Source organism: Clostridium fessum (assembly GCF_003024715.1).
GTDB classification, from domain to species: Bacteria; Bacillota; Clostridia; order Lachnospirales; family Lachnospiraceae; genus Otoolea; species Otoolea fessa.
This window is the reverse complement of the sequence record NZ_PYLO01000002.1, coordinates 288,357-346,027: the sequence shown is the minus strand read 5'-3', so window position 1 is coordinate 346,027 and position 57,671 is coordinate 288,357. Positions and strand designations below refer to the sequence as shown.

The following is a 57,671-nucleotide window of genomic DNA, read 5'->3' as shown; positions in this document are numbered from 1 at the left end:
CATTTACCCACACAATCCAGACGGTATCTGGCTCTTTTGAACCTCATCTTCATTATAGCTTATATCTTTCTTTTTAGCAAGATATTCTTTTGTATTTGTCTTTCCGTATTTCTGGGAAATCAGGCTGACGAACACATCAGTGGCGTCCAGTTCCCCGTCAAACACCGTTGTAACATGAATCTCTGTTTTGTTTTTTGCCATAGGCAGTTATCCTCCATACATGAAAATAGCCAGACAGAGGGTGTCGGCAACGAAGTCCGGCAACGGGCTTCAAAAGACCTTGCAAACAATCTCAATCTGGCGATGGTTACTATTTATACTTTTCTTTTATTTTTCTGTTGTTTTGGTTGTTATAAGGGAGAAAAGCCCGGAAATAAGGGGTTTTCCCCGGCAACCGGCTCGGCAACGGGATAGCAACAGGGGGTGCAACGGGCGGTCATTTTCAGAATGGAAGCTCCATCTGTTCTGTGACCTCCACAAAACCATCCATCGTTTTTTCAGACGGGTTGCCGGAGTCCGTTGCCGGGTTTTCACGCTCCCAGCCCTTTTGTCTGCCATATTCGGAAAACATTCTTGGGTTCGGGAAATACCGCCAGCCGGAAATGCACTGGTTCATTATCTCGTTGATTTCCCGGATTTCCCATTGCTTCGGCTCGTCAAAGGCATGGTTCAAGGCTTCCTTGTAGAGCTGCTTGGAACAGACCATGCTCCCGGTGTACTTATCAAGATACGCCTGTATCATTCCGGCTTTGGTGTCCTCCGGCATAAAATCCCGCTGGTGTTCTTTGAGATACCGCTGCATGGCGGGGCTGAAAGCCAGCTTGAACCTGCCGCTTCGGTAAATCTCCATCGCTTCCGCCCACATCTGCCCGATATAGGCTCTGGAAGCGGATTCCTCCTCCAAAATGTGAACCTCGGCTTGCTCCGGGTACACCATGACGGGGATAAAGCGGCGGTTGCCGGAACGGTCAAGGGGCAGGAAGTCAAGGGCATTGGAAGTGCCGCCAAATACGCACTGACGGGGGCGGTCTGCCGGATGGGTTTCATAGGGTATCTTGTAAACCTCTTTCTGCCGGCTTAAAAATGACTTGATTTCCTCAATGCTCTTGGCGTTTGCGGTTGCCATCATTTCCGACATTTCAATAATCCAGTGACCTTGCAGCTTGCGGTACACATTGTCATCATCCAGCTTCCGCAAATCATCGGAGAACCACTCGTCCCGGACTGCCAGCAGACGGAAGAAGGTGGACTTGCCAGCCCCCTGACCGCCGACCAGACAGAGCATGATTTCAAACTTACACCCCGGCTGAAAGGCTCGTGAGATTGCACCCAGCAGGAACAGCTTCAACGCTTCATAGGTGTAATCATCTGCGTCAGCCCCCAGAAAGTGCCGCAGGCAGAAACGGATTCGTTCTGTCCCGTCCCACACAAGGGTACTTAAATAGTCCCGGATGGGATGGTACTTGTTTTCATTCGCCACAATCCCGATGGCGTTATCAATCTTTTTCTCATTGGTAAGCCCGTAGGTTTCTTCCAGATAAAGAAGCAGATACTTCATGTCCGTATCGTTCAGGGCGGTGCTTTCCCTGTGAAAACCGATGGGCTTTATGATGTCCTTGCGGTCGGTCAGGATGTTGTATGCGATAGCCCCGGAAAGCAGCGGGTCACGCTGGAATACGGTCAGGCAGTTCCGTATGCTCTGACGGACACCGCCTTTCTCGGTAGTTTCCAGTCCCGCCTTGATTTCCTCAATGCTCTGGGGCGGTTGCATGGCGTTCATGGTGTTTTTTAGTTCTCGCTGCGTCTGCGGCTGCAAGCTCTGCCATTCGCTGTTCAAGCTGTATCACATCCTTTCCGTAGTCCGTAATCAAAGCCGCTTTTTCCTCTGTTTCCCCGAACAGCAGCACATCCAGCAGATATTCCACTTGTGCTTGCTTCTGTAAGGCTTCCACAAACCGGGGATGAAAGGCTTCCTCCAGGGAGTGCGGGGCGTAGTCCGTTCTCCATGCCATAAGCAAGTGGAAATAATCGGCAAGAATACGGAAACAGCGGTTCTTTGCTTCCTGAAACTGTTCCTCCGGGGATTTCTGCCGGGGCTTGGGCTTTTTTGCCTTTCCCGGCGGTTTCCAGTCCTCATAGGAAAGCCCGAAGTCCTGTGCCAGTTGTACGGCGGCTTCTTTCTTTCCCAGCCCATACAGGGCGGCGGCAAAATCAATCACATCCCCATCCGCACCGCAGCCGAAGCAGTGGTAACGCCGATCCAGCTTCATGCTTGGGGTTTTATCGTGATGAAACGGGCAGCAAGCCATCCCGTTCCGCCCTGCATGGATTCCATAATGCTCCGCAGCCTGTCTTGTTGTGACGGACTGCTTCACAGCTTCAAATACATTCAAATCTATCCCTCCTTGAAAATAAGAAAAGCACCTGACATTCTCTGATTGAAAATGGCAAGTGCCTGTTAAAGTTCCATATCCTGTTGTTTGTGCTTCGTCTGTGCCGGGACAGTTCTTTGTGCTTTTTTCTCGTCAGCCTTATCCTGCAAGACTTCTTTGATAGGCTGTTTCTTGGGCGGCTCTTTGCTTTCTTCTGTGCCGGGGGTGGCTTTCCGTACCCAGTAGCGAATGTCCCGCAGCTTCTTCAAATCCTCCTGTACCTCGGTCAGCGGTGTTTTCAGGGCTGCAATTTCTTCCAGAAGCGTTTCCTGCTCCTCTTGCAGCTCCTTTTGGGTACTGTCCTTATCGTCCGGGTGCTTGGCAAGGTAGGAGGCGGCTTTCGCATACCGGGCAACCTCCGGGTGTTCCTGTTTGAATTTCTCCTTTGTTTTCTTGAAAAATATCTTCTGGTACTTCTCATAGACAGGCTTACATTCCTTGCAGTCTGTCCGGCTGGCAAGAATCCCGTCAATCACTTTGCTGCGGGCTTCCTTTGGCTTCATCTGATTGCGGTAATCTGCGGCTGATTTCCCGGAAGATTCCAGAAACGCTTCTAAGTCCTCCACAGTGGAAAGTCCCTTTTGCCGGAGATAGGACAGGGCTTCGCTGACTGCCTTTAAGTCCTGTGAAGTCCCCCGGTTCTGTCCAGCCCTCGTCCAGTCCTTCCGTTCTTCCTTTCGTATCTCCATGTACTTCATCAGCAGATTGGGAAGAAGTGTCGCTTCCTCCGCCGCTTTTTGTGCAAGCAGCTCTTTCCGTTTTTCTCCCAGCTCGGTAATCCAGCCTTTGAGGTTTTGGATAAGCTGCCGGATGGACTTCATCAGACTGTTGGCGGCTCTGATTTCCCGGTTCAGGTTTCCGATATTCGTCTGGATACCACGCTTTTCCATCTGCCGGACAGCAGCCCCCTCATGGACAGTGGGGACAATATCAAGCCCCTGTCTGGCATAGGAACGCAAGTCCACACGCTCCGGACGGTCATTGGCTTCCAGATAGCGGTTCTGGATGACCTCCCATTCATGCCGCCAGATTTCGCAATACTTCTGGTCGTTCCAATCCACCGTATCCTCCTTGTGGCTTTTCCATCTGCCGGACGGAAGTTTTATCCGTTCCCCGTTTTCGTCAAGGTCATAAACCTTGCGGCTCTTGGGAAGCCATTTTCCATGTTCGTCCATTGCCCTCATAGTGAGCATGATATGGGCGTGGGGATTGTGTCCCGGCGGATGGGGGTCATGGATTGCAAAATCAGCAATCATGCCTTTGGAAACAAACTGCTGCTCACAAAACTCCCGTACAAGGACAGCGTACTGGTCAGGCGGTATCTCTCTGGGGATGGTAAGCACCCACCGCCTTGCAAGCTGGGAGTTCCATTGCTTCTCCACCGCTTCGGCGGCGTTCCATAGGGTATTGCGGTCTGCATATTTCTGTGGGGCATTTGCCGGGAGCAGGATTTCATTGTGGACGATACCACGCTTTTCCGGATAGTGCTTCACTTGCTGGTCGTATTCACAGAACAGTTTTTCGCCACTCTGGTAAGCAGCGGCGGCAATCGCAGACTGCTGTTGGCTGCGCTGCACAATAGAAATTTCGTTGTGCGGACAGGGCATTTCGTGTCACTCCTTTCTGTGATTGGCGGATGGGGTGGCGTTTTGCCACCTCATTTTGGGCAGAAAAAAAGCAGGCAACCTTTTTCAGATTTCCTGCTTGGTGTGCCGCTTTGTGGGCGGCGGGTATTTAGTTGTAAGAGTTTGGGGTTACTTTTTGACTTCCTTTGTGATTTCAGTTGTCTCTAACTGTACCCGATAAGTGCTTTCTTCTCCGTTCAAATTGGTTGTTTTCAATTCAAACCACAAATTATCAGTCAACTTATCAGCGTCACTATCTCTGAGAATGTCACCAGAAATTTGTCCAACATTTCCAGAAACATCTATTGTCTCACCTGTCTGATCATCAACACCATTAGAAAGCAGAGTTTCTTTTTCGCTTCCATTGATATAAATGGTCGTTGAGTATGTGGTAATATTAGCAAAATCGTCTGACATCACTTTCAAATCACCACCATAGCAAATTTCATCTTTGCCATCTAAAATAATTACACCATTCGACACAGAAATATATTCATTTTCTCCGCTAAATGAATATACCTTTAAGGACTGTTCTTCATTGCTTTCGGAGGAAGTGTTGCACCCTGCAAGCAGAACCGTACAAGCAAGCAACGATAGCATAACTGCCATTATCTTTTTCATAATATCACCATCCCATCAAATTTCAATTTTTCAGTTCTACAAGTTGGAAGTTGTCGCTATGAAATTTCTTTTTCATCATCTCTTGGTGATCGGACATAACATAACATTTCTTTTTCACAAGCACCAAATTTTGAGAAATTGAATTTCGCTTCTTTTAGTGTTATTCCATGATTAGAGTCGCTTGGTTCGTTATCAGAAGCAATAAACGGGTCATTCTCCCAAAAACAAACGGGGCAAATATACCCACAATCTTTATTTGCCGGAACATTATAGGTAAAATATCCGCAGCAAGGACATTGGTATTTTTTCATATAAACCTCCCGTTTAATCCTTGACCTCAAATTCCTGATTTATTGCTGACTTCATTATACTTTATTGCCTATCGAAAAGATAGCATATTTTATGAAACTTGTCGGCTGGGAACAGCTTGCAGCGCAAGGTGTCCCCAGATGGCAAGTCCACAAAAGGGTAGCTGGCGGCAGCCAGCGCAGGGGAAGCGTAGCGTCCCCTGTTTGATTTGGAGCAGACCATGACTGCGGAAAATCACAGCCCTCCGGCGAGGAGCCTTCGGAGAACGCAATGCACCAACTTCTGGGTGGTGTATAATTGCGCCCTTAGTAAACTAAGGGGTTTCCGGCTTCTCCCGTTCCAGCAGTTTTTTCAATAGTTCCTGCGTGTCCTGCCTGTGAAAAATGAGTTTCAACAACAGCATGACATCATCATCTGTCAGGCGTTCCGGCTCTTGCAGAAAACTTTCCAGCATACCGCCACGGGTACAGAGCCGGTGCGTTCGTTCCTTTCGGGTAAGCTGCTTTAACTGGTACTGCAATGCCTTTTCATCATTGATGGCTTTCCGCAGTTTCTTTTCGCTTTTCTCCAGCTCCCAGTTGAGTTTTTCCAGCTTTGAGGTCTCAGGCAAGGGCAGCGTCCTCCTTTCCCGGTATCAGCACATAAATCCGGTTTGGTTCTCCCACACCCTGACGCACCCGCATGATAAGCCCAGCGGTTTCCAGTTCATTCAGAGAACGCTTGACCGTCATGGAGCTGCGGGACAGGACTGCGGCAATGGCTGTGACAGGGAAGCAGACAAACAGGATTCCGTTTTCGTCCTCCTGCCCTTTGGATAGCATAGCGTCCAGCATCCGGCAGTACATGACCTTTGCGGTGCTGCTGACTGGAAATCCTGTCAACGCTATGGGAAATGGCATACACGGCGGCAATGGTGTGTCTATCGTCATAAATTCAAAATTCATTCGGTGTGTTCCTCCTTTTTCTTTGCTCGTTTGGATAAATAACGGGGGCAGTCAACCACAACCGCCCGGAAGCTCTGCCTGCACCCATGCTGGCATTTCCGGCATAATTCGTTGTAAGTGACACGCCCCCGGTCATTGAGGTAAAAGGAAAGCTCATGCTTCCTCTTTTTGCTCATTCTCGGCATATTGCGCTTCCTCCCGTTTTTGTGTATGGTTTCGGGGCGATTTTCGGCAAAATTACGGTCATAGAGCCGCTTAAAATCTCCCGAAGTATCAGTGATAGGGTAGACTATCCCCCTATCAGATTGTCGTGTTTCGGTATCATTTCGGTGTCAGTTCGCCAGTTCTCCCCGGTGTCGTTCCTCCCCTGAATCTCACAGCGGCGTATCGCTCCCTTTGGTATGCTCGTTTTGGTCAGGGTTCCTCCATATCCCTGCCAAAAGTCATGGCACTACATCACCGGGGAAGCATATCCCACACAGGCTGGTCATTCGATTGGAATAATCCATCGATGAACTACCTGTATCATAGAACATTTTTGTGCCCTGTGCCGTATGTCCACAAAGTAGGAATTCGGGGTAAAAATCAGAAATTTCCACGATTGCGGAATTGATATGGTATAATCAATTCAACGGTTATATATGTTGTCAAAAAGGGGGAGCTGCTTCAATGAACGGAGCTACTACAATACAGGAACGGCTAAAAGATTTACGATTAAACAAAGGATTAAAACTGGAAGAACTGGCAGAGCAAACAGGTATTTCAAAATCAGCTCTTGGAAGTTATGAAAAAGATGATTTTAAGGAAATCAACCATGGTAATCTTATCCTGCTGGCAGATTTTTATGGGGTGTCCCTCGATTATCTCTTTTGCCGGACAGAGAACATGGTGGAGATCAACACGCCATTAAGGGAGCTACATTTGAGCGATGAAATGGTGGCACTTCTGAAAAGCGGTCGGATTAACAACCGTCTGCTCTGCGAACTTGCCACCCATAAGGACTTTATCAAGTTTCTTGCGGACATTGAGATTTATGTGGATGGGATTGCCACCATGCAGATTCAGAACCTCAACGCCCTTGTCGATACCGTCCGGCATGAAATCATTGAACGGTATCGCCCCGGCGAAGATGACCCGCATTTGAAGGTGCTGCAAGCCGCACATATCAGTGATGATGAGTATTTCAGCCACATGGTACGGGATGACCTCAACCTCATTATCCGGGATATTCGGGAAGCCCACAAAAAGGACAGCGAGAGTGCGCCCCAGACCACCGTTGCCGATGAATTGAAAGAAAATCTGGAAGCAGTCGAAAATTTCAAGGGCAGTCGGGATGAAAAGCTGGTTGTCCTTTACTGTAAACAGCTCGGTATCAACTATAAAAATCTGTCAGACGAAGAATTTCGCTGGCTGATTCGGATTCTCAAAAAATCAAAGAAAATGGGAACGCCAATCAGCCAGAGGAAAAAACGGTAAAGAAAAACCGCTGTTGCATGGTTTGTTAGCTTCCATGTAGCAGCGGTTTGTGCTGTGGTTATTCAGTTAAATTTTCAGAATGACAAGCTGGAATTTTATTTATGCTTTCTCATATCTTTTTCTATTGACTTTTGATCCTACGCCCCACAAAAAAATAAATATACGCCCTATCTATTCTATACGAACATTCACCAAACTCATTGTAAGTCCTTCGCCTGTTTCAACACTATACCATTTTCCCTTTTCAAGCTTAATCGTTTCACTTGCTCCAGAGGTAATATAAGGAATAGCATAATTTACCCCAGTTTTTACATCAATAAAAATCACTTCTGTATCTTTCGGACTACTTACTTTTACAGTTCCTGTGATTGATTGTATCTGTTCATTGCCAGAGAGTGTAAATGTGTGTGCCTTTATATATTCTCTATAACTAATTCCTGCCACTAAAATTGCAAAAACAACCAAAATTCCAATAATAATCTTTGTTTTCTTTTTCATACTATCACCTACCAATCCCGATTTGTCATAATCATTCTATCACACCGTTATGAATAAATTATCTCACGCAAAATAATTTCTTCTGCCCGGTTGTGAATGTTATTGCAACGCTGCACCCATTCCATTTGATGGGTACGCTTTAATTCTTCGGTCACGCCCTCGGCAGCTTTCATCTGTTCCATGATGGTGTCTAACCGTTCCTGTGCCTGTTCGTTCAGGTCTGTAAGATATGTCCATAGCTCTCCGGTCAATATCAATGTGTTCAATCTGGCTGGGTGGACTTCTCTTAAATATTCCCGGTGTAGCCGTCCATACTTTCCAATGGGGCGGTGTTCTTCCGGCAGCTTCAAATCCGGGATGTAGTAATCCCCAACAAGGATATAATCAATTCCGTTTTCTGTTATTCTTGGTTTCAATTCGCTCATGTTCCTTACCTCCTGTGGAAGCAGGCTCGTCTGGTACTAACTCAATCACATCGGTAATCTCACAATTCAGCGTTTCGCAGATACGGGCTAATGTGTCCATGCTGATGTGCTTTCCCTCTTTGCTCATGTTGGCAATCATATTCGTTGTCATACCGGCGGCAAGCCTTAAATCTTCTTTTCTCATATCACGCTCTAACAGTGTGTGCCAGAGTGGTTTATAGCTGATGTGCATATTGTTTTCCTGCCTTTCTATCCATACCACCGGGGCGGCTGCCCCGGCAGGAACTTTTCTCTTATTATTATAGCACCAATCTTGTGAAATCACAATTTATTCTTGTAACCTGCCGCTGATACCGTCTGGATTGTGCTTTTCCTTTCTTTTTGTTCCCTTTAATTAGCCATGAACTGCTTCATGCCCTGGCTCTTTGCGCCCGGATTGTCGTTGCCGTAACCCTCCATGAGGTTAATGGCACCCCAAATGCCAAGACCTGCGCCAAGCGCGATAACCAAAGTCTGCAATACACCAACTGCGCTGTTGAAAAACTCCATATAAACCTCGCTTTCTGCCGCTGTGCGGCTCAAAAAAAGTTGTTGAAAATGAAAATGCCGCCGTTATTCCTCGGCGGCTGCGTCCTCGTCGGACAAATCTATTTCGTATATGTCAAAGGCTTCATCGGGCTTTACGATTGCCGGACGGGTAGACATATACCGTTCCACGTCAAAAGCGTTTCTTTTGTCGAAGTCGGAAAGGTATTTGTAGTTCGGGTGTTTCGTGATGTCGTATTTGTCGCTTAAAAAGGGACGCACACCGCGTAGCTGCAAAATACATTTCCCACCGTCCATAACTGCTATTTCGTCCTGTGTCATCAGCTCCTTTCCTAATTTTTGATAAGTAAGTCCATGAGAAACCTGCGTGCCGCGATTTTCGGAAGTATTGAAACTGTCGATTGTTTCCCGTCCCAAGTTATCCGAAATATCCTTTGCATTTTTCCCACGTCCTCCCAAAAACAAGGTGCTGTCGGCATTATCAAGTATGATTTCTGCCGCGTCCTTGTAAATGGCTTTTAGTTGGCTCTGCGATTGCAGAATGATAGAAGCGGACATTTCCCTGCTGCGAATGGTCGCAATTAACTTATCAAAGCGGGGTATCTGCCCGATGTTGGCAAATTCATCAAGCAAAAACCGGACATGAATAGGCAATTTGCCGTTGTATTCGTCGTCCGCTTTATCACAAAGCAAATTGAAAAGCTGCGATTGCAGAATAGCGATAACAAAATTAAAGGTGTCGTCGGTATCGCTCATTATGAGGAAAAGCGCGGTTTTCCTGTCGCCCAATGTATCAAGTTCCAATTCATCATAGGACATGAGTTCCCGGAGTTCCTCTATATCAAAAGGGGCAAGACGCGCACCGCAAGAAATAAGGATTGACTTTGCCGTTTTGCCCGCCGCCAATTTGTATTTTTTATATTGCTTCACCGCGAAATGGTCGGGGCTGCGTTCTTCTAAATCGGCAAAGAGCAGATCAACGGGGCTTTGGTATTCCTCGTCGTCCTCGCGTGCTTCGCTTGCATTGATAAGTTCAAGCAGCGTTGTAAAGTTCATTTCCTCGGCGGGGGCTTCATACCAAATGTAGCCGATCAACGCGCAATATAATAATCTCTCGGCTTTCACCCAAAAATCTTCCGCGCTTTTTTCTCCCTCGCCTTTGGTATTGACAATAAGGGTATTGACAACCTTTAACACGTCCTTTTCGCTGCGGATATAGACAAAGGGGTTATAGTGCATACTTTTCCGAAAGTTTATCGTGTTCAGTACCTTAATGCGGTAGCCTGCCCGTTGCAGCAGCTTTCCGCACTCGATTAGGACGGTGCCTTTTGGGTCGGTCAAGACGTAGGAAGAATGAAGCTGCATTAAATTAGGCTTTACGAAAAACCTTGTCTTGCCGCTGCCGCTGCCGCCGATCACCACGACGTTTTTATTTCTCGCATATTTCGGCTGCTTCGGGCGGCTGTTCATGGTAAGGCGTTCGGTCTGCGTCAAAATGATGTTGTTCTGAAAATCCGGGTCGATGTAGGGCTTTATATCTTCGGCGTTGCCCCAACGTGCGCTGCCGTATTCTGCGCCCTTGCGGTATTTCTTTGCGTTTTTCCCTTTGACATAGACAATCAGACGGATAACCACCGCGCCGACAATGCCGATAAGCAAATCCAACGGGTGAACGCTCGGCAAGGCATTTGAAAACGCTTCGGAAAATCCCTGTGTGATATTGAGTATCTTTTCGGAAATATCCGCGCCGGGGGCAAGCCGCACCGCCTGTCCCACCTTATCAAAGAGATAGACAAAGAACACATAGGGGATATTCGGGATTATCAACTTTTTGTAGTTCATCTGCTTCATATCTCGCGCCCCCTGTCTATTTTCTTTACCTTGTCGCGGGCGGCGTTAAGCTGCTTCGCCTTGTCCTTTGCTGCGGCAAGGGCTTTGCGGATAGAGGGCTTTTTATCCCTGTTCAGCTTCTTTGCGGAAAACTCTTGAAACGCTGCGGTCATAACGTCCGCGTCCCTGCCTTTGAAAAACACAAGGTAACGGGTCTGTTCGCCCTTAACCTTTTTCAGCGAAAAATCTATGTTGTACTTCTTCGCGGTACTCTCAAAGGCTTTGATATTGCTGTCGGTGATCTCGATGTTGGAAACACCCGCATTTTGCTTCATAAGCTGCCGCATGGTCTGTTTCCCATGCGGGGCTTTGCTTTTCTGCTCCAAAAACTTCTTGATTGCTTTCTGCAACGCCTGTTCGGTAAGCCTTGCCGCGCCTTTTCCCACATTGACGGATAGGGCAATCGTTTTTTGGGTTACTTCCTCCTGCAAGGTATCAACTCCTTTCCCGGTAAACTGCGGCTATGCTCATTTGCTGCCGTAAAAGTCGTGATTGACAAGGGCGGTATAGTAGCTGTCAATGGTACTCGGTGCGTTGAACAGCACCGCTTTTAGATACTGCTTGATGTTGCGGATTTTGGTTGTGTTCTCCCTCATGCAGTCCAAAACAAACTCAACGTGGCTGCTATTCAGCTTCATAAACTTTGATTTGACAAGTTCGGCGGGGTAGTCGTCCCCGGCGATACGGATTGTCTTTCGGGCTGTGCAGACGGTTTCCAGCATGATTTCTACAATCTCGTCCAAACGGTCTTTATCCATTTTGGGGTCTTGAATGAGAATGTCATAGTCGATGTTGTCTTTGATGATTTCCCGATAAATCTCTATTGCGCTGTTTGTTTTCACTTCCGTTCTTTTCCTTTCCGGCGGCGTAGCCGCTTCGTCCTGCTCATAAGGCAAGGGATTTAGGGAATGGAAAGGAATGGAATGGGTACTTGATAAATCAGTAATTGATTGTTCTTTACTTGATATATCTTTATTTAATTGCGTTGGATTTTCCAACGTAGGTTTTTCCAACGTAGGTTTTTCCAACGTTGGATTATCCAATGTTGGATTTTCCAATGTAGGTAAATCCGATGTAGGCGGCTGTTCGCTGCTGGTAGCTGCTTCCGGCTCTTTGGGCTGCGGCTGCTCGTATATGACATAATCCGCACCGCGCAAACGTCCTTTCTCGTCGCGTTCCCGGCTGCGGACGATATATCCGGCTTTTTCAAGTTCTTTGACCGCTTCGCGGATTGCGTCGATCTTCTCGCGGTTGATGTGAGATAAGCCCGCAAGGGTATAATCCCAATCTTCGGGCAAAGACAGCATTTGCGAAAGCAAGCCTTTTGCCTTTAAGGTGAGTTCCTTATTGCGCAAGTGGTGGTTGCTCATAACGGTATAGCCCGTATTTCTCTCAACTCGGAAAACTGCCATTTTTTATCACTTCCTTTCTCGGTCTGCGTGGAATATTAGAAAGCCGTTTTCGGCGGTTTTGGTATTGCAGTATGCCTTTGCCGTTTTTGTGTCTGAAAAGCCTTGTATTGCAAGGGCTTTTTCGCGCCTAACGTTCCACGTTACCGCCTGTTTTCGGGCATAAAAAAACCGCAACTCTTTTCAAGCTGCGGCGACATATCCTACTCACTTAAAAACGCCATATCAAGGCTTGTCCAACCTTGCTACGGCGTTTTAGGTGTAATTATAGGGGTTGTTTAATTGTCTTTAATGTGCTGAAAGCCGCATGGTTACGGCATTTTCCTTGTTGTGCATATATTGACGGGGCAGTAGCGCCGACAGCTCCTGCAGCGCCGGTAGGACCTGTAGCGCCAGTCGGACCCGCAGCGCCGGTAGCTCCTGTAGCGCCAGTTGGGCCGGTAGCGCCGTCAGCCCCGGTCGGCCCAGTCGGACCCGCAGCCCCGTCAGCGCCAGCCGGCCCAGTCGGACCCGTAGCGCCCGCAGCCCCGTCAGCGCCAGCCGGCCCAGCCGGACCCGCAGCGCCGGTAGCGCCGGTCGGTCCAGTCGGACCAACAGCCCCGGTAGTGCCGGTCGGCCCAGCTGGACCCGCAGGACCGGTAGCGCCGGTCGGCCCGGTCGGCCCAGTCGGCCCAGCCGGACCCGTAGCGCCGTCCAGTCCATCGAGTCCGGCAGCACCAGTGGGACCGACAGGTCCGATCGGTCCGGGGCAGCCGCGTGGTCCTATGGGACCGGGACGACAGCAGTTGTAGGGTTCAAAAGAACCGGGACAGCCGCGATCGCGTCCGCAGCGCCCATAGCCGTTATTTTCATAGTCACTATCATCAAAATAGTAGGGAAAATTACATGAATGACGAAACATAAAAAACTCCTTTCCAGATTTAGGACATCCATCCTGATGTAGTATATGTGTGCGATGAAAGAGATGTGCATTAGCAGAAAGGGGCGGGGAAATTGAGGGTTGGGAACTGTGGAATATTATAAGTGTGGAAGACGGTAAGAATGAATGTAGAAAGTGTGGATGCCGCTGGATGGAACGACTCCCAGTCCGCTGCTCAGACCACTGCAGAGGTCGGAGCGAATGTCACAAGATAGGTAATCCGTTTGTTTTATGGTTTGAGGATATGGTTTGAAAGTATTCTTCATTTGTCAAAACCGCCGGAGAATCCGGGCGGATTTTTTTTGTTTCCTTATGATAATACAGTGCCTTATCATAGTTTCCCATCCGATCATAGCAGACGCATAGCTGGATTAAAGGAATGAAATCATAGTAATCGGCTTCGATAAAGGCATTTGGATGATATTCTGGTCGGTCTTTGAGGGCAAGCTGGTACCAGAAAACAGCCTGGGAAATTTCTCCGAGGGAAAGTTTCAACCGTCCGATCTCACAGCAGGTTTTAGCACGTGGGCGGTCGTAGAGAAAACTCTGGAACAGAGAAAGCTGGCTGGCAGCCGTATTTCTGAGCATTTCATGGCAGCGCGCCAGAAGCAGACAGGCGTCCGCCTTATTTTCATACCACCCGTCCGGTTCGTTTAGGAAATGTTCCAGAACCGGGCGGGCTTTTTCGTATTGTTTGTGGTCGATGAGTTCGCGGGCGTAGTAGTATTGATGGCGCGGATCGAGCAGTTCGCCGTCTGCAAGCATTGTTTCATAGATTTTCAGGTTCCGGTCAGAATGGGTGAGAGCGGAAGCAGGCTTCCGGTGTTCGATCTGAATAGGAGAATAGAGAATTCTGCCGCGTGGCGCGATGGCTTCGTGGACGCGTCCTTTCCAGCGAAAATGCCGGTCCGTTCGCAGAATCCGTTCGCGATCGTAGGTAAATGCAGGTGTGCCGTCCGGCTGGAATCCAGCGATGTATTTCATCATGACAACGTCGGGCTGCGGGGATTTGCTTAAAGTTTCTTTCAACTTTAAAATCGCTGTAATTGATTCTGCGGGAACGACATCGTCGGCGTCGAGCCACATCCAGTATTCGGTTGTGACCTTTTCACAGATGAAATTGCGCGCGGCGGCGAAATCATCGTTCCACGGGTAGTGATAAATATGTTTGGTGTATTGCCGGGCGATTTCTACAGTTCGATCGGTGGAACCGGTGTCGGCGACGAGGATTTCATCCGCAAATTGTATGGCAGATGCTAAAACACGCGTCAAAACGGCTTCTTCATTTTTGACGATCATACATAGGCTGAGGCGGATCATGGGATCTCCAAAATCAATATCAAATTGATATTAATATATGAAAGAAGTTTTTTGATGTGTACAGACATTATATATATAATTATATAAGGATAAACAGGAGAAAAGTAACGTTCTATTATTTTGCGGGTACTTTTGTAACTGTTCACAGGTAGGAATTTTCTGAACTGAAAATTCCGTACGATACAGTTTCGGCAGCAGATTTTGCCGATTTGGAATGCGTAGCATCGGCAAAATCCCGTTGCTGGGCACACGTGTGTGAACAGTAACGTACTTTTCTCCTGAAATGATGGCTGCAATTCACGCTGCGCTATTTAACAGCACTTGAAAAAAATATTATAGAGCTTCGAAAAAAGCATCGGTCAATTTCTGTATATTCAGATACGGGTTCTCATAATCAAAACTACGCATCCGTCCCTTGGCAGCCAGAACACCGAGCTGGATCGGCTCAGCGATATCCGAATTGAGCCGATCATCGAGCATACCGCTGATGAAACCGCCGGCAAAGGAATCACCGGCGCCGGTATCGTTGTTTAACTGGTACTGGTAGAGCTTTTTGTGGCGGACTGTGCGGATCTGACATACGCCGTCCTTAAAATGGATCAGCTCATGGCGGTCATCGTGCTTGACAATGAGGGTGCGGGTGGGATCCGGGTTGATCGCAGAAAAATACTCACAGAGGTTCGCGTAGAGCGGACGGGCGCTGCGGGCATTGAAGCCGAGGTTTTTCTTTTCGGATTTATTTAAGAAAACATAATCGGCATATGCGATCAGTGGCTGTAAGCGCTCACGGCGCAGCGATGTATACTCAAAACCAGGATCCATGCTGACTTTCATGGCAGGATTTAAATGTTTTGCCTGGATGACCGATTGCATGATTGCCTCGAATTGGTCGAAATCAGACAGGGATGACAGGTGGATCCAGCGGGCCTGCGCGAGGTACTCCGCCAGTGTGGTTCCCGTCCGGGCTTCCTGTTCATGGATGCGGTCTAAGAGAGTGTTGTTGGCACACGGCGCGATCTTGATGCAATTGCGCGTGTGATTATAAAGGCGGACAATCGATTTGGCAATCGCTTTGGAATATGGATCGTCGAAGCGCTCGCGCGTGGTAAACAGCCAGTCACGGTTATCCAGGTGCGCCAGCTCGGCGTCAATGTCATTTGTCTTGCCGAAGCGCAGATCGAATGGACTGGGCGTGCCGCACACGCCGACGTAAGCGACCTGCAGGTTAGGGAGAATATGCTTTGCCACTTTCAGGGTGATGAAAGCAGAACCGCCGATCTGGGTTGTGTATTCCTTGCCTTTTATCGCCAGCTCCTGAATATCGTTTTCCACATCGGAAATCGGGTTGCTTAAGTTCTCGTCGCCTCCACCGGCGGATGTCTCCACCAGATCAAGCCCGGTGCAGTGAAACATATAGTCATAATTGATAGCGCCAATGCAAATAATATCTAAACCTGCCATGAGATTCTACCTCTTTTGTCCGTGTATTTTTTAGTATTTAAAATGAAGAGCGGTGCGGGATTTTTGCTTTTTCAGCAGGATCTCGCACCAGCACCATTTACAGAATATAACACGGTTTTTCGTTTGTCAAATAAAATGTAAAATTAATGTAAAAAAGACGCGGAAAAGTGCCGAAAACCCTTTATTTATAAGAAAAAATGGCATTTTTTTATTAGAGAAAATAGTAACTGTTCAGTAGGTCTGCGCATTTACTGCGCGTGACTGTGAAGGTATTGAACAGTTACAGAAAATTAAAGAAAAAAATGGGTAGAAAGAGTGGAAAATGAGAATGGGAAAATAGGGGAGAAGGAGAAAAAGAGAGTGGAAAAGTGCGGATGGACAGAGAGTGTAATATTCAGTATAATTTGATGGAATAGAGATAGAACGGACAGGGGATGAAAGGAGGAAAGTGCGATAAAAGACCGAATCAATGAAAAGCAGAATGAGAAATCAGAGAAAATGCAAAGAGCGGTTTTAACCCGCCTCCATCTCAGCACGTTCTCCCTTAAATATTTAGCGCTTCTGGCGATGACAGCAGACCACATCGCGGTAATCTGCAGACCGGTTCCGGGATTCCGGGCATTTGGGAATCTGGCGTTTCCATTGTTCGCTTTTTTATTAGTAGAAGGATTTTTTCACACGCGAGATCGCAGGCGCTATGAACGGCGGCTACTTTTGGCGGCGGCTGTGTCGGAAATTCCGTATGATCTGGCATTTTCCGGACGGTGGATGGATGCACAGCACCAGAATGTCTGCCTGACCTTTTTTCTGGCGCTGGTTGCGATGGAGCTGTTAGAGCGGTATGGAAACGATATCTGGGAGAAGCTGGTGCTGACGGCAGTGTTCTGTACGCTGACAGAAGCGGCGGGAGCAGACGGCGGCGCATGGGGGATGGGACTGGTGCTGGCATTTTATTTTTGTGTAATAGGAAATTCAGGCACTAACGTGCCAAAGCACATTCTTTTTCATGAGAAAACGGCGGGGGTGTTTATGAAGATGATTGCCGCCGTCCTCATCGGCGCGTTCGCGTGGCAGGAACCCCTCTGGGTACTGGCGCTCACGGCTGTCTGTTTCATGTTATATGACGGCTCCAGAGGTCGGAGCAGATTTCGTTCCTTCTTTTATGTCTATTATCCGGCGCATCTTTTGACGCTGTATTTTGTGGGAAAATGGCTGGGATGACTTTTATCCTATGGGAATTTTTGACAATTTTCGGGCGTAAAACACGCCCTTTTTTTATTTCCAGGTCAGGCAAAAAAACTTGACAATAAAGTTAGCATGTGCTAACCTTATGTATGGGTTAGGAGGAACTAATGAAAATTAGTCTCATCTAATGAAAATTAGCTTTCTCTAACAACTGTTAGCAGGCACTAATGAAAATTAATGTACGCGAATCAATTAGATTACCGGCAGATGAAAACAGCCGTTTCCGCCAAGTGAGACATCATGACGGGCAGAAGGTGGAAAAACAGAGGAAGGAGAATCGTATGCAGGGAGCAATGCCGATTTCGATGGCAACCGTAGGAACCGCCTATACGATCAAAAAGATCAGCGGAAACACAGAGGTTCGTTCTCATTTAAAATCCATGGGGTTTAACGAGGGAACCGAAGTAAAAGTGATAACCCAGCTGGACGGAGACGTGATTATTCACGTAAAGGAGTCCAGAGTGGCTATAAATAAGGATCAGGCAAGACACATTCTGGTCTAAGACAAGGGAATGGGGATATTCCGGAGCAGGTTGTATGGTAGAAAAGCAGACGGAATTCCGAGTAAAAAATTGGAATGGTTAGGAGGAACAGAGAATGACGCTTAAAGATGCACAGGTTGGATCTACCGTCAAAGTTGTCAAGATTCATGGCGAAGGCGCATACAAACGCCGCATCATGGATATGGGCATCACGAAGGGAAGCGAGATTTTTATTCGAAAAGTAGCTCCGCTGGGCGACCCGGTAGAGGTTACGATTCGTGGATATGAGCTTTCACTTCGTAAAGCCGATGCTGAGTGCGTAGATGTTCAGACAGTTTAATAAGTTTGATTAAAAAAGCAGGAGGATGAAAAATGGCAATTCATATTGCTTTGGCGGGTAACCCGAACTGCGGTAAAACAACCATGTTTAACGCACTGACGGGTGCAAACCAGTATGTAGGTAACTGGCCGGGTGTTACAGTTGAGAAGAAAACCGGTAAATTAAAAGATGCTTCGGGAGAAGAGGTAAATGTAACGGACCTTCCGGGAGTTTATTCCCTTTCTCCGTATACACTGGAGGAAGTTGTAACCCGTGATTTTATCTTAAAAGAGAATCCGGATGTCATCGTAGACTTAGTCGATGCAACCAACATTGAGCGTAACCTGTATCTGACCACACAGCTGATCGAGACAGGTATTCCGGTTGTTATTGCTTTAAATATGTGCGATCTTCTGAAGAAGAACGGCATCAACATTGATGTAAAGGCACTGTCCAAGAAACTTGGCTGCCCGATCATTGAGACTTCCGCGCTGAAGAAAACAGGTCTGAAGGAAGTCATTGCAGAGGCAATCAAAGTTGCAAAGGATCATGCAGCAGGCACTGTAAGCGCTATTTTCGAGGGCAGCGTAGAGGATAAAGTAAGCGCAATCGAGGCAGAGCTTCCGTCCAGCATTCCGGAAGCAGAGAAGAGATGGTACGCAATCAAAGTTCTCGAGAATGACAGCAAGGTTGTAGAGCAGCTTGGTCTTAGTGCAGACAACCGTTTCTCCCGTTACACCAAGGAGCTGGAGAAAGAGTTTGATGATGACGCTGAGTCCGTTATCACTGACCAGAGATATGTATACATCCAGAAGGTTATCGAGGAGACCGTAAAGAAACCGGCTCAGAAGATGAGTCTTTCGGATAAGATCGATAGCATCGTAACCAACCGTTTACTTGGTATTCCGATCTTTGTTCTTGTTATGTGGGCGGTTTACTATGTATCCGTTACTACGGTTGGTACATTCGTAACAGACTGGACCAATGATACATTTGTTGGCGCAATTCAGGGCTGGGCTGGCGATGCACTGGCAGCAGCAGGCGCTTCTGACCTGATTGTAAGCCTTGTAGTGGATGGTATCATCGGCGGTGTTGGTGCCGTTCTTGGTTTCGTTCCGCAGATGGCTATCCTGTTCCTCTTCCTTTCCATTCTGGAAGATTGTGGTTACATGGTACGTATCGCATTCGTTATGGACCGTGTATTCCGTCACTTCGGATTGTCCGGTAAGAGCTTCATCCCGCTGCTGATTTCTTCTGGCTGCGGCGTTCCTGGTATCATGGCGTCCAAGACCATCGAGCAGGACAACGACAGACGTCTTACCATCATGACAGCAACCTTCGTTCCGTGTGGTGCGAAGCTGCCGGTTATCGCTCTGATGGGCGGCGTTATGGCTGGTTATATGAGCGGCGACATGGATCTGGCTACTATGATGGCTCCGATCATGTACTTTGTAGGTATCGCTGCGGTTCTTGTATCCGCGATCATGTTAAAGAAGACCAAACCGTTCTCCGGCAAACCAGCTCCGTTCGTTATGGAGCTTCCGGCGTACCACATTCCGTCCGCTAAGACCGTTCTCCTTCATGTTTGGGAGCGTCTGAAGGGATTCATCATCAAGGCTGGTACAATCCTGTTCCTGGCTTGCGTTGTTATGTGGTTCCTGTCCTCCTTCGGATTTGTAGACGGTGGATTTGGTCTGGTAGAAGAATCTGCTGATTCTATCCTGGCTATGCTGGGCGGCGCTATCGCAATCCTGTTCCGTCCGCTTGGTTTCGGCGAGTGGCAGCCGGTTGCAGCTTCCATCACTGGTTTCACAGCAAAAGAGGCTATCGTTTCCACCATGGGCGTTCTGGCAAATGTATCCGAGGATCTGTCTGAGGAGACCGATGTCGTAGCAGCAGCAATCCAGACATGGTTCCCGACAACCATCGCAGCCTTTACATTCCTGCTGTTCAACCTGCTTGACTCTCCGTGTCTGGCAGCTATCGCAACGATGGCACAGCAGCTCCAGTCCAGAAAATGGTTCTGGTTCGCTATCCTGTATCAGAATCTCTTCGCTTACGCTGTATCCCTGATTGTATATCAGTTAGGTGGTCTGGTACTTGGCGCAGTTGCATTCAACGTATGGACTATCGTGGCAGCAGTCCTTCTTGTACTCATGCTGTTCATGCTGTTTCGTCCGGATCCATACAAGGATCAGAAGAGCTACACAAGAAGCTCTGTAGAGGCAGCTTCATAAGTTAGTTTCTAAATGAAAAATAAAACAGGTTCTGCCGTCCGGCCGGTGGTTTTGCGTTTCCGCTGACCGGGCATCGGCAGGTGCCTGTAATCATAAGTGATAAAATTAATCCTTTATAAGGCTGCCTCGGATAGCAGGATGAAAGTCTGCTGTTTGGAGGCAGTTTTATTCGATTTCAAAAAAGAAAAGGAGAAAGCATAGATGGGGGATTCATCTGGATCCATGTTTTATGGTGTGATTGGTTTTCTGGTAGTTTATTTTGTAGGATATTTTATCTGTCGTGTGTATGATAAAATAAAAAAGATACTCCGAAGCCATTCATCGAAAAGTCAGAGAAGAGAGGACGATAACGTATGAGACCGATTGATATTGGAATTTTAATTGTAGTAGCGATTTTGCTTTTGCTGGCATTACGTTCGGCGATCCGTCATTACACGGGAAAGGGCGGCGGATGCTGCGGATGCTCCGGTGGAAGCTGCGGTTCCTGCGGCAGCGATGGGAATGCTGGTGCGCGCGGCGAAGATCTTTCCAAGAAAGCGGTTACAGCGGGTACCCCGTCCAAGATCATGCGGATCGAGGGTATGCACTGTGCAAACTGCAAGAAATCCGTTGAAAAAGCCCTGACCGCCCAGAACGGCGTCATCCGTGCAGATGCGGACGTAGACAGAGGCATTGCCCGCGTGTTCTATGAGAATGGCGTGGACGATGCGAAGCTGCAGGAAGCGGTTGAAAAAGAGGGATTTGTGGTTAAGAATATTGAGACGGTTGTCTAAGAGAAAAAGTGTGATCCTGTTCTGGTGTTACTGTTCACGCAAACGTGCCCAGTAACGGAATTTGCCGTGGCTTCGCATTTAAATACGGCAAATTCCTGCTGCCACCACGTTTTCTTACGGCACTTTCGGTTCCAAAAGTGCCTACCCGTGTACAGTAACGTTCTGGTTTCAGATGTGCTGGATAGGTTTATTTTGTATCGCAAAATAAAAAGACTTGTGGTATACTTGGAAAAAATGATAAAACTTATACAGAGAGGCAGAACGTATGATCAAGATTATAAAAGAAGCACAGGTTCGAAGCGAGGAAGATAATCGGAATCTGCGAGAGACCGTGGCGGGGATTATTGGTGAGGTCCGGGGGCGCGGAGACGCGGCTCTGAGGGAGTACAATGAGAAGTTTGACGGATGTACCCGTGAATCGCTGCGGGTCAGCCGGGAGGAGATTGATGCGGCTTATAAGGAGCTGGGCGAGCAGGAGCTGGCGGATCTGAAAGCGGCGCATCACAATATTGGGGCATTTGCGAACGCGCAGAGGCAGACAGTGAAACCCCTTGACAATTTCAGCCCGGAGCCGGGAGTCTTTTTAGGACACCGCATCATTCCGGTGGAGTCCTGCTGCTGTTATGTGCCGGGCGGCAATTATCCACTGTATTCGACGGCACTGATGTTAGCGACTCCGGCGAAGGCAGCGGGAGTAAAACGTATCACCGCCTGCGCTCCGGTAGTGCGTGGAACGGGTCATATCAATGCCAGGACGCTGGTAGCGATGGATCTGGCTGGCGTGGATGAGATCTATGCACTGGGCGGTGCACAGGCGATCGCGGCATTTTCCTATGGAACGGGGAGTATCAAGCCGGTGGATATTATTGTAGGACCGGGTAACCGCTTCGTAACAGAGGCGAAACGTCAGTGCTACGGGCAGGTCGGCATCGACTTCGTAGCCGGGCCGAGCGAGGTCCTGGTAATCGCCGACGGAAAAGCGAGTGCGAAGGTGGTGGCGGCCGATCTGCTGGCACAGTCTGAGCATGATGTCAATGCGAAAGGCATTCTTCTGACAACGGATGAGGCATTTGGAAAGAGCGTGATTGAGGCGGTAGAGGAAGAGCTGAAGATTCTGGATACGGCAAAGATTGCGAGACAGTCCTGGGATACGTTTGGAGAGATCGGCGTGGTAGACAGCCTGGACGAGGCGGTTCAGTATGCGAATGAGTACGCACCGGAGCATCTGGAGCTCAACGTGGAAGACCCGGATGCACTGATTCCGAAGTTGGTTAATTACGGTTCTCTGTTTATCGGTCAGAATACGGCAGAGGTATTTGGTGATTATGCTTCCGGAACCAACCACACACTTCCGACTCTTCGGGCGGCACGTTATACCGGCGGTGTCTGGGTTGGTACATTCTTAAAGACCTGTACCCATCAGAGCATGACCCCGGAGGCATCCGCGCGTATCGCACCGCTTGTATCGCGTATGGCGCATGGAGAAGGATTATCTGGACATGCAGCGGCTGCGGATGCAAGAAAATAGGGAAAATAGAAAATATATAGAATAAAACCCCTCGGATGCTGCAGCATCTGGGGGTTTTGTGTTTCAAAGCATACCGCCTGCTATTCTTGTCTTTTATTCCGGATAAACCAGTCTCTCCGGACCAATTCCATCTAAGACTTCGCGCAGAAAGCGGTCAGCCAGCCAGTTTGCCATCGGCAGGTTCATATCGAGGTAGTTGCCGCAATCTTTTGCACAAGCACCCGGAACCTCGTCTTTGTAGTCGCGCATGAAAGTAAAGAGCCCCTTCATCAGCGGAACGATCTCCTCGGACGTCAGGTCGCCTGCGAGAAGCAGGTAGAAGCCGGTGCGGCAGCCCATCGGTCCGAAGTAGAGGACGCGGTCTTTCCATTCCTCGTTATTTCGCAGCCAGGTGGCAGCCAGGTGCTCAATGGTGTGAACCTCGGCAGTATTCATGACCGGCTCATAGTTTGGACGTGTCATGCGGATATCAAAGGTGGTGATGACCTGATCGCCCACGCGGTCCTTGCGGGATACATAGACGCCAGGGAGCAGTTTCAGATGGTCGATAGTAAAACTGGTAATTTTATCCATAAAAAAATACCTCCTAAATCAAAAATGCCTGTCCTTATTATATAAAGAAACAGGCATAAGAACAAGCACTTATTTTTTTGCAGTCTTAAAAACGCGGAAGCCAGCTACTACATTTAAAGCAAGAAACGCAGGAATACAGATAGACTCAATAGAGGGATAGATATCCTGGATACCGCTGATATCCTGAGTCATCATGCGAAGATTGATGTCATGAAGGGAAAGCAGCAGAAAGAGTGCAAAGCAGGCATAACTGCCAAGCGTAAGGATGGATGCCATAGTTTTACCTGTAAAAAAAGCAAGAATGGCAAGTAAAAAGCTTAGTGGGAATAAAACTAAAAGAAAGAGACTCATAAATCAATACCTCCTGTTAAGTAATAGAGACAGTATACAGGATGGAATAGACAACCGTGTTACTTATTCCTTAATAAATCCTTACATATGTATACTTGATGTTTGCATAATAAATAAAAATGAAAAACAATAGGCAGGAATGCATAAAAATGCATAAATGACGTATAAAACATAAAAAAATGTATAAAAAATCTCTTGACGCATAGAACTTTCCTATGCTATAATCTTTCAGAATATGAACAAGGGCGTTCATGGGCTTAGGCTCATGGACGCCTTTGTTGCAGAATCAGACAATTTATAAAATATGTCTCTAATGATGTAAAAAACGCATCTGAGGAAAAACAGATTTGCTCAAATGTGAGGCTATTGAGAATGAAAAAGTAAACTGCCTGCATGAAGCTATTCACAGGCGGGGTACGAGAGAGAAAGGAATGGTGACCAGATGGAGAAACCGGTATATCTTCTGTTGGAAAACGGCGACTATTTTGAGGGAAAAAGCTTTGGCGCTCCTTTACGTGAAGTGACCGGAGAAGTCGTATTTACAACCGGTATGACAGGATACCTTGAGACGATCACAGATCCCAGCTATTTTGGACAGATTGTCGTTCAGACATTTCCGTTAATCGGAAACTACGGAGTGATTCCGCAGGACTTCGAGAATGAAGAGGTATATTTATCAGCCTATATCGTAAAAGAGTGGTGTCAGGAACCTTCCAACTTCAGATGCAGTGGGGATCTTGACACCTTTTTTAAAGAAAGAAACATCCCGGGCGTCTATGGAATCGATACGAGAAAGCTGGCAAAAACCATTCGTGAATCCGGTTCGATGAACGGCTGGCTGACCGAGGTGAAGCCGCCGTATGACGCGAAAAAGCTGGAGGAAGTGAAAAACTTCCACATTACAAAGGCGGTTGAAACCGTTACACCAAAGAAATGTGAGATCAAACCGGCGGATGAGAAAGAAGAGTTCCAGATTGTGCTCTGGGATTTCGGCGCAAAGGAAAATATCATCCGCGAGATGACCAGGCGCGGATGCCGCGTGGCTGACCTTCCGGCAGGTACGACGGCGGAGGAGATTCTTAAGATGAATCCGGACGGAATCATGCTTTCCAACGGTCCAGGCAACCCAGAGGACAACCCGGAGATCATCGAGGAGATCCGAAAGATTACGAAGGCTGGAAAACCGATGTTCGGCATCTGCCTGGGACACCAGCTGCTGGCGATTGCCAAGGGCGCGAAGACTGGAAAGATGAAATTCGGTCACAGAGGTGCGAACCAGCCGGTCAAGGATCTGACGACCGGACGCGTCTACATCAGCAGCCAGAACCACGGCTATGAGGTACTGCGCGATACGCTGCCGGAGGGCGCGGAGGAGACATTTATCAATGTCAACGACGGCACCTGCGAGGGCATCACCTACCACGATATGCCGGCATTTACCGTCCAGTTCCATCCAGAGGCTTGTGCAGGTCCGAAGGATACGGAAGAGCTGTTTGGGCGTTTCATTCAGATGATGAGAGATTATAAGAAAAAGGAGGGCGCGTCATGCCGTTAAATAAATCCCTGAAAAAAGTTATGGTAATCGGTTCCGGCCCTATCGTCATCGGTCAGGCGGCAGAGTTTGACTATGCAGGAACGCAGGCGTGCCGGGCTTTAAAAGAGGAAGGTCTGGAGGTCGTTTTAGTAAACTCCAACCCGGCAACCATCATGACGGACAGCGCCATCGCGGATCACGTATACATCGAGCCGCTGACCCTGGAATTTGTCAAGAGAATCATTGAAAAAGAGAAGCCTGACAGCATTCTGTCCACCCTGGGCGGACAGACCGGACTGACACTGTCCATGGAGCTTGCCAAAGAAGGTTTCTTAAAGAGCCACAATGTAACGCTTCTCGGCGCGTCCCCGGAGACCATCGATAAGGCGGAGGACCGCCAGTGCTTTAAAGACACGATGGAAGCTATCGGTGAGCCGGTCATTCCGTCCAAGGTTGTCACCACCATCGAGGATGCGCTTGATTTTGCCGAGGTTATTTCTTACCCGGTTATCGTGCGTCCGGCCTTTACCCTGGGCGGTACCGGCGGCGGTATTGCGGCAAATAAAGAAGAGCTTTACAACATCGCGGAGGCGGGTATCCGCCTGTCACCGATCAATCAGATTCTGGTTGAGAAATGTATTTCCGGATGGAAGGAGATCGAGTTTGAGGTAATGCGCGATGCCATCGGCAACGAGATTACGGTCTGCTCGATGGAAAACTTTGACCCGGTCGGCGTCCACACCGGCGACTCCATTGTTATCGCACCGGCTGTGACGCTGGCGGATAAGGAATACCAGATGCTTCGTTCCGCAGCGCTGAATATTATCCAGGCGATGGGCATCGAGGGCGGCTGCAACTGCCAGTTTGCGCTGAATCCGGAGAGCTTTGAATATGCCGTTATCGAGGTAAACCCGCGTGTATCCCGTTCGTCCGCCCTTGCTTCGAAAGCAACCGGATATCCGATTGCCCGCGTGGCAACCAAGATTGCGATCGGTTATCATCTGGACGAGATCCCGAACGAGGTAACCGGCGAGACGATGGCATGCTTCGAGCCGGCCCTTGACTATGTAACGGTTAAATTCCCGAAATGGCCATTTGATAAATTCGTTTACGGACGCCGGAAGCTGGGTACCCAGATGAAGGCAACCGGCGAGGTTATGGCGATCGGCCGCAACTTTGAGCAGGCGCTCATGAAGGCAGTCCGCGGCGCGGAGATCTCCCAGAACAGCCTGAACATGAAGAAACTGGCGCCGATGAGTGTGGAAGAGCTGAGAGAAAAAATTCTGGCGCAGGATGACGAGCGTCTGTTTGCAATCTATGAGAGCTTCAAGCGCGGCGTGACCGTTGCCGAGATTCATGAGCTGACCAAGATCGACGAGTGGTTCTTAAATAAACTGATGCATATCCTGTCCCTGGAATGCCGGATGCAGTCTGAGACTCTGAGCGATGCGCTTTATATGGAAGCCAAACAGAACGGATTCCCGGATGCAGTCATCAAGGAGATGACCGGGCTTTCGGAAATCAAGCATGTTCCGGCATGCTACCGCATGGTTGATACCTGCAGCGCTGAGTTTACGGCAAGCACCCCTTACTTCTACAGCACCTTCGGCGAGGAAGATGAGGCAGAAGAATTTATTAAAGAGAATGCAAGCGGAAAACCGGTTGTTATGGTATTTGGTTCCGGTCCGATCCGTATCGGTCAGGGTATCGAGTTCGATTTCGCTTCTGTTCACTGCGTATGGTCGTTAAAGAGAGCCGGTTATGAGGTTGTCATCGTAAATAACAACCCGGAGACCGTTTCCACCGACTTCAACGTAGCAGACCGTCTGTATTTTGAGCCGCTGACACCGGAGGATGTGCTGGATATCATCCGGATCGAGAAGCCGATCGGCGCAGTTGTGGCCTTTGGCGGACAGACAGCGATCCGTCTGACGAAATGCCTTGTAGAGAACAATATTCCGGTTCTCGGCACTCCGGCAGACAGCATCGATATGGCGGAGGATCGCGGACGTTTCGCAGCCCTGCTGAAAAAATTAAATATGAAACAGGCAGCGGGTCAGACCGTTTACACTGAGGATGAGGCAATCCAGGCGGCAAATCATCTGGGGTATCCGGTTCTGATGCGTCCGAGCTATGTATTAGGCGGACAAAACATGATTATCGCGTACAACGACGCCGATATTCATGAGTATATGAAGATTATTCTCTCACACAAGATTGAGAATGCGATCCTGATTGATAAATACCTGATGGGTACCGAGCTGGAGGTTGACGCGATCTGCGACGGCGAGACCGTTTTGATTCCGGGTATCATGGAGCACATCGAGCGTGCGGGTGTCCATTCCGGAGACTCCATCGCGGTATATCCGGCCTTTATGCTGACCGAGAGCCAGAAAGACCGTCTGGTGGACTATTCCATCCGTCTGGCGCTTTCCATGAATACGAAGGGACTCATCAACATCCAGTACGTTCTGCATGAGGATACGATCTATATCATCGAGGTCAACCCGCGTTCATCCCGTACCGTGCCGTACATCAGCAAGGTAACCGGAGTGCCGATGGTCGATCTGGCAACCCGCATCATGATGGGCGAAAAGCTGGCTGACATGGGCTATGAGACAGGTTTGTATCCGTGCTCTCCGTACTACGCAGTCAAGGTTCCGGTATTCTCCTTTGAGAAGTTGTCCAACGTAGATACACAGCTCGGACCGGAAATGAAATCGACCGGCGAGGTACTGGGTATCGCCCGGACGATGGAGGAAGCGCTGTTCAAGGGTCTGGTAGCAGCCGGATATACGATGAAGCGCGAGGGCGGCGTCTTAATCAGTGTCCGCGATACCGATAAGAGCGACCTGCGCGAGCTGGTCAAAGAGTACGTGGCGATGGGATTCCACATCTACGCGACCTCCGGTACTGCAAGCCGGTTAAACAGCGTCGGCATTTCTTCAACGTTAGTCAAGAAGCCGAAGGAAGCCAAAGAGGGCGAGGAGACGACCATTTCCCTGCTGGAAGAAGGAAAGATCAGCTATGTGATTTCCACTTCCAAGACGGGACGCCAGCCGGGACGCGACAGTGTCCGCCTGAGAAGAAAGGCAGTCGAGCTTGGTATTCCGTGCCTGACATCGCTTGATACCGCGGCTGTCCTGGCGCTGACACTGGAAAGCAAGTACAACGAGGACAACGTTGAACTGGTAGATATCGCGCACATTGCACATGGTGCAGCGGCTAGAAAAGAGCTGAGCCAGATGGAAAAACCGGAAGAAATCCAGATTCCGGGTTATGTGCTTCAGGAGCATGAGAACGACTAAAAAGAACGATGGTCTGCATGGATTCTGCGTTTTGAGGGTTGCGGAATCCGTGCAGGCTGAAATCTTTTGCGAAGGCAAAATTTGACAGAATCATATATGACGGAAAAAGTGGATTAATATTTTAAAGAAAGGAAGAGGAGGAAAAGCAGATGGCAAAATTTATTTTTGTGACAGGCGGTGTTGTATCAGGATTGGGGAAGGGTATTACAGCAGCGTCTCTGGGCCGTCTTTTGAAGGCACGGGGATTTAAGGTAGCAGCGCAGAAGCTGGATCCGTATATCAACGTCGATCCAGGAACCATGAGCCCGTATCAGCACGGCGAAGTATTCGTAACAAACGACGGTGCGGAGACGGATCTGGATCTGGGACATTATGAGCGTTTTATAGATGAAGATTTAAACCGGTATTCCAACCTGACGACCGGTAAGGTCTACTGGAATGTGTTAAATAAAGAGCGCCGCGGCGAATATCTGGGCGAGACGGTACAGGTAATTCCACATATCACAAATGAGATAAAATCATTTATCTATTCCGTGCAGGAAAAGACCGATGCGGACATCGTTATCACAGAGATCGGCGGAACAACCGGCGATATTGAGTCACAGCCGTTCCTGGAAGCCATCCGCCAGGTGTCCTGCGAGGCGGGACGCAGCAACTGCCTCTTCATCCATGTAACCCTGATTCCATATCTGGAATCTTCAGGCGAGCATAAATCAAAACCGACGCAGCATTCGGTTAAACAGCTGCAGTCTTTTGGTATCATGCCGGATATCATCGTAGCGCGCTGTGACCGTCCGGTGGACGATCCATCCATTTTCCGCAAGATCGCACTGTTCTGTAACGTCAAAGAGGACTGCGTCATCGAGAACCTGACCCTTCCGGTTCTCTACGAGGCGCCGATCATGCTGGAAGAAGCAGGACTTGCCAAGATCGTGCTTCGCGAACTGGGCATCGAGAAAGCGCCGCAAGAGTGCGATCTGACTGAGTGGAAACATATGTTGGACCGCATCAAGAACAGCCGCAAGACAGTCAAGATTTCCCTGGTCGGCAAGTACGTCAAACTGCACGATTCTTATCTGTCGATCGTAGAATCCCTGCACCATGCCGGATGGGAAAATGGCGCGCAGGTGGAGATCAACTGGGTGGATAGTGAGACGATCACTCCGGAGACAGCGCCGGAAATCCTGGGCGGTTCGACCGGTATCATCGTGCCGGGCGGCTTCGGCATCCGCGGCATCGAGGGCATGATTGCAGCAGCGGATTATGCGAGAAGAAACAATATCCCGTACTTTGGCATCTGCCTTGGTATGCAGATCGCGGCGATCGCATTTGCCAGAGGCGTGTTAGGCTATGAGGATGCGAACTCAACCGAGTTTGCGCCGGACAGCAAGCATCCGGTCATTGCCCTGATGGAAGAGCAGATGGATCTGGCTGACATGGGCGGAACGATGCGTCTGGGTGCATATCCGTGCCGCATCAGTCCGGATACGCTGATGATGAAAGCGTATGGAAAAGGTCTGATCGAAGAGAGACATCGCCATCGTTATGAATTTAACAACAAGTTCCGGGAAGTTTATATGGAGCATGGCGCTATCTTTTCCGGACAGTCTCCGGACGGTACGCTGGTAGAGGCGATGGAGATTCCGGGACATCCGTTCTATCTGGGAGTTCAGTACCATCCGGAGTTCAAGAGCCGCCCGAACCGCGCACATCCGATCTTTAGGGAGTTTGTGAAAGCGGCTCTGGAGGTAAAGGAAAAAAATTCTTAAAATATGGAGAAAATAAAGTATGAAGATCAACGAAAACTATAAAAATCTGGAAGAAAGCTATCTGTTTTCCACCATCGCTAAAAAAGTAGATGAATACACCAAAGCCCATCCAGAGGCAAAAGTAATCAAAATGGGTATCGGTGACGTAACCCTTCCGATCTGCCAGAAAGCAGCTGACGCATTTGCAAAAGCAGCTATGGAGCAGGGAAAGGCGGCTACGTTCCATGGATATGGTCCGGAGCAGGGATATGATTTTCTGCGCGTAGCAGTTCAGAAGTATTATGCGTCCTTCCAGGTTGAGGTGGCGGCGGAGGATATATTCATCAGCGACGGCGCGAAGAGTGATGTCGGAAATATCCTCGATCTCTTTGATGCGGACAACACGGTCCTGATCCCGGATCCGGTATACCCGGTTTACATGGATACGAACGTGATGGCAGGCAGAAAGATCGTATTTATGGATGCCAATGTGGAAAATGGCTTTCTTCCGATGCCTCCGAAGGGACAGAAAGCGGATATTATTTATCTCTGCTCCCCGAACAACCCGACTGGCGGTGTGTACAACCGTGAGCAGTTAAAAGAGTGGGTTGACTATGCGAACGAGCAGGATGCGATTCTTTTATTTGATGCGGCGTATGAGTCCTTCGTAGCAGATCCGGCGCTTCCGAGAAGTATTTTTGAGATTGAGGGCGCCAAGACCTGCGCGATCGAGTTCTGCTCCCTTTCGAAGTTGGCAAGCTTTACCGGAACCCGCTGTGGCTATACCGTGGTTCCCTCTGAATTAGAGCGCGGTGGTTCTTCCATCCGCAAGATGTGGCTGCGCCGCCAGACAACCAAGTTTAACGGCGTTTCCTACCCGGTACAGCGCGCCGCAGAGGCAGCTCTTTCACCGGAGGGAATGGCACAGTGCCGCGAGCACCTGGACGTATACCGCACCAATGCGAAGATCATGACCGAGACCTTAAAAGAGCTTGGCATCTGGCACATCGGCGGCGAAAATTCACCGTACATCTGGATGCAGTGCCCGAACGGCATGAAATCCTGGGAGTTTTTCGACGATCTGCTTGCCAAGGCAAATGTGGTCGGCACACCGGGCAGCGGATTTGGTAAGAATGGAGAAGGATTCTTCCGTCTGACTGCATTTGGTACGACTGCGAATACAAAAGAGGCAATGGAGCGGATCAAGAAGGTTTACGGAAAATAAATAGCTCTATTTTATAAATAAGGGGGCTGGTGCATCTGGGGCATTGTTATCCTACGCACCGTCCCTTTTTTGCTGAAGCAGGGAGGTGAGGACCATGGTGACCTTAAACGATTATCTGTATTCCGGCGATACGATGTTTAAGATTTTAAAGAATTACAGCCGGGATTTGAAAGCGGAGGCAAAACAGACAAACAATGAGATAGACCTGATACATGCAAATTTTCTGATTCAGATCCGGGAGCTTTTGGAACACAATGATTTCCTGACGACCCAGTCACAGAAGATCCGGGAATTTTATATTCATATGGCAAAGGAATATCCGCTTCTGGCATTTAACTTTAAGGGAAGAATCAAGTCGCTGATCCGCTCGGAGGCGAAATTTAACGGATATATCGTCGAATATATTTATGACTGTTATACAGAACATAAGGCATTTCCGTCGATCTCCGATTTGAAGCAGAGATTGAGCTGTTTCCGCGACCTGATCGCGTACCGGATCGTGATTTCACTGCCGAAGTGTTACCTGAAACCGGGGGAATCGCAGCAGGATGCGGATATCCGGTACCTCTACCAGATAGCGAATGAACTTCCGGGATTTCTGGAGGAACGCGGGTTTACGGCGGAACCGGCTTACGGGGTGAAAGAGAGTACCTCCCCGTTGATGGATGAGGAGGCAAGGCCGTACTACCGTGATTATGTCTGCGGAAATAGTTCGGATGATTACCAGTCTCTGCATATTACGTTTTACGATAATTGTTCCAGAAGCTATGTGGAGGTACAGCTTCGCACAAAGCACATGGACGATATCGCGGAGATCGGCGTGGCCAATCATTTAAGCTACGAAAAGCGCCAGGAGGGCGAGCGGGCCAGACGGGATGAGATTCCGGAGGGCGCGTGCGTTTATTTTGACGAGGCATACGAGCGCTGCCAGCGCCTGGTGTCGCTCAAGTTGGCTGAGCTCGATGTCAATATGTTTTCGGCGATCAACAATGACCTGGTCAATGACGGCTGCGGGCTGTACCGGGGGCGGCTGATTCTGCCATATGAGCATTTATCGAGGCATCAGAATGAGCTGGTGGATTGAGGGGGTTCACGGGCAGGCATGAATCTGGTTGCGAATAGTTGACGAAACGGGAAGATTCATATATAGTTGCCTGTAAAGGAAAAATGACCGAAAATGATAGGGAGGAACCAGTTTATGGACCATACATCCTGCCGCCTGCGTCTGGCTGCTATCGCCGATGCACCTGCGATATTGGAAATTTATGCACAATATATGGACACGCCGATCACGTTTGAGACGGAGCTGCCGTCCCTGGAGGAATTTGAGGGGCGCATCCGGGCGATCACGGCAGAATATCCGTGGATTGTCTGCGAGGATGAAACGGGCAGAATCATTGGCTATGCATATGGGCATAAGCAGCTTGAGCGCGCGGCGTACCGTTGGAATGCGGAACTTTCTGAATATCTGGACAGTCGGGTGACGTCGAAGGGCATCGGCAAACGGATGCTTCTGGTGCTTTTAGAGCTTTTAAAGGCACAGGGCGTCCACACCGTCTACAGTCTGGTGACAAGTCCGAATGTGAAGAGCGATGCGATGCATAACGGATGCGGATTCCGGACGATGGGCGTGTGCAAAAATACCGGTTATAAGAGCGGAAAATGGCACGATGTTACCTGGTATGAGAAAGCGCTGCTGCCATATGAGGACGTACCGGCGGAGATGATTCCGATTGGGGAGATGGAGAAGGAGACGGTAGATAAGATTTTGGCGTCTTTTTGAACAGAGACATAAAACAAATCTGCATAAAATAAACAGGGCGTATGAAAAAGGAATTTTCCATTTTCATACGCCCTCATCAGTTCTCTTTTATTCACCAGCGCCGTAATGCGCTGTCCATTCATTCACTCAGATTAGTTGAAGTATCTCTTTAACAGACCCTCAAATGCCTTGCCATGTCTAGCCTCGTCACGAGCCATCTCATGAACGGTGTCATGGATTGCATCCAGGTTAGCAGCTTTCGCACGTTTTGCAAGGTCAAATTTGCCTTCGGTTGCGCCGTGCTCAGCCTCTACACGCATCTCCAGGTTCTTCTTGGTGGAATCTGTTACAACCTCACCCAGAAGCTCTGCAAACTTAGCAGCGTGCTCAGCCTCTTCGTAAGCTGCCTTCTCCCAGTACAGACCGATTTCCGGATAGCCCTCTCTGTGAGCCACACGTGCCATCGCCAGGTACATACCAACTTCTCTGCACTCGCCTTCATAGTTAGCTCTTAAATCTTCGAGAATATCCTCGCTGACACCCTGTGCCACACCAACTACGTGCTCAGCTGCCCAGGTCATCTCGCCGGACTGCTCTTTGAACTTGGAAGCCGGAGCGCCGCATACTGGACATTTCTCCGGAGCAGCCTCACCCTCGTATACGTAACCACATACTGTACAGACAAATTTCTTCATAGTCAATTCTCCTTTTCTAAAATAAATTTTTAATTTCGTGTTTTATAGAAACAATAAATAGATAGTAAAGTTGCTTGCAACCATTCTGTTTCATAGGAGCTTTTAAAACGAAATCGTTTATTTGGCTTAAACTAAAACAGTAATGATTACTGATATTAAGATATCATAGATTCTTGCGTTTGTCAATGAAAAAATAGAAATAATTCTTATTTTTTTCATTTTTATCGATAACCTGGATATTCTCAGAACTTTTTCGCTGGTGATGTATTCATACCCGGTCAGCGCATGGCAGAAATCGGGAAGCGGCTCATTTGGTCCCGTCTGTTCCGATACAAAATCAGCCGCTTCTATATTAGTGTTTTTCCCCTTTCAGACACTCATCGCATATCCCATAGAAAAACACGGTATGGTCATCGATCGTTCCCGGCGCAAATTCTTTGGCGGCTGTCTCCAGCTCCTTGGTTGCTTCCATCGGAATATCCATGACCCGTCCGCACTGGCGGCAGACGTAGTGGTAATGTGGGGATGTATCATAATCGAAATGATCCGTGCCGTCGCCGCAGGACAGCTTCCGGATCTCGCCCAGCTCAACTAACAGGTTTAAATTGCGGTAAACGGTTCCAAGGCTGATATTCGGAAACTGTTCCCGGATGCTGGTGTAAAGGGCGTCGGCGGTCGGATGATCCTTCCGGCTCATCAGGCAGGCTTTGATCGATTCGCGCTGACGGCTGTATTTTAAGGTTTTCATAAGCGACACTCCAATCCTTCTAAATAATATTGATAATGATTATTATTTATATTATGCGTCCTGACACGATGAAAGTCAATCTTTTTTCAAAGATTTCCGTGAGAAATTTTAGAGTCAAATTTCAACATCACCGATGCATAAAAGATCCCGTCCTCATACCGGAAATCCACCAGACCCTGGTACCGCTCAGCGATCGAACGGATGGAGGCGGTTCCCGTGCCGAAGCCGTCATGTTTGGTCGAGCGGAACCGCCCATTTTCCTCGATCGGCGGATGGCAGCAGGTGTTGTCAACGGCGATCACGATGTGACCGGCATCCTCCTGGGCGCAGATGCGGATAAACGGCGCGCTGTCCGTACATTCCCGACAGGCGTCGAGGGCATTTTCCAGAAGATTGCCGAAGATCGAGCAGAGCTGTGGCTCACCCAGCGGGAGAGAGGGCGGAAGCTGGATGCGGACCGAAAAATCGACCGACGCCTTGCGTGCCTCCTCGCCGTAATAGCTGATAATCGTGTTGACCGCATAATTTTCACACCAGGTCCGCGCGGTGTCCGGTGGAAGCGTCATACGGTATTGTTCGATGTAGGTATTCAGATCCTCCGTTTTCCCGCTTTGCAGGTAATGCTCGATGAGATTTAAGTGCTGGCGCAGGTCGTGGCGCGCCTCCCGCACCTCTTCGATGTGGCGGGAAAGCTGCTGATACTGTGTGTACTGCATCGCCAGGAGGGTGTCCTGCTGCGCCGCGCGTTCTTCCAACTGCGCCTGCTGGCGGACTGCATTGAGCGCTTCCAAAAGGACATAGTAGATGAGAATTGTCATAGCAAAGAGCCAGAGGCGCGTGAGGATAAAACGGAACTTGCGGACGGTATCAATGTTTAAATCAAAGTTATAAGCGCAGATAATCAGGGTGCATGAAAATGGAATAAACCAGACTTTCTGCCAGAATGCGGAGCTGTCTACCTGAAAAACGCGTTCCGTGGCATTTTTCATAAATTTGAGCCCGAGGGGGAGCGTCAGAAGCAGAAGAATCGAGATGAGCAGCAGGCTTTGATCGCGGAGTGAATAATAGGTAATGCTGGGATCGTAGAACAGACGGCTTTCCAGAAAGAAACAGATGCCCCGGACTGTGACAAAATAATTCAGGATGAAGTTTCCCAGAAACAGAAGTTTCCAGAAATTAGCCTTCACACATAAAAAATAGATCGCCAGGGAAACGAAGGCAAATACCGTGTCGGTGACCCGGGTCGGTTTACCGTGGCTGATCAGGTAGGTATACAGGGAGGACTGGAGCAGCTGACCGATAAAAATGAACAGAATCAGGATTTTAATCGGAAATCGAAGCTGCTTTTTAAATGGCAGAATCGATAAAATAAAAAAAGGAATGGAATAGACGGTTTCAACGAGAAATGCCTTGCCAAACACAGACCAGTTCATAGAGTACCTCCCTTCCGCAATGTGTCAAACAAGTAGGCTGCAAATGCTTCTTTTGTCTCTTTTTTCTTCCGGCGGCTGCAGAAAAAGCAGCTGCCGTTTTTCAGATGGACAGAACCGTCCTCGTCCACCGAGGTAACATGTGAAAAATTGATAAGCAGCCCGCGTCCGCTCATGTAAAAACGACTGCCCTTCGGGAGCAGTGCCATCAGATCCGAAAAAGAGAGCCGTGTGGCGGCATCGCCGGAGCTGGTATGGATGATCAGCCGGTGGTTCTGCGTCTCCGCGTACAGAAAATCGTCGAGCAGAATCCGCTGCGTGGATGCCTGTCCCCGTCCGAGCGCCACCTGAATTTCGATGTAGGCAGGCGCGGCGAGAAATGTCCGGATCTCATCGAGACACCAGGCAAGTGCCTTTTCCTCCACCGGTTTTAAGAGATAATCAAGGGGATGGGCACGGTAACCCTGCAGTGAATAATCACGTTCCGTTGTAGTGAAAACGATGGGGAGACGTTTTTCGCGCTTGCGAAGCTCCAGCGCCGTGTCAATACCATTGCGCCCGTCCCGGTCCAGCATAATATCCATAAAAACCGCATTAAAAAGCCTTGGACGGAAGGCTTCCAGAAATGCCTCGCCGCTCTCGTAGCAGTCAAAGTACACCGTTTCCCCGTGCTTCTCCAAGTTCTCCTGTATCAAATGAATCAGATGATTCTGATCTATCTTCAAGTCTTCAACAATCGCAAAATGCATCAAAGCTCAACCGCCTCCTTTATTCAAAACCGTGACCATTTAGGTCGAGGTTTGACCGTTTGCGTCGATGTGGTTTTCATTAAATCGCTCATTTGGTATGCTTATAGTATAAAAGTTATGACTTGAAATGTAAATGAAATATTGTTACAGAAAAATCAAAAAAGGCAGGTGGGATATGGTACGGGTAGTGATATATGGAGAAAAACCGACCGACATTGAAGGACTGGAAAAAATGCTGCGTGAAATATTGACTGAAAACCGCAGATGGCCGATGATTCACACGTATATCAGCGATCTGGACGCATATCTGCACTTTGTAAAGGGGAATCCCTACCTCATTATGCTGGCGTCCGTGCAGGGCAGACAGGGAGTGGAAATCGTAGAAAAAATCCGGGAAAATAACCCGGCGGCGTCCTTAATCTGGCTTTCCGACCGGGACAATGCCCTTGAATCCTGGCGGCTTCATGTGACTGCATTCGGGGTATTTCCGACGAAAAAAGAAGAATTAGAAGAATTTCTGGCGGCGTGTAGCGAAAGCCTGCTGGATCGGAAGAAAGAGTATTTTGTTCAAGTGGGAAACAGACTGAAATAGAAAAATTCGCTCAGAATAAATGGAGGAAAACAGCATGAAAAAGAAATATAAGCGTGCCCTGGCAGCGGCGCTGGCGGCGGTGATGATATGGAATACCTGTGACTGGCACCCGCAGGTGCTGGCAGGCAGTTCGGTGCAGTATATCGAGGAAGTGAAGGAGCTTTCGGATGAAATCCTGCATCAGGAGGTTCCGTATGGAACGAAATATAAGGATCTGGAGCTGCCGGACAAGCTGAAGGTGCGGGTTTTGGCAGAAGAAGCATCGGATGAAGAAGACGGTGCAGAAAAGATTGCTACGCCGTCGGAGCTTCAAAGCGGAGACGGTAAAGTGGAAACAGAAAAAAAGTCTCAGACGCTTTCTTCATCTGAAACAGATGGTACAGTTCGGAAAGCATCCCCATCTGAGGCAGATGCTACAGAAAAATCGGAAATAGGGGGGGTGGATGACACTGAGCAGAAAGCATCCCCATCCGATGCGGACGGGACGAAAACCGATAAAAACTGGAAGGAAGTAAAGGTCCGCTGGGTTCTGGATGAGACCTTCAGTGAGAAAGATACATACGACGGAGAAACACCGGGTACCTATGTGTTTGATGCGGAATTGAAAAGCAGCCGCTATGAACTGGATACCGGCTTTTTGCCAAGCATCGAGGTGACGGTGCTGCCAGAAGAAAAAGGTCCGGCAATCATCGGATTTTCGGAGTTAGATGAGACAGTTGCGGTGCAGAAGCTTCCTCTGGGTGCCAAAGAAAGCGATATCATCCTGCCGGATATACTGGAGGTTGAGGTGGAAGAGGCGGATGAAACGCTGGCGGAAGACAGCCAGAATGTGCATCTGGTGAAAGCAGTGGATAAGGGCACAGAGAAAGATACAGATGCGGAAACGGCAGTCTGGCAGATTTCAGGCATAACCTGGAAACTGGACGAAGAGCAGAGTGACCTCCCGGAGTTTCACGGCGGCATTTCCGAAAAAGACTATTTCGAAGAATTTGACGAGGACGGAGAGCCGGTCGAGACCTCGACGAAGACCTGGGCGGGCTATGAGGAGGCAAATCAGGACTACAACGGCTGTGCCTATGTCTACACACCAGTTCTGCCGGAGGAACTGAGCAAATTTGAAGTGGCGGATACGGCTGACCTGCCGGAGATTTATGTGATGGTGGGGGACGCGGGCGTGGAGCTGCTGGTAGATGCACCGTATGATTTGAATGGAAATTATCTGGTGATTGATAAAGACAATGTGTCTAGCCTTGATGGAAAGACGATCACTGGTACCTATCATCCGACGGAGAGATTATCGGAAGGTCGAAAAATCGAAGGTGGTATTGTAATTGATAATGTTACAGTAAATTTAACAATTGAAAATGTAAATGTTGGCTATGGCACTGATATCATAGATGATGCAGCCGGAATCCTTCTGAAAGGAAAAGCAAAATTAAATTTGACAGTACAAGGGAAAAATTCATTAGCGGGTACATACAGCGGTGCTGGAATTGGGGTGGAAAAAGATGCAACACTGGTTATTACGGAGCAGAGTACCGGAAGCCTGAAGGCAGTGGGAGGTGCCTGTGGTGCTGCTGGTATCGGAGGAAAAGCCGGATCAACAGGTTACGAAGGTGCAAAAGAGGAATACGGGACAGGAAAAATTATAATTAAGGGCGGAACCATCGAAGCTGAAGGTGGAGCTTATTGGGTTTATGCGTATAATTATCATGGAGGAGCCGGAATCGGAACCGGTCTGTATGGAATCGGCGGAACCATTGAAATACTGGGCGGAAGGATAACCGCAGCAGGAGGAAGGGAGACAGGAGCCGGAATCGGAGGCGGAGCTGGTGGAAGTGTAGACAAGATCGTGATCGGCGGGGCGAGGGGCAAAGCTCCCGATATAACCGTATCTTCTTATAATAATGGCGAATCAGGATATCTGGGAGCTGCCATCGGCAGCGGATGGAATGGAGTGAATGGTTTACAATTATCCTGTGGCGATATCCGGATATTAAGTGGATCTGTGGAGGTAACGGGCGGAAATATTGGTTATGGAGTGTTAAAGCCTCTTCCTGGAAATAGCATGAAAGGCGGCAGTGTCACTATTTCCGAGGAGGTGCAGTTAGAGCTGCCGGTTGAAAGCTCCATTGAGCCCAGGGGAAAATGTATCTACGGGAAAAAAATATTCCAGATCACCGCTTATGATAACCAGCTTTCAAATGGAACCTATCAGGCTGACATATCCCTGTATCAGGAAAGTGATACAGAAAAAGCAACCCCGGTTTATCAAACAAATGAAGAAATGAATGTCTCCGGATTCAGGGGAACGATACCGGATATAACCCAGTGGATGGGCTATTCCGGGAATATGAAGATGGTTGTAGCGCTGAAGCCTTCCGATGGCGGGACAGTTAAGACGATGGAGGGAAGGGTTGTTCTAAACAAAGGAACGGATGAAACCATCTCCGTCACGCTTGGAGAAGCCGCTTACCAGAAGACAATGGCTCTGACCATCCATGATGGCCGTTTGAAGGATGATAAGAATTATACACTGACGGTTCAGATCGGGGAAGAAGCAAGCGAAGGCGGTACTGCACCGGATGTGGTAATCTATTCATCTCAAAAAGCTTCCGGTTATCAGATAAAGATCGATACAGTCAGCTGGTATACGCCCCTGTCCGGAGTGGTTCCGGTATCGGTTCAGGTACAGGAAGAAGGAGGGGAAGGAGAAAATACGGATAGCTTTAAAGTAACCGGATCCCTCACGATGGAGTCAGAGGAGGAAACGAATCTTTCCCTCACCATCGGAGAACCCCTGTATCCTGTCCGGTTCCACTTCTATTCATCCAATGTGCAGGCGGCAGAGAATGTATCCCTAACAGCCAGACGACTGGCTGGAGCTGCTTCAGAAACTCCGGTTGAATTAAAGCAGGAAGAAGGCCAGTTTGCCTTTGACGGGAAGCTGACAATCGATGCAGCAGCAGGCAATCATGCATATGCCCTGGCATATCTTCCGGCCGGAAATTACCGGTTTGTGATAAATACAGGTATTGCAGAATTAGGCGGATCCAGCGGAAGCTTTACTCTGGACAGTGAAACGGTAAAGGCAGAGGTTGCCGGAACGGATATTACCGTATTAAATGAGGCAGAGGCGCTGGAGGGAGAGCTGGATCTTTCCCTTGGAAATATATCTTTTTCCGGGGCAGATGGTAAGCTGACAATTTTATATTCTAAAACAGATGATTCCGGCAAGGTGGTTACAGCAAAGTTAATAGACCAGTCCTATGATAAAAGCTATCGGATCACTTCATCTAAGCTGGTAGAGAATTATCATCTCTCTGTGGATACCCCAGCTTCCGAGGAATTAAAGCTCGTATTAAAGAGCCTTACGATTACACCGGCAGAGGCTACTGCACCGATTCAGATAAACGGAGAATCCCATGTGACCACCTATCTGGAAGGGGAAAACAAGATTTCGATTAATCAATCAGGGGAAAAAGTTTCACCTGCCGGTATCAGCGTGGCGAAAGATGCAAAGCTTACGATTGACAGTGAGCCGGAACAGCAGGGCTCCATCGAGGTGCTCAATAATACAGGTGTAAAGGGGACTGGTGCAGCAATTGGAGGAAATGGAGGAGAGGATGCAGGAACCATTCACATCAAGGGGGGAACTGTAATTGCAACTTCCGATTCTAACGGAGCGGCTATCGGTGCTTCGGCAAGAAATAGTGTAAAAGAAATACGGATTAGCGGAGGAACGATAACTGCAGAAACAAAATCGAATGGTGCCGGAATCGGAACAGGAAGTGCTTTTGGCAAGAAAAGAACCGGCAAAATCGTGATAGCAGGCGGAACGGTGAATGCAAGCTCGTTGAGTGGTGCCGGAATTGGAAGCGGTTATGGATATGCCCCTGGAGACCCAGCGATAACTGCTAAGATTGAGATTCATGGCGGAATGATTACAGCCTATTCTGGACAGGGAGCCTGCATCGGAAGTGGTAAAGACAGTTCATCGGAGGTGCTGATTGACGGCGGCACTATATGCTTAAATAATAAAGAAGCATGGAGTAGGGACGCTGCCCATATTGGAAAGGGGGCTGCGAATTCTACACGGGCACAAACTGATGTGACGATTGCGGGAGGAACGATCCATCTGATCAATGCGGGTGCATATATAAAAATCCCTATGATTTATGGTTGGGAACAGGTAGATGGAAATTGGCAGAAGAATACAGCAAAAGACGGGAAAGATAACCCAGTTTATTATACCACAGCGGATCTGACCGGTATCTATGAGAATAATACACTGGTTAAAAAAGCAGGTATTGAAGGTGAAGGAAGCTCCTACGGCTTTCAGGATGTCCGGACAGATTCCAACGGAAAGATCTATATGTATCTTCCAGAATCGGAGGCAGTGAAAGCCTCCTTTGGCGGTGTGGAATTTACCGGAACAGTAAAGGCAGACACGGATGAAAATGTATTGGAGCGTAAACAGACCTCTATTGATTATCAAAGGGAAGTCCTGAAAAATACGGCTCTGTATGATCTGGAATATGCGGAATCCGAGAATTCTGAATCTTGGACAAAGATCCGGGCAGGAGGCGAAGCTTCTCTGACGAAAATTCTGGACAATCAGCCGGAGAATGCGAGAGAGATTACCCTGTATGTGCGAAAGGCAGCCGCAGGTTCCACAGCAGGCGAAGCAGCCGCAATAACGATTCCGGTAAGACCGGCAAAACCGGATCCGATACAGATAACAAATGTAACGAAAGACAGCTACCTTATTAAGGCTGGGACGGCCGTTTCCGGTTGTGAGTACGGAATTTCAGAATCCGTGGATGGCGAGCTTCAGTGGCAGTCAGGGACTTGGTTTAAGAATCGGAAGCCGGCTAACACCTATTATATAACCCTTCGTGTGAAAGCAACAGACAACAGTTTTGCATCGAAGTCGGCTGATCGCTTATCTGTGACAACGCCGGATATCTTACGGTTCCAAGGTCCCGCTGGCGACGTATCCTTTGAAGCGAATGGAACCTATGGACAGACACTTTCAGAGATTCCGGTACAGCTGGCAGAGGGATTTCGGGTTGTTAATTCTAGAGGAACGGAGGTTTCTGGAGAATGGAGCTTCAGTAAGGAGCAGAAAGGAACGCAAGCTTCCTCCATTTATCCGGAGGTAAAGGGAACCACTGCATATCAGGTAGAATTTAGCCCGGAGGGAGCATCGGAAGGGCAGTATGGAAATAGTTTGAAAAGAAGTGTGATTCCGGAGATATCTCCGAAAGAGTTAACCGCAGTTGTTACGACACCTATTGAAAAGCCTTATGACGAAAATACCGACATCGCATTAGCGGCGACGGTAGCGATAGGAACTCCGGGTCAGAACTATACCATAAGCGGTCTCAAAGGACGCTTTGAAGATGCCAATGCCGGAATCGATAAGACGGTAACCATTGATTCCTCAGAGGCAAAGGTTGAGACAGGCGAGAGTGCAGTGAATCTGCAGAATTACCGTATCATATATCCAGCCCAGACCGGAACCATCCATCAGATACAGGGTTCGGTTTCAATCGATTCGCAAGCATGGACCGGAGAAAAAACCTATGGAGACGACAGCTTTTCCTTGACAGGTGTGAATGTAGAGGGAGATGGAGCTCTGAACTATACAAGCTCGGATGAAAAGGTTCTCACCGTGGACGCACAGGGACAGGTGACCATTAAAGGTACCGGTTCTGCAAAGGTAAGCATCACCATGGAAGATGGAAAGAATTATATTGGCACAAACACACCGGCAGATGGAACGATAACCATAAAAAAAGGAACACTCGCCCTAACTTTAACGGCTGTGAACCGGACGACCGGAGTCCAGCTTTCGAAAGGAATTCTGGGAACAGAGGAAGAGGATTTTGATATCATTGCCAGAGTACAGGGAGTTTACCAGGACAAGCTGCAGGGTTATGTTCATTTCTATGATAATGAAAACCCGGATGCAGATATAGTTTCGGTAGGGGAAGATGGAACCGCTGTACTTAAGTGGACGAAGCCGGGAGAATCATTTGTAGGCACCCACACAATCAAAGCCGAGTTTGATTGTGGCGAATTTAATACGTGGGAATCCAGATACAACACACCAGCTCCGGCATCCCTTACATTTGAAATCAGTAAGGCAGCTCCACCGGCAGAGGATAAGCCAGAAGACTCCGACAAGCCAGATAACTCCGACAAGCCAGACCAATCAGGCAGCCAGAGCTCTTCCTCCGGACGTGACAAGTCTTCCGGCAGCGGAGCGACCAGGCGGGATCCGGTGAGGGGAAGAACCAACAGCATCACAGGTATTCTCACAGGAACTGCCAACAGCACTGCCAATGACGGAAAGAGTCACTGGATGCAGGATGAACACGGCTGGTGGCTCCGCTTCGCAGACAGCAGCTACCCGAAGGCAGAAAAACGCGGTACAAATGGCATTGCATATGCATGGGAGCAGGTAAACGGCAACTGGTGGGCGTTCGATGAAAGCGGCTATATCAAGACCGGCTGGATGCGCGACGAAGACTATGGCGGCTGGTTCTACCTCGATCCGGAACACGGCATGCAGACCGGCTGGGTCCTGATTGACGGCAAATGGCACTATTTCCACCCGACCTCAGACGGAAGAAAAGGCATCCTGTATGTCGGACGTCTGACACCGGACGGCTACTATGTAGATGAAAATGGTGTGTGGGATGGGAAAGACAGACAGTAAAAAGAACATTTAGGTCGAAGTTTGACTGATTGCGGCTTCTATCTAAATCCCTTATGAAGCCGAGTCAAAATGAAATTCCAATGTGTTTACAGCTGTATTCATGAAAAAATATAATGAGCGCAGGAGAAAAGAATGCGGCTGCGAAGCAGACATATTCTTTTCTTGCGCCATTAACGAACGAACAGCCATGCGAAGCAGGGCGGTAGAGCGCGATAGCGCGGGTTCGTGAGTGGACGGGTGAGAATACGTATGATATAATGAACCCCGGGGGATCATAACCTGATTCACAAGGGGAAAACAAACCGACACAGGAGGGGAACACATGAAGAATTTCTACACGGAAGAACAATGGAATGAAATTCTGAAACAGCAGGAATCCGTACTTCGCTACGACACATTTACCCGGAAACAGGCGCTTGAGCTGGGGCTTTTGATTGCAGAGATTACGGGGGAAAAATATCACGGTTCGGTCGCTGTCCGCATCGTGGAGGACGAGACGACCGTCTTTGCCTACAAGATGGAGGGCGCGACGCTGGAAGCAGACTGGTGGATGACCAATAAGCTGGCAGCATCGCGGCTCACGGGGATGAGCTCGCTGCGGGCACTGACGGCATCGAGAGCCGGAGAACTGGAAGCATCCTGGAAAGTGCGCGAGGAGAACTTCTTCGTGTGCGGCGGCTGCATTCCGGTTTTCATGAGAGATGGAAGCCGTCCGTTTGCCTATGTGATGGTATCCGGCATGGAACACTGGGACGATCATCAGGTGATCGCGGATGCGATGGCGAAACAGCTGGGGGTTGAGATTCCGGAGGTTCAAAAAGAGCAGCCATAAAATGATTGACTTGTAAAAATAAAGACGTTTGCAGAAATGGAAGGTAGATGAGCTATCTGCATTTTTGCAGGCGTCTTTTGTTGTTTTACTGTGCCGTATGGCGATGAATTATCCGTTATTTTGTATAGCGCACTTCCCCACCAGGTGGTATAATTCTAGTATTATAAAATTTTAGATTCAAAGAACATTTGCAATGATTCAGATGTTTTCTGCATAGCCGGGAACCGTCTGAGGCAGCCAGAGAATGCGAGGAATGTGGATGAGTAAAAAAGAGGTACGTCAGGCGGCGGCGGAACTGGCCGAGCGCCTTTGCGAAAAAGACTTTTTAGACCGGTCGGGGCTGAGCCGGAAAAATGTGATGATGCTCATGAACAAGGATCACTGGGAGGAGCAGTTCGCCCACATTTTCCCGATTAAAAAGCGGATTTCCTGCAGTGCGGTTTACGAAATCTGCGAGGAACCTTTAAGCCTTTTAGGGCATGAGCCGGAAGAGGGCTGGATGAAGTTTACCTACCAGTATGTGTGCCATATTCTCTACCCGGATGCGGAGTTTAAGAAGAAAAATGCCGCTTTTTCCGCCGGTGCGGAGTTCTATCTGGCAGTGCTTCAGTTCGTATTTGACCGCGAGCGGGCGGTGCTTCCGTACAAACCGATGGAGGACTTTGCATTTTTGGATGATGAGGAAGCTTCAAGCTTTGAGTGCGCGGCAGAATACAGCCGTTTCAAGAAGTTTTTCGCACAGGAATACATCTATGAGATGATGCGCCTCAATGCGGAGGTGACGCCGTTTCGGACGCTGGAGCACATCGCGGGCGTGCATTATGTCGCGATGACGGTGGCACGGGGGCTTTACGAGGCGGGTGTTCCGATCGATCTGACGCTGACCTCGGGGGCGGCTGCAGGTCATGATCTCGGCAAATTCGGCTGCAAGCCGAATGAGCGAGTTCCGTATCTTCATTACTATTATACAAACCAGTGGTTCAACAACCATTCGATGGAATACATCGGCCATATTGCGGCGAACCATTCGACCTGGGATCTGGAACCGGAAAACCTGTCGGTTGAATCCCTGGTGCTGATCTATTCCGATTTCCGTGTAAAACAGAGCCGCGGCGATGATGGGCGTGAGATTACCTATATTTCTAATCTGGACGAGGCGTTCAATGTCATTCTCTCGAAACTCGACAACGTGGATGAGGTGAAATTAAACCGTTACCGCTTTGTTTATTCCAAGCTGCATGATTTTGAGGATTATATGCGGTCTCTCGGCGTGGATGTGGATTTGAATGGACACCCGAAAAAGCCGGAGGTGCTGCCGGATATTTCCCTTCGGAATGCAGAGCAGACGGTGCAGTCCCTCGTTTTCATGGGTATCGAGCATAATATCCGCGTTATGCATCAGATGGGGGCGGAACGCCAGTTTGGCAATCTCCTCGAGGCGGCGCGCAGCGAGAAGGATTGGAAGAGTGTCCGCGCGTACTTAAACATTTTCCGTGAATATTTTACATACACAAACGACAAACAGAAAGAGCAGACGCTGGGCTTTTTATATGAGCTTCTGATGCACCGTGAGGGCGACATCCGCGCGCAGGCGGCGAGGCTGATCGGACACGTGATCGCGCAGTTCAACGCCGGTTACCGCAAGGAGCGCCCGGCGGGCATGCCGGATATTGCCGAGGAGCGCGTGATGGAGATCTGGAAGCAATATCTGGAAATGATCATCCGACCGGATCATAAGCTGATGCTGCAGCAGAAAAGGCGCATCCGTTATCACCTGAAAAATGTGCTGGCATCGGTGGTTGATCATGCGACGCCGGGTGATCTGCGGGAATTTCTGGAGGCATTTCTGGTTTGGTATGACCGGGCGGAGGAGCTGGATCCGGGCGAGGCATTTTCCCTGCTGGATACGGTGCATTTCATGCCGTTTGATAAACTGAGCGAAGAGGAACTGGGGAAAATCGCAAAATTTGCCCTGATTGAGTCGCAGAGCGGGGAACCGGATGTGCGGATCGCATCGTGGCGCGCGTTCAAGCTTCTGACGGCGTACCAGCCGGATCATCCGTGCTGTGCCGAGATCGGCGTGTGCGTGAGGGCGGCGCAGGTTGAGGACAATATCACGATGACCTTCCTCAAATACCGCGTGTTAAGTAACCTCGGAGAGGACACGGCGAGAGAACAGGAACTTTTGTATGACCGCGATGTTGTCTCTGATATTTTCCTGGATAACCTCAAAACAGCGACGCCGTGGGTCATCAAGTCGGCCAATATCAAGCTGCTCGTCGATCAGATCGCCCATGGCAAACAGGAACATATGCTGCATATCGCAGCGCATCTCTCAAACCTTGTAAAAGTCAGCGAGCACGTGATCGTGCGCCATGATGCCGGAACCGCCCTGCTTCGCATCATCGGGCTTCTGACACCGGATCAGAGAAATGAGATCGTGGTCGAGCTGATGAAGGGGCTGGAAGTCGGTGAGTACGAATTTTCCAAATATATTCCGCAGTATCTGGGGCAGGCGGCGCTGTGGCTGCCGCCGGAACAGCTGGAGGAGATCGTTTCCTACCTGCATGGCATGATGGCAAATGCAAACGACCAGATAGTCTCGGTTGCGCTTGATACGGTCGGCGTGCTGCTGGAACGGTATTCGTGCTACCCAGAGCGCTTTGCGGAGGAAAAAGAGGTATGCGAGGAACGGCGCGGACGTCTGCTTGGCATCCTGCTCAGCGGTCTGGCGAATTATCGCGAGTCGGTGCGCCAGGAGGCGATGCTGGTGCTGGGGCAGACCGTCTTCGGCTCATCCTGGATGGAGTGCCGGGAGAAAAAAGAGCTGTTCGCCCTGTCCTTCCGCAAGATGCTGTTCTTATTCAATGAAAATAAGGGAAATGAGCTGACGGCATTTTATCGTGCGGCGTCCCTTTCTAATATTTACCGGTTCATCACGCAGTACCATATGACCGAGGGCAATTTAGAGATCAAAGAGCGGAACCAGGTGGCATTCTTCCCGGGCACATTTGATCCGTTTACGCTGTCGCACAAAGAGATTGTCCGCGAGATCCGCGACCTCGGCTATGAGGTATTTCTGGCGGTCGATGAATTTTCCTGGTCGAAAAAGGCGCAGCCGCATCTGATCCGCCGTCAGATCGTGAGCATGTCGGTGGCGGATGAGTTCCATGTGAACCTGTTCCCGGATGATATTCCGGTCAATATCGCCAATCCGGCGGATCTGAAACGCCTGAGAGAGGTGTTTTCCGGAAAAGAGCTGTATATCGTGGTCGGCAGCGATGTCATTGCCAATGCCTCTTCTTATAAGAAGAAACCGGTCAAAAATTCGATTCATTCGATGAACCACATCGCGTTCCGCCGCGTGGGTGATGTCAAGGCGGACAATAAATACAACCGTCAGATGATGGATCAGATCAGCGGCAAGGTTGTGGAGCTGGAGCTTCCGGAGCATCTGGAGGACATCAGTTCGACGAGAATCCGTGAAAATATCGATCTGAACCGCGATATTTCGAACCTGATTGACCCGTCTGTGCAGGAATATATCTATTACAACGGTCTGTATCTGCGGGAGCCGGAATATAAACCATATATCCGCGCGCGTGCGATCTCCTATGAGGAGGTGGAGATGCCGGATGAAATGCTTCTGGCGGAAATTTCGAATTTCGTTCTGCGGGACGAAGAAGATCGGGAGGACCTGTTAAATTCGATGAAGGAGTCGGGCGACCGGCTGCTGCTTCTTAGGAATACCGTGCAGGAAAACCGGCTGGTCGGCGTGGCACGGCTTCGCTATCTGGCGCCGGATGAGCTGTTTGCCGTCCTGGGACAGGTCAGTCTGGCAGATCAGGTGCGCCGCCATACCTACGGTGAGATTCTTCTGATTTCGGGTATCTATGTCGAGCGCGATCCGATGATCTACGACGCGGAACAGCTGCTTTTAACCGAGGCGATCGCACGGTCCTTTGAGTATAAATGCGGCTATGCACTTTTCTTCCCGGCAGACGGTTACTGCCCGGAGCGCGTGCTGTCGGCGGTGGTCCGCCAGGGCTTTGTGAAGGCGCCGGAATCCCCGGAAGACGCGCCGCTCTATCTGGTCGATATGCATGCGCCGCTTGTGTTAGTGCAGAATCTGGAAACAACGTTAAAAGAACCATTTTCCAGCAATCCGCGCGTTCTGGATGCGATCTACAAGGCGCATCGGGAATTGCAGATGGCGATGACGCGCTTCTATCCGGGACAGCTGGTTCTTTCGATGTCTGCGAGCGTGATTTACCATCGTCTGGTGGAACGGATCACGGCGTTGAATGGTGTGCCGCGTGACCCAGTGACGCCGAGGCACCTCGGCGGGGCGATGTGCGTGCCGTTCGGCAAGATCCTGCGTGGAAAAGTTATTCCGAATACGGTGACGAAGACGCTGCATACAGATAAAGTGTACGATCCGGAGCTGAAAGAGAAGTCGATCGAAGCGTTCCCGTACTATTCGCCGCTGCGAAGCCAGATCAAGGCTATCAAGTCCTTTGACCGCCCGGTGATTCTGGTTGATGATCTGCTGCATCACGGCGGACGTTTCGAGGCATTGGAACCGATGCTGCGCGAAGAGGGCGTGGAAATCAAAAAATTGGTGTTAGGTATGATTTCAGGCTACGGGCGCGACACGATGGCGACGAAGGGCGTGCCGGTAGACAGTATTTATTATATTCCGAATCTGCGGAACTGGTTTGTCGAGTCCACACTGTACCCGTTCATCGGAGGCGATACGGTGCGCCGCGATACCGTGAAGGTGGCGGGACTGACGCCGTCGATCAATATGATCCTGCCGTATGCCGCACCGCCGGTACAGGGAAGTACGCCGGAAGCCGCGTTTGAGTTCTCCGCGTGCTGCATCCGCAACGCGCGCAACATCCTTCTGGTGCTCGAATCCGAGTACCGGGCGCTGTTTGCGAGAAACTTAACGCTCAGCCGCCTGTCTGAAGCGGTCATCCTGCCGCTCTGCCCGGATAAAGGCGAGTGCGTCAGCTACGATCCGAATCTGGCAGCGTCGGTGTATCTGGAAAATGATTTAGAGATGCTGTATCGGACGCGGAAGTGAGAAATTTGTGGAAGCACAAGGATAATTACTGGAACAGAAAAATAATATCATATAAGATATCAAAAAAGAGCAGGGGGTATGCAATATGTACTATTATAAAATTGGAGATAAAATCTGTTGTTCCTTCAATGGAAATTTATCATACGAAAAGGCAGAAATGCCGCACCCGGGCACGCCGCTCACATTCTTATTCGAGCGCGAGCTGGGAACCGGAAGAGATTCTTTTAAGGTAAACTCGCCGCTGCTTTTATTCCAGGAGGCAGAGAATGTTTCCTGGCTGAGCAGCCGGAAGCTGGAAGCGCAGGCGGCAAAGAAAAATTGTGAGCTTGACGAGGCAGTCGAAGCCGCGATCACTCAGGACGTGATGCGTGCAGTCAACCGCCTGCATCCGGATTTTGAGGCTATTTTGGCAGAAAAACCGCAGAAAACGAAGAAAAGAGTCCATGTGCTGGCGATCGGCGACGTCGGAAGTACGCTGTTGACCGGGCTTCATCTTCTGGGCGGCGACTGCATCAGTTCGATCGGCATCTGTGATATTTCTGATAAAGTGACCGCACGCTGGGAATTTGAGGAAAACCAGATCGCGTACCCGTGGGCATATGACGCGCTGCCGGAGGTCGATGTGGTAAAACCGGAAGACCTCTTCAAATGCGATGTGTTTGTATTTGTTGCTTCCAAGGGAATCCCGCCGGTTGGTTCCGGTGTCAAGGATGTGCGGATGTACCAGTTTGAAAATAACTCCAAGATCGTTGCCCAGTATGCAAGACAGGCGAGAACCGAGCATTTCAAGGGCTTATTTGCCGTTGTCTCCGATCCGGTTGACCCACTGGCAAAGACGGCATGGCTGGAGAGCAACAAGGACGAAAACGGCATCCTTGATTTAAAGGGACTCCGTCCGGAACAGGTACAGGGCTTCGGACTGGGCGTTATGAATGCGCGCGCGGCTTATTATGCGAAGCGCGACGGACGATTTTCACAGTTTTTGACCGAGGGACGTTCCTTCGGACCGCATGGACAGGATCTCGTCATCGCAGATTCCATTGCAAATTACAACGATGCGCTTTCAAAAGAACTGACCCAGCTGACGGTAACGGCAAACCTGCATATGCGCGCGATCGGTTTCAAGCCGTTTATCGCACCGGCATATTCCTCCGGCGCAATCTCCCTGATTCTGATGATGCGCGGCGAATGGCACTGCGGTTCCGTCTTCATGGGCGGTATCTTCATGGGAGTGAAAAACCGTTATACCGAATATGGTCTGGAAACAGAAATTCTTCCACTGCCGGATGCGCTGTATGAGCGGATTGTGACGGCGGAGGAAAATCTGAAAAGGATTGTCTGATCGATGAGTCTTATCGCAGGAAGGAAGCGAAAATAAATGATTCATTCAAATTCAGAAGGAGATATCTATATAGAAGAAATGCCTCTCCTCCTCGTCCATCTGCGCGAGGAGGAAAAAGGCGCGGATGCGCGCCTTTCGGAGGTGTTATCCTATGCGCTGGACGGCTACGCCTACGAGACAGCGATGGAAATCAGTGCTTTTGAAGATTATGTAAACCGATGGAGGCGCCTGGAGAAGACACAGAATCGAAAAAATCCAGTCCAGGGACGTATCCTGTTTGCCGTGCCCCTTGGCACATCTGGCATCAACCTGGAGCTTTACCGTCTGATTCGTTTCCTGCGGGAACATCCGGATTTTCTGAACGGTTTTGTCGGCGGACTTTTGGTGGACAGTGAAAATGACCTCTATTCCAAATCGGCGGCGAAGGATCTGGTATTTGCCGCTAACTGTGCGGGCTGCGCGTTCGTGGGACGCCCGCTCGTCGAGGGCACGCGGACACTTTCCAATTACACGATCGTTTCCAATAATCTTGGAACCGATCTGATGGGGGCATACCGCGAGAGCGCAGCGGGGCTGGTCAAAGAAGTACTGGGAACGGATTGCGTCAGGAAAAAATGTCCGAAAGTATTGGTATTGCACGCGTCAAGCCACAAGACCTCCAACACCTACGCGATCTGGGACCGGGTGAAAGAACAGCTCCCGGAGATGGAGATCCGGGAGATAGGGCTTCGAAACGGTACGCTTTCCGACTGCGCCGGATGCCCGTACAAGATGTGCCTGCATTTTGGCGAGCAGGGAAGCTGCTTCTACGGTGGAGTGATGGTCGAGGACGTCTATCCGGCAGTCCGCGAGGCGGATGCCATCGTGATGCTCTGTCCAAACTACAACGATGCGCTGTCGGCAAACCTGACTGCGTTCATCAACCGCCTGACTTCGCTGTTCCGGACGACGCGGTTTTATGACAAAGCGCTGTTTGCGGTGGTTGTGTCGGGCTATTCCGGAAGCGATATCGTGGCGGAACAGCTTATCGCGGCGTTAAATATGAACAAAACCTTCTATCTGCCGGGGCACTTTGCGATGATGGAGACGGCAAACAATGCCGGGGCAGCGATGCAGCTGCCGGGGATTGAGGAACGGATGAATGCGTTTGCGGAGAGAATCCGGGAGACGCTATTATATAGGTAAAGAGGCGTTATAAGCAGGGCAGCGTCACTGGGAGAGTTTGTAACTGTTCACAGGTAGGAATTTTTTGAACTGAAAATTCCGTACGATACAGTTCCGGCAGCAGATTTTGCCGATTTGGAATGCGTAGCATCGGCAAAATCCCGTTGCTGGGCACACGTGTGTGAACAGTAACGAGAGTTTCACATCTGCTATAAAATTCTTTACAGATTTCATGAAACTAAGTATACTATATAAATATGCAAAAACTGTTTTACTCAGGCTAAAAGCTATGTGAAATTGTACTATTTAAAGAGGGAGAAAGGCAGAAATGAAATCCTGGAGACGAACATTAGCGATAGGCTTTATCATAGCGATAACTTCGCAGCTTTATTGGAACGTATTTGTCAACAATTTCCGTGTGTCAGCGTCGGTTATCCTGCTTCCGGTGCTGATTATGACAGTCGGAAGCCAGATTCACACGATGACGATCTGTACGGTGACGTCGATCATTGTTTTTTTATTCCGAATTGTGATATATTATCTGCAGGGAATGCCATCCGAGATGCTGGTACAGCTTGCGATGCCCGGAGCATTCTTTTATATCGTGTACGGCATGATGTTCAAGCTGCAGATCCGGAATAAACATATCGCGAATCTGGAAAATGTGATTGCGGCGGCATTTTTCTGTGACTTATGCTCGAATATATTCGAAAACTTCCTGGCGGCGCTTCTTAAAAACAATGCGATGCCGGGACCGGATATAATTCAAAAGCTTTTTATGATCGCCGCAGTCCGCACACTTTTTGTGGCACTGGCACTGATCGGAGAACAGCAGTACCGGCTTCTTCTTACGAAAGCGGATCATGAGAGCCGTTATCAGCGGTTATTTCTTATGACAACGGGACTCAAGACTGAGATTTACCTGATGCATAAGAACACCGAGGAGATCGAGCGCGTCATGAGCAATGCATACAAGCTCTATGAGCAGATTCTGGAAAAGGATCTTCCACGGGAAATGCAGCAGATGGGACTTGAGATAGCGCGGGATGTCCATGAGATCAAGAAAGATTACATCCGCATCATTCAGGGCATTGAGGAGGCGATCGAGGAAGAGTCGAACGAGGAAACGATGAGCCTGCAGGATCTTCTTCGGATTCTGGAATCATCCACCTACCGGACCATGGCGGAGAAAAAGCTGGATATCCGTCTGATGTTTGACTGCCGGGACAATTTTATGACGCAGGAACACTACCAGCTTATGACGATTCTCAAAAATTTGGTAGGAAATGCGGTGGAAGCGATCGAATCGACGAAAAAAAGTGGGATGATCTGGATTCGGGAGTACAAAAAAGATGGCAATTATGTGTTTGAAGTAGCGGACGACGGACCGGGAATTTCAGAAAAACATCTCCCACGGATTTTCAATATGGGATATTCAACGAAGTTTGATGAAAAAACCGGCAATATATATAGAGGCGTCGGGCTCTGCGGTGTGAAAAACGCGGTAGAGGAGCAGTTTGAAGGTAGTATTTCAGTGGATTCGGAAGAGGGAAGAGGAACGAAATTCCATATTGAGATACCGATAGCGAAATTGGAGGAAATAGAGTAAATGGAGATTTATATTGTTGAAGATGATATGTCAGTGATCAGCGTCCTGCAGGATATTATTGAAGATAATGATCTGGGAATTGTCTGCGGAACTTCAGAGGGACAGCCGGCGGATGTGGATGATATCCTGGCAAAGAATCCGGATATGGTTCTGATTGATTTCCTGATGCCGGAAAAGGACGGTGTTCAGGTCATGCGCGAACTGCGGGAAAGAGGCTGCAAGGCAAAATGCATCATGATTTCCCAGGTGGCGGCAAAAGAATTGATCGGCAAGGCATACGATGCGGGCATTGAGTTCTTCATCAGCAAGCCAATCAATATCATTGAGGTAAAATCGGTCATCCGTAATGTGGATGAGCAGATCAAGAATGAGAAAACACTGACGAATATTAAGAAAATGTTCATGGCAGAGATCGCGGATATGCCGAAGGAGAAGAAAAAAGATGACGGTTACGGCAGAAAGGTGCTTTACATTTTAAACCGTCTCGGCATGTCCGGCGAGAAGGGCGGCGACGATATCCTTCGGATCTGCGAGTATCTGCACAACAACGGACGCCCGATCTCCCAGGTCAGCATCGGTCAGCTCTGCGAGCTTTTGAGCGATGCGCCGAAGAACATGGAGCAGCGTGTCCGCCGTGCGATCGCGGTCGGCATGTCGAACCTGGCACATTTGGGTATTGAGGATTTCATGAATGAAACCTTTACTGCATACTCCAGCACCCTGTTCCCATTCGAGGAAATCCGGGCAGAGATGGATCACATTCGCGGTAAACGCCGTTACGGCGGCAAAGTCAGCATCAAAAAGTTCATCGACAGCCTGATGCTGGCGGTAGATCGTGAGGTATAACGGGTAGATTTACAAAAATTTCCAATCTGTTTATCATAAGTTAAAAAAATGTTATAAAAATTTTATGTTTTTATGATGGATCTTGTAGTTTTTTGTCGGGGCTACAGTATTATACACCTGCGAGCAAGAAAAAAAATAGGTTGGAGGTAGTTGTATGAAGACAATCGAGCTTGATATGTATCAGGCAACCGCAGTTGCGGCACTTGTACTGTTACTGGGACGTATTCTGGTAGCTAAAATTTCTATTCTTCGTCGGTATTGTATTCCGGCACCTGTAGTTGGTGGTTTCCTTTATGCAATTGTTCATACCATCGTAAGAGGCATGGGCATTCTGGAAATTTCCTGCGACATGACACTTAAAAACGTATTCATGGTAGCTTTCTTCTGTAGCGTAGGTTTTACAGCATCCTTCCGTATGCTGAAGAAGGGCGGCGTTCAGACAGTTGTATTCCTGGCTCTGTCAGCTGTTATGGTAATTCTTCAGAACGTCCTGGGTGCTGGTCTGGCAAGCGTATTTGGTCTGGATCCTCGTCTGGGTCTGGCAACCGGTTCCATCCCGATGGTAGGTGGTCACGGTACTGCTGGTTCCTTCGGACCGTTACTTGAGGAATTAGGCGTAGCAAATGCGAGCGTTGTAGCTATCGCTTCCGCTACTTATGGTCTGGTTGCAGGCTGCGTAATCGGTGGTCCTATTGCAACTGCTAAGATCCGTAAGTACAAACTGTCCGCAGTTGCTGAGGCAGCTACTAAGACTGAGACTGTAGAGACAGATGAGACTGGTGCAATCGATTCCGCTAGAATCCTTGACGGTCTTCTGTACTTAATCGTTGCTATCGGTGCTGGTACTATCGTATCCATGTTCCTTGGCAAGTTTATGACATTCCCGTTCTACATCGGCGCAATGTTAGTTGGTGCTATCATCCGTAACATCATGGATGTTCAGAACAAAGAGATCCCGATGGAAGAGATCAGCACACTGGGCGGTGCTTCCCTTTCCGTATTCCTGGGTCTGGCTATGATCGATATGAAGCTGTGGCAGTTAGCTGAGCTGGCTGTACCGATGGTAGTTATGCTTCTTGCACAGACAGTACTTATGTTCTTCTATGCAAACTTCGTTGTATTCAACGTACTTGGCAAATCCTACGATGCTGCTGTTATGACCAGTGGTTTCTGTGGATTCGGTATGGGTGCTACCCCGAACGCTATGGCAAACATGCAGGCAATCACCGGCGTATATGGTCCGGCTCCGACTGCATTCATGGTTGTTCCGCTGGTAGGTTCCTTATTCATCGACTTTGTAAACGCAACTATCCTGACAGGATTCATCAGCTTCCTGGGCTAATAGATGCGAATTTCAAGAGGTCTGCTTTTCGGCAGGCCTCTTTTTTTGTGTAATAGGAAATTCCTTGGAATTTTCTATCACACAAAAAGGAACTAATGTGCCAATGATACGTACTCGCGCGAAGATGCAGGTTGTCGCAAGCGACCGCGCGAGACGCCCGAATGTGCCAGGACACATTCGTTGTCCATCTCCGAGTTATAATCAGGAACAATATAACTCCATAAGCAAATAATAATAACATCTATAACACTATTTTTATTTGATTCTGACGAAGAAATGATCTATAATACATTATAGAAACAGAAAAGTTCACAAAAACAATTTGGAACCAGAGGGAATTATGTACAAGATTGATGAAACCATCGTCAAGTATTTGTGGTAACCATAGTTCAGTGAACTATTCAAACTTATATACATATCAGGAGGTATTATCCAATGAGCAAGTATGTTGACAGAGTTCTTGCAGAACTCAAAGAGAAAAACGCACATGAAGCCGAATTCCTTCAGACAGCAGAGGAAGTATTATCCACTCTGGGTCCGGTTGTAGATGCACATCCGGAGTACGAGAAGGTTGCTCTTCTTGAGAGAATGGTTGAGCCGGAGAGAACTATCGAGTTCCGTGTACCGTGGGTTGATGACAACGGTGCTGTTCATGTAAACCGTGGCTATCGTGTACAGTTCAACGGCGCTATTGGACCGTACAAAGGAGGCTTACGTTTCGCTCCTTCTGTAAACCTGTCTATCATGAAATTCTTAGGCTTCGAGCAGACTTTCAAAAACAGCTTAACAACCCTGCCGATGGGCGGTGCTAAGGGTGGTTCTGACTTCGACCCGAACGGCAAGAGCGATGCAGAGGTTATGAGATTCTGCCAGTCCTTCATGACTGAGTTATATCGTCACATCGGACCGGACGTAGATATCCCGGCTGGTGACCTTGGTGTAGGTGCTCGTGAGATCGGTTACCTGTATGGTCAGTACAGAAAGATCCGTGGTGCATTCGAGAACGGTACTATCACTGGTAAGGGAATGTCCTTCGGTGGTTCTCTGGTACGTCCGGAAGCAACTGGTTTCGGCGCTGTTTACTATGTAGAAGCAGTTATGAAACATGAGAACGATGACATCAAAGGCAAGAGCGTTGTTGTATCTGGTTTCGGTAATGTTGCTTGGGGTATCTGCAAGAAACTGGCTGAGCTGGGTGCTAAGGCTGTTACCCTGTCTGGTCCGGACGGATACATCTACGATCCGGAAGGTGTTGTAACTGAAGAGAAGATCAACTACATGCTGGAGATGAGAGCATCTGGACGTAACAAAGTTCAGGATTACGCAGACAAGTTCGGCGTACAGTTCTTCCCAGGTGAGAAACCGTTCGGCGTTAAGGCTGACATCGTTATGCCGGCTGCTACTCAGAACGACGTTCGTATGGAAGAGGCTCAGAAGATGGTTGCTAACGGCCTTAAGTACTACATCGAGGTTGCTAACATGCCAACTACCAACGAAGCTCTTAAGTTCTTAATGGAGCAGAAGAACATGGTAGTAGCTCCGTCCA

At 49.0% G+C, this 57,671-nt stretch carries 48 protein-coding genes and 2 pseudogenes (2 of these 50 cut by a window edge); 24 read left to right on the top strand and 26 right to left on the bottom strand.

Going from position 1 to position 57,671, the window contains the following annotated elements; genetic code table 11:
* Both C7U56_RS06615 and C7U56_RS06610 read right to left on the bottom strand, forming a co-directional pair.
* A protein-coding gene (locus C7U56_RS06615; RefSeq protein WP_002592120.1) for a recombinase family protein crosses the window boundary here: on the bottom strand, positions 1 to 3 show its start. 1,668 nt of this gene lie to the left of the window's left edge; 3 of the gene's 1,671 nt are visible here — the first part of the coding sequence; its start codon is at positions 1 to 3; its stop codon lies off the left edge, out of view.
* Positions 4 to 201, bottom strand: coding sequence for a hypothetical protein (locus C7U56_RS06610; RefSeq protein ID WP_002304371.1), 198 nt, complete (start codon positions 199 to 201; stop codon positions 4 to 6).
* Between C7U56_RS06610 and C7U56_RS16200 the strand changes: the two genes are divergently transcribed.
* Positions 175 to 414, top strand: a complete 240-nt coding sequence (locus tag C7U56_RS16200; protein ID WP_021682886.1) for a hypothetical protein — start codon at positions 175 to 177, stop codon at positions 412 to 414. The two genes, C7U56_RS06610 and C7U56_RS16200, sit on opposite strands and share 27 nt — an antisense overlap.
* Positions 415 to 442: 28 nt before the next feature.
* Here C7U56_RS16200 and C7U56_RS06600 read toward each other — a convergent pair whose 3' ends face one another.
* The 8 genes from C7U56_RS06600 to C7U56_RS06565 form a co-directional block, all read right to left on the bottom strand.
* Complete coding sequence (locus C7U56_RS06600) at positions 443 to 1,780, bottom strand: virulence-associated E family protein (RefSeq protein ID WP_002304366.1); 1,338 nt, start codon at positions 1,778 to 1,780, stop codon at positions 443 to 445.
* On the bottom strand, positions 1,749 to 2,393 hold the full coding sequence (locus C7U56_RS06595; RefSeq protein ID WP_002304364.1) for a CHC2 zinc finger domain-containing protein: 645 nt from the start codon (positions 2,391 to 2,393) through the stop codon (positions 1,749 to 1,751). Before C7U56_RS06595 ends, C7U56_RS06600 begins: the two co-directional genes overlap by 32 nt.
* Before the next feature lie 65 nt (positions 2,394 to 2,458).
* A complete protein-coding gene (gene mobQ, locus C7U56_RS06590) occupies positions 2,459 to 4,039 on the bottom strand; it encodes a MobQ family relaxase (RefSeq protein WP_002304361.1) in 1,581 nt (526 codons plus the stop codon).
* A gap of 147 nt (positions 4,040 to 4,186) precedes the next feature.
* Entirely contained in the window at positions 4,187 to 4,678 is a 492-nt protein-coding gene (locus tag C7U56_RS06585; RefSeq protein ID WP_002304359.1) for a hypothetical protein, read from the bottom strand.
* A gap of 56 nt (positions 4,679 to 4,734) precedes the next feature.
* A complete protein-coding gene (locus tag C7U56_RS06580; protein ID WP_002304358.1) occupies positions 4,735 to 4,989 on the bottom strand; it encodes a CPCC family cysteine-rich protein in 255 nt (84 codons plus the stop codon).
* Positions 4,990 to 5,300: 311 nt separating this feature from the next.
* Entirely contained in the window at positions 5,301 to 5,597 is a 297-nt protein-coding gene (locus tag C7U56_RS06575; protein WP_002592121.1) for a DUF3847 domain-containing protein, read from the bottom strand.
* Positions 5,590 to 5,931, bottom strand: a complete 342-nt coding sequence (locus C7U56_RS06570) for a DeoR family transcriptional regulator (protein WP_002592122.1) — start codon at positions 5,929 to 5,931, stop codon at positions 5,590 to 5,592. The genes C7U56_RS06575 and C7U56_RS06570 overlap by 8 nt, the downstream gene beginning before the upstream one ends.
* Entirely contained in the window at positions 5,928 to 6,116 is a 189-nt protein-coding gene (locus tag C7U56_RS06565; protein WP_002592123.1) for a hypothetical protein, read from the bottom strand. The genes C7U56_RS06570 and C7U56_RS06565 overlap by 4 nt, the downstream gene beginning before the upstream one ends.
* 484 nt (positions 6,117 to 6,600) lie before the next feature.
* On the opposite strand from C7U56_RS06565, the gene C7U56_RS06560 reads away from it, so the two are divergent.
* Positions 6,601 to 7,407 carry a helix-turn-helix domain-containing protein gene (locus C7U56_RS06560; protein WP_002592124.1) on the top strand — a complete coding sequence of 269 codons (807 nt, stop codon included), beginning with the start codon at positions 6,601 to 6,603 and terminating at the stop codon, positions 7,405 to 7,407.
* A 171-nt stretch (positions 7,408 to 7,578) separates the two neighbouring features.
* Here C7U56_RS06560 and C7U56_RS06555 read toward each other — a convergent pair whose 3' ends face one another.
* The 10 genes and pseudogenes from C7U56_RS06555 to C7U56_RS06510 form a co-directional block, all read right to left on the bottom strand.
* On the bottom strand, positions 7,579 to 7,905 hold the full coding sequence (locus C7U56_RS06555) for a hypothetical protein (protein ID WP_002592125.1): 327 nt from the start codon (positions 7,903 to 7,905) through the stop codon (positions 7,579 to 7,581).
* A gap of 47 nt (positions 7,906 to 7,952) precedes the next feature.
* Positions 7,953 to 8,330 (bottom strand): TnpV protein, encoded by a 378-nt coding sequence (locus C7U56_RS06550; protein WP_002592126.1) that lies wholly within the window; start codon positions 8,328 to 8,330, stop codon positions 7,953 to 7,955.
* The gene (locus tag C7U56_RS06545) at positions 8,290 to 8,655 is read right to left on the bottom strand and encodes a helix-turn-helix domain-containing protein (RefSeq protein ID WP_319638409.1); all 366 of its coding nucleotides are present in this window, start codon (positions 8,653 to 8,655) and stop codon (positions 8,290 to 8,292) included. Before C7U56_RS06545 ends, C7U56_RS06550 begins: the two co-directional genes overlap by 41 nt.
* Before the next feature lie 71 nt (positions 8,656 to 8,726).
* Positions 8,727 to 8,879: pseudogene (locus C7U56_RS06540) on the bottom strand (Maff2 family mobile element protein); the annotation flags it as partial.
* Positions 8,880 to 8,942: 63 nt separating this feature from the next.
* Positions 8,943 to 10,727, bottom strand: coding sequence for a VirD4-like conjugal transfer protein, CD1115 family (locus C7U56_RS06535; RefSeq protein WP_107000664.1), 1,785 nt, complete (start codon positions 10,725 to 10,727; stop codon positions 8,943 to 8,945).
* Positions 10,724 to 11,197 (bottom strand): PcfB family protein, encoded by a 474-nt coding sequence (locus C7U56_RS06530; protein WP_006775667.1) that lies wholly within the window; start codon positions 11,195 to 11,197, stop codon positions 10,724 to 10,726. Before C7U56_RS06530 ends, C7U56_RS06535 begins: the two co-directional genes overlap by 4 nt.
* A 36-nt stretch (positions 11,198 to 11,233) precedes the next feature.
* A complete protein-coding gene (locus tag C7U56_RS16375; protein ID WP_107000663.1) occupies positions 11,234 to 12,178 on the bottom strand; it encodes a DUF6017 domain-containing protein in 945 nt (314 codons plus the stop codon).
* A 349-nt stretch (positions 12,179 to 12,527) separates the two neighbouring features.
* Positions 12,528 to 12,944 (bottom strand): annotated as a pseudogene (locus C7U56_RS06520) (collagen-like protein); the annotation flags it as partial.
* Positions 12,945 to 13,298: 354 nt separating this feature from the next.
* Positions 13,299 to 14,414, bottom strand: coding sequence for a tetratricopeptide repeat-containing glycosyltransferase family 2 protein (locus C7U56_RS06515; protein ID WP_107000662.1), 1,116 nt, complete (start codon positions 14,412 to 14,414; stop codon positions 13,299 to 13,301).
* Between the two features lie 333 nt (positions 14,415 to 14,747).
* Positions 14,748 to 15,875 (bottom strand): carbohydrate kinase family protein, encoded by a 1,128-nt coding sequence (locus tag C7U56_RS06510; RefSeq protein WP_107000661.1) that lies wholly within the window; start codon positions 15,873 to 15,875, stop codon positions 14,748 to 14,750.
* A gap of 498 nt (positions 15,876 to 16,373) precedes the next feature.
* On the opposite strand from C7U56_RS06510, the gene C7U56_RS06505 reads away from it, so the two are divergent.
* The 6 genes from C7U56_RS06505 (at position 16,374) to hisD (ending at position 22,459) form a co-directional block, all read left to right on the top strand.
* Complete coding sequence (locus C7U56_RS06505) at positions 16,374 to 17,096, top strand: TraX family protein (protein ID WP_107000660.1); 723 nt, start codon at positions 16,374 to 16,376, stop codon at positions 17,094 to 17,096.
* Between the two features lie 191 nt (positions 17,097 to 17,287).
* Positions 17,288 to 17,623, top strand: coding sequence for a FeoA family protein (locus C7U56_RS15905; protein ID WP_233430210.1), 336 nt, complete (start codon positions 17,288 to 17,290; stop codon positions 17,621 to 17,623).
* A gap of 94 nt (positions 17,624 to 17,717) precedes the next feature.
* Entirely contained in the window at positions 17,718 to 17,942 is a 225-nt protein-coding gene (locus C7U56_RS06495; protein ID WP_022359013.1) for a FeoA family protein, read from the top strand.
* Positions 17,943 to 17,974: 32 nt separating this feature from the next.
* Complete coding sequence (gene feoB / locus C7U56_RS06490) at positions 17,975 to 20,158, top strand: ferrous iron transport protein B (protein ID WP_107000659.1); 2,184 nt, start codon at positions 17,975 to 17,977, stop codon at positions 20,156 to 20,158.
* Between the two features lie 353 nt (positions 20,159 to 20,511).
* Complete coding sequence (locus C7U56_RS06485) at positions 20,512 to 20,931, top strand: heavy-metal-associated domain-containing protein (RefSeq protein WP_107000658.1); 420 nt, start codon at positions 20,512 to 20,514, stop codon at positions 20,929 to 20,931.
* A 265-nt stretch (positions 20,932 to 21,196) separates the two neighbouring features.
* Positions 21,197 to 22,459 carry a histidinol dehydrogenase gene (gene hisD / locus C7U56_RS06480; protein WP_338108852.1) on the top strand — a complete coding sequence of 421 codons (1,263 nt, stop codon included), beginning with the start codon at positions 21,197 to 21,199 and terminating at the stop codon, positions 22,457 to 22,459.
* Positions 22,460 to 22,552: 93 nt separating this feature from the next.
* Here the strand turns inward: hisD and C7U56_RS06475 are convergent, their stop codons facing one another.
* Entirely contained in the window at positions 22,553 to 23,032 is a 480-nt protein-coding gene (locus tag C7U56_RS06475) for an S-ribosylhomocysteine lyase (protein WP_022359008.1), read from the bottom strand.
* Between the two features lie 69 nt (positions 23,033 to 23,101).
* Complete coding sequence (locus C7U56_RS06470) at positions 23,102 to 23,383, bottom strand: hypothetical protein (protein WP_107000657.1); 282 nt, start codon at positions 23,381 to 23,383, stop codon at positions 23,102 to 23,104.
* A gap of 442 nt (positions 23,384 to 23,825) precedes the next feature.
* On the opposite strand from C7U56_RS06470, the gene C7U56_RS06465 reads away from it, so the two are divergent.
* From C7U56_RS06465 to C7U56_RS06440, 6 genes are all read left to right on the top strand, one after another.
* Entirely contained in the window at positions 23,826 to 24,938 is a 1,113-nt protein-coding gene (locus tag C7U56_RS06465) for a carbamoyl phosphate synthase small subunit (RefSeq protein ID WP_107000656.1), read from the top strand.
* Entirely contained in the window at positions 24,929 to 28,225 is a 3,297-nt protein-coding gene (gene carB / locus C7U56_RS06460; RefSeq protein ID WP_107000655.1) for a carbamoyl-phosphate synthase large subunit, read from the top strand. The genes C7U56_RS06465 and carB overlap by 10 nt, the downstream gene beginning before the upstream one ends.
* A 149-nt stretch (positions 28,226 to 28,374) precedes the next feature.
* Positions 28,375 to 29,994 carry a CTP synthase gene (locus C7U56_RS06455; RefSeq protein WP_107000654.1) on the top strand — a complete coding sequence of 540 codons (1,620 nt, stop codon included), beginning with the start codon at positions 28,375 to 28,377 and terminating at the stop codon, positions 29,992 to 29,994.
* Positions 29,995 to 30,013: 19 nt separating this feature from the next.
* The gene (locus C7U56_RS06450) at positions 30,014 to 31,198 is read left to right on the top strand and encodes an LL-diaminopimelate aminotransferase (protein WP_107000653.1); all 1,185 of its coding nucleotides are present in this window, start codon (positions 30,014 to 30,016) and stop codon (positions 31,196 to 31,198) included.
* A gap of 94 nt (positions 31,199 to 31,292) precedes the next feature.
* Positions 31,293 to 32,282: a guanosine polyphosphate pyrophosphohydrolase gene (locus tag C7U56_RS06445; RefSeq protein ID WP_107000652.1), complete on the top strand. Its 990-nt coding sequence runs from the start codon at positions 31,293 to 31,295 to the stop codon at positions 32,280 to 32,282.
* Positions 32,283 to 32,396: 114 nt separating this feature from the next.
* Complete coding sequence (locus C7U56_RS06440; RefSeq protein WP_107000651.1) at positions 32,397 to 32,981, top strand: GNAT family N-acetyltransferase; 585 nt, start codon at positions 32,397 to 32,399, stop codon at positions 32,979 to 32,981.
* Between the two features lie 131 nt (positions 32,982 to 33,112).
* Here the strand turns inward: C7U56_RS06440 and C7U56_RS06435 are convergent, their stop codons facing one another.
* The 4 genes from C7U56_RS06435 to C7U56_RS06420 form a co-directional block, all read right to left on the bottom strand.
* On the bottom strand, positions 33,113 to 33,655 hold the full coding sequence (locus tag C7U56_RS06435) for an NADH peroxidase (protein WP_107000650.1): 543 nt from the start codon (positions 33,653 to 33,655) through the stop codon (positions 33,113 to 33,115).
* Positions 33,656 to 34,007: 352 nt separating this feature from the next.
* Positions 34,008 to 34,403 carry a Fur family transcriptional regulator gene (locus C7U56_RS06430; protein ID WP_107000649.1) on the bottom strand — a complete coding sequence of 132 codons (396 nt, stop codon included), beginning with the start codon at positions 34,401 to 34,403 and terminating at the stop codon, positions 34,008 to 34,010.
* 86 nt (positions 34,404 to 34,489) lie between these two features.
* On the bottom strand, positions 34,490 to 35,836 hold the full coding sequence (locus tag C7U56_RS06425) for an ATP-binding protein (protein ID WP_107000648.1): 1,347 nt from the start codon (positions 35,834 to 35,836) through the stop codon (positions 34,490 to 34,492).
* Positions 35,833 to 36,582, bottom strand: a complete 750-nt coding sequence (locus C7U56_RS06420; RefSeq protein WP_107000647.1) for a LytR/AlgR family response regulator transcription factor — start codon at positions 36,580 to 36,582, stop codon at positions 35,833 to 35,835. The genes C7U56_RS06425 and C7U56_RS06420 overlap by 4 nt, the downstream gene beginning before the upstream one ends.
* A 175-nt stretch (positions 36,583 to 36,757) precedes the next feature.
* Between C7U56_RS06420 and C7U56_RS06415 the strand changes: the two genes are divergently transcribed.
* The 10 genes from C7U56_RS06415 to gdhA form a co-directional block, all read left to right on the top strand.
* The gene (locus C7U56_RS06415) at positions 36,758 to 37,174 is read left to right on the top strand and encodes a hypothetical protein (protein ID WP_107000646.1); all 417 of its coding nucleotides are present in this window, start codon (positions 36,758 to 36,760) and stop codon (positions 37,172 to 37,174) included.
* Positions 37,175 to 37,208: 34 nt separating this feature from the next.
* Positions 37,209 to 43,901: a YDG domain-containing protein gene (locus tag C7U56_RS16125; protein ID WP_107000645.1), complete on the top strand. Its 6,693-nt coding sequence runs from the start codon at positions 37,209 to 37,211 to the stop codon at positions 43,899 to 43,901.
* A gap of 322 nt (positions 43,902 to 44,223) precedes the next feature.
* The gene (locus tag C7U56_RS06405; protein WP_107000644.1) at positions 44,224 to 44,733 is read left to right on the top strand and encodes a heme-binding protein; all 510 of its coding nucleotides are present in this window, start codon (positions 44,224 to 44,226) and stop codon (positions 44,731 to 44,733) included.
* Positions 44,734 to 44,992: 259 nt separating this feature from the next.
* Positions 44,993 to 49,822: a nicotinate-nicotinamide nucleotide adenylyltransferase gene (locus tag C7U56_RS06400; RefSeq protein WP_107000999.1), complete on the top strand. Its 4,830-nt coding sequence runs from the start codon at positions 44,993 to 44,995 to the stop codon at positions 49,820 to 49,822.
* Positions 49,823 to 49,907: 85 nt separating this feature from the next.
* Entirely contained in the window at positions 49,908 to 51,164 is a 1,257-nt protein-coding gene (locus C7U56_RS06395) for a Rossmann-fold NAD(P)-binding domain-containing protein (protein ID WP_107000643.1), read from the top strand.
* 36 nt (positions 51,165 to 51,200) lie between these two features.
* The gene (locus C7U56_RS06390) at positions 51,201 to 52,349 is read left to right on the top strand and encodes a flavodoxin family protein (RefSeq protein WP_233430209.1); all 1,149 of its coding nucleotides are present in this window, start codon (positions 51,201 to 51,203) and stop codon (positions 52,347 to 52,349) included.
* Between the two features lie 307 nt (positions 52,350 to 52,656).
* Entirely contained in the window at positions 52,657 to 53,937 is a 1,281-nt protein-coding gene (locus C7U56_RS06385) for a sensor histidine kinase (protein ID WP_107000642.1), read from the top strand.
* Positions 53,938 to 54,783 carry a DNA-binding domain-containing protein gene (locus tag C7U56_RS06380; RefSeq protein WP_022359963.1) on the top strand — a complete coding sequence of 282 codons (846 nt, stop codon included), beginning with the start codon at positions 53,938 to 53,940 and terminating at the stop codon, positions 54,781 to 54,783.
* A gap of 154 nt (positions 54,784 to 54,937) precedes the next feature.
* Positions 54,938 to 56,125 (top strand): sodium/glutamate symporter, encoded by a 1,188-nt coding sequence (gltS, locus tag C7U56_RS06375; RefSeq protein WP_107000641.1) that lies wholly within the window; start codon positions 54,938 to 54,940, stop codon positions 56,123 to 56,125.
* A 435-nt stretch (positions 56,126 to 56,560) separates the two neighbouring features.
* Positions 56,561 to 57,671, top strand: partial view of an NADP-specific glutamate dehydrogenase gene (gdhA, locus tag C7U56_RS06370; protein WP_107000640.1) — the 5' portion only. It continues 242 nt past the right edge of the window; only the first 1,111 of its 1,353 coding nucleotides appear in the window; the start codon lies at positions 56,561 to 56,563; the stop codon falls past the right edge of the window.

Coding starts and splice junctions, on each gene's coding strand:
- C7U56_RS16200 (WP_021682886.1), top strand. CDS start 175: ATGAATCTCTGTTTTGTTTTTTGCCATAGGCAGTTATCCTCCATACAT.
- C7U56_RS06610 (WP_002304371.1), bottom strand. CDS start 201: ATGGCAAAAAACAAAACAGAGATTCATGTTACAACGGTGTTTGACGGG.
- C7U56_RS06600 (WP_002304366.1), bottom strand. CDS start 1,780: ATGAACGCCATGCAACCGCCCCAGAGCATTGAGGAAATCAAGGCGGGA.
- mobQ (WP_002304361.1), bottom strand. CDS start 4,039: ATGCCCTGTCCGCACAACGAAATTTCTATTGTGCAGCGCAGCCAACAG.
- C7U56_RS06585 (WP_002304359.1), bottom strand. CDS start 4,678: ATGAAAAAGATAATGGCAGTTATGCTATCGTTGCTTGCTTGTACGGTT.
- C7U56_RS06580 (WP_002304358.1), bottom strand. CDS start 4,989: ATGAAAAAATACCAATGTCCTTGCTGCGGATATTTTACCTATAATGTT.
- C7U56_RS06570 (WP_002592122.1), bottom strand. CDS start 5,931: ATGAATTTTGAATTTATGACGATAGACACACCATTGCCGCCGTGTATG.
- C7U56_RS06565 (WP_002592123.1), bottom strand. CDS start 6,116: ATGCCGAGAATGAGCAAAAAGAGGAAGCATGAGCTTTCCTTTTACCTC.
- C7U56_RS06560 (WP_002592124.1), top strand. CDS start 6,601: ATGAACGGAGCTACTACAATACAGGAACGGCTAAAAGATTTACGATTA.
- C7U56_RS06555 (WP_002592125.1), bottom strand. CDS start 7,905: ATGAAAAAGAAAACAAAGATTATTATTGGAATTTTGGTTGTTTTTGCA.
- C7U56_RS06550 (WP_002592126.1), bottom strand. CDS start 8,330: ATGAGCGAATTGAAACCAAGAATAACAGAAAACGGAATTGATTATATC.
- C7U56_RS06535 (WP_107000664.1), bottom strand. CDS start 10,727: ATGAAGCAGATGAACTACAAAAAGTTGATAATCCCGAATATCCCCTAT.
- C7U56_RS16375 (WP_107000663.1), bottom strand. CDS start 12,178: ATGGCAGTTTTCCGAGTTGAGAGAAATACGGGCTATACCGTTATGAGC.
- C7U56_RS06515 (WP_107000662.1), bottom strand. CDS start 14,414: ATGATCCGCCTCAGCCTATGTATGATCGTCAAAAATGAAGAAGCCGTT.
- C7U56_RS06510 (WP_107000661.1), bottom strand. CDS start 15,875: ATGGCAGGTTTAGATATTATTTGCATTGGCGCTATCAATTATGACTAT.
- C7U56_RS06505 (WP_107000660.1), top strand. CDS start 16,374: ATGCAAAGAGCGGTTTTAACCCGCCTCCATCTCAGCACGTTCTCCCTT.
- C7U56_RS15905 (WP_233430210.1), top strand. CDS start 17,288: ATGAAAATTAATGTACGCGAATCAATTAGATTACCGGCAGATGAAAAC.
- C7U56_RS06495 (WP_022359013.1), top strand. CDS start 17,718: ATGACGCTTAAAGATGCACAGGTTGGATCTACCGTCAAAGTTGTCAAG.
- feoB (WP_107000659.1), top strand. CDS start 17,975: ATGGCAATTCATATTGCTTTGGCGGGTAACCCGAACTGCGGTAAAACA.
- C7U56_RS06485 (WP_107000658.1), top strand. CDS start 20,512: ATGAGACCGATTGATATTGGAATTTTAATTGTAGTAGCGATTTTGCTT.
- hisD (WP_338108852.1), top strand. CDS start 21,197: ATGATCAAGATTATAAAAGAAGCACAGGTTCGAAGCGAGGAAGATAAT.
- C7U56_RS06475 (WP_022359008.1), bottom strand. CDS start 23,032: ATGGATAAAATTACCAGTTTTACTATCGACCATCTGAAACTGCTCCCT.
- C7U56_RS06470 (WP_107000657.1), bottom strand. CDS start 23,383: ATGAGTCTCTTTCTTTTAGTTTTATTCCCACTAAGCTTTTTACTTGCC.
- C7U56_RS06465 (WP_107000656.1), top strand. CDS start 23,826: ATGGAGAAACCGGTATATCTTCTGTTGGAAAACGGCGACTATTTTGAG.
- carB (WP_107000655.1), top strand. CDS start 24,929: ATGCCGTTAAATAAATCCCTGAAAAAAGTTATGGTAATCGGTTCCGGC.
- C7U56_RS06455 (WP_107000654.1), top strand. CDS start 28,375: ATGGCAAAATTTATTTTTGTGACAGGCGGTGTTGTATCAGGATTGGGG.
- C7U56_RS06450 (WP_107000653.1), top strand. CDS start 30,014: ATGAAGATCAACGAAAACTATAAAAATCTGGAAGAAAGCTATCTGTTT.
- C7U56_RS06445 (WP_107000652.1), top strand. CDS start 31,293: ATGGTGACCTTAAACGATTATCTGTATTCCGGCGATACGATGTTTAAG.
- C7U56_RS06440 (WP_107000651.1), top strand. CDS start 32,397: ATGGACCATACATCCTGCCGCCTGCGTCTGGCTGCTATCGCCGATGCA.
- C7U56_RS06435 (WP_107000650.1), bottom strand. CDS start 33,655: ATGAAGAAATTTGTCTGTACAGTATGTGGTTACGTATACGAGGGTGAG.
- C7U56_RS06430 (WP_107000649.1), bottom strand. CDS start 34,403: ATGAAAACCTTAAAATACAGCCGTCAGCGCGAATCGATCAAAGCCTGC.
- C7U56_RS06425 (WP_107000648.1), bottom strand. CDS start 35,836: ATGAACTGGTCTGTGTTTGGCAAGGCATTTCTCGTTGAAACCGTCTAT.
- C7U56_RS06420 (WP_107000647.1), bottom strand. CDS start 36,582: ATGCATTTTGCGATTGTTGAAGACTTGAAGATAGATCAGAATCATCTG.
- C7U56_RS06415 (WP_107000646.1), top strand. CDS start 36,758: ATGGTACGGGTAGTGATATATGGAGAAAAACCGACCGACATTGAAGGA.
- C7U56_RS16125 (WP_107000645.1), top strand. CDS start 37,209: ATGAAAAAGAAATATAAGCGTGCCCTGGCAGCGGCGCTGGCGGCGGTG.
- C7U56_RS06405 (WP_107000644.1), top strand. CDS start 44,224: ATGAAGAATTTCTACACGGAAGAACAATGGAATGAAATTCTGAAACAG.
- C7U56_RS06400 (WP_107000999.1), top strand. CDS start 44,993: ATGAGTAAAAAAGAGGTACGTCAGGCGGCGGCGGAACTGGCCGAGCGC.
- C7U56_RS06395 (WP_107000643.1), top strand. CDS start 49,908: ATGTACTATTATAAAATTGGAGATAAAATCTGTTGTTCCTTCAATGGA.
- C7U56_RS06390 (WP_233430209.1), top strand. CDS start 51,201: ATGATTCATTCAAATTCAGAAGGAGATATCTATATAGAAGAAATGCCT.
- C7U56_RS06385 (WP_107000642.1), top strand. CDS start 52,657: ATGAAATCCTGGAGACGAACATTAGCGATAGGCTTTATCATAGCGATA.
- C7U56_RS06380 (WP_022359963.1), top strand. CDS start 53,938: ATGGAGATTTATATTGTTGAAGATGATATGTCAGTGATCAGCGTCCTG.
- gltS (WP_107000641.1), top strand. CDS start 54,938: ATGAAGACAATCGAGCTTGATATGTATCAGGCAACCGCAGTTGCGGCA.